This window comes from Colwellia sp. TT2012, assembly GCF_001440345.1.
Lineage (GTDB): Bacteria > Pseudomonadota > Gammaproteobacteria > Enterobacterales > Alteromonadaceae > Colwellia.
Map to the genome: position 1 here is coordinate 230,685 of NZ_LJYX01000021.1, position 57,671 is coordinate 288,355.

The window sequence follows — 57,671 nt, forward strand, 5'->3', positions numbered from 1 at the left end:
TTATCTCCTTGATATTTGGCTTTGATTACAATCGCACTGCCTTGATTAAACCTTGCCACTTTATTGACTAAATAGGCATTTTTTATATTCATTTTGGTGTAATAAGTACTGTTCTTCGCCAGTTTCTTTTTCTTTGACTGCTTTTTTGACTTTTTATTTTTTTTGCCATATTTCATCTTAAATGATGCCAAAGAACTATGTTCACACTGCCACCATTTATCTCTCGCTTTATCCTCTTTAACACGTAAAGTTTGACCTCTCTTTAAAGAGTAGCCTTTACGCTGCATGGTTTGAATATGATGGAGCTTTTCCAATAAAGGTTTGCATCTTTTTTTAGCTGATGTAGACGCGCTAAAGGTTAAAAGAAACACCGCGATAACGGTATAAATAACAGTAAGGTAAGTCATTGTTTTCATCCTTGCATCCTTGCTAACCTAGTTAACAACAGTAAATAAAACTCAGCCACTTGGTATTAATCGTATTAATCATTAAGGTATTCTTTTTTAAAATATAGACTAGACTTTACTTTTTACCAAGGTCACGATACACGGAGGTTAGTGATGCAGACATATAGTTTACTAATTTTATTGACGCTAATCTTAATAAGCTGCCCGTCCTTAAAAGCACAACAAAACCTGCAACAAGATAATCAACAAGACAATAAACCCACTAAACCCACTAAACCCACTAAACCTAACTTACAGCATGGCGTAAACTACCAAAAAGTAGCAGATATAAGTCAGTATTTTGTTTCTGAAAAACTTGATGGTGTACGCGGTTACTGGGATGGTAAACAACTAATCACCCGCCAAGGTAATTTAATTAATAGCCCGCATTGGTTCAGTCAATCTTGGCCAACCGTCCCTATTGATGGTGAATTATGGATAGCACGAGGTCAATTTCAGCCATTACTTTCCTGTGTTAGCAAACGACAAGCACAAGAAAACAAAACGATTAGCTGTTGGCGAAATGTCCGCTTTATGATGTTTGATCTGCCAGCATACCAAGGAGATTTTGCTACCAGAGTTAAAAAAATGCGGGCTTTATTAACACAAGTGCCATCGCCCTATTTAGCTATGATCAACCAAGTGCGCTTTAACAGCATAAATGCCCTTGAGGATAAATTGCATGACGTGGTCACCGCTCAAGGTGAAGGGCTTATGCTACACCTTGCCAGTGCCCACTATAGAATAGGCCGAAATCCAGCGTTAATGAAGCTGAAAAAACATCAAGATGCCGAGGCTATCGTCATTGGCCATACTCAGGGTAAAGGTAAGTATCAAGGACAGCTTGGTGCCCTTGAAGTTAAAGTAGTCAATGGCATTATTTTTAAGATAGGATCGGGCTTTAGTGATTACCAACGTGCCCATCCACCAAAAATTGGTACTACCATCACCTTTAAGTACAACGGTTTAACACAAGCGGGTATCCCAAGGTTTGCCCGTTTTTGGCGGATAAAGGCAATTGATCCACAAAACCAACCCTAAACCCAGTGACATTGTTAGCTTGGCTGATATGTAAAAATCAGTACTTTAAGACCTTTACCCTCATGTGCTTCTTTAAAAACTTCGGGGTTGTCGAGGCGCTGCTCAAATTGACAATCTGGGCATTCACGCGCCACTTCCGCTTTTAAAAAGTTTTCATCTAAATCGGGAGAGTTTAAACATAACATCAAGCTAGCACCGGCATTCAACCATTGTGGAATACGGCGAATTATTTTGGCGTAATCGCGCTCGATATTGACACTACCTTTTTGAAATGAGGGTGGATCACACACTAAAATATCATAGGGACCATGCTTTTTAATGCGACTATTGGATTTGAATATATCAACGCCTTCAAAAATTATTTTTTTACCTTGTTTTTTCGCCAAATGATTAAGCTGGTGGTTTTCCCTACCCCTACTTAATGACGCTTTACTTAAATCTATATTAACAGTTTTGCTGGCGCCACCAGCGATGGCACTGACCGAGAATGCACACGTATAAGCAAAGAGATTAAGTACATTTTTTCCCTGGGCATGCTGCCTTAACCAAGTTCGGCCGATACTCATATCCAAAAACAAGCCAGTATTTTGTGCCTTGCCAAATTCGATATGATAATTAAGCCCCTGCTCGCTGACAATCGTATTACTTACTGGCTCCCCTAATAACAACTCTGTCGGGGCGAACTTTTCATAGCGGTGCTGTACTTGCACCGAGCGACATTCTTTAATCAAGGTTTTTAATGCACTCGCTTGTTCCGCCAGCCACTTACTATCGACCGCTTGATATAAGGTGATAAGAACTACGGGAGATAACCAGTCAACATTAACATGGCTTAAGTTAGCAAAGGCATGGCCTCGACCATGAAATAGTCTTTGCGCGTCGGTAAAGTCTGTGGCAGTAATATGTTCTATCATGGTTAAGTTATCAGAGAGTTAATAATAAAAAACGCCCAATAGTAACATTTACTAATGGGCGTTGAAATCGGTTAGAGCGTTTAACTAGAAACCAAATAAGCTGACCGCGAAAAATTTTGTCGCTACCGTATTAATGAAAATAAGTAAAACAATGGCAGGAATAAAAGTACCCAGTGAGAAGTTAATATATTTTTCCACCCATGAGCCCTTATAGTTTTCATTACCAATACTTAATTCTGCAGATAATTGCTTCTTCTTCCAGCGATAACTAACAAACACACACAATAAAAAGCCATTTAACGGTAAAATAGTATCGTAGAAAACATCATAAATAACATCAAAAAATGACTTAGTGCCGCCAGCATAGGAAGTGAACTCAGTAAAAAATGGCACCATACCGAAGGATGCGGTGGCAAATAAAGTTAATACTCCAGCAGTAACGGTTAAATAACCTAAGGCTTTTTTACGGGTTTGTTTTTTCTCAGTAACCAAGTAGGACACAGGTACTTCGATAATAGAGACTAAGGAGGTGATAGCAGCAAAAAAGACTAATAAGAAGAAGAATGCCGCCACTGCACTGGCACCAACATAACCAATTGATGTTTGCAGCGCTAAAAATATTTTCGGTAAAAAAGTAAATATTAAGGAAACTGAACTGTCACTCAACTCACTGGGATCGATATCAGGGTTAAATGAAAATACCGCCGGTAGAATCATTAAGCCGGCGATAAATGCCACGGCAGTATCAGTAATCGCAACCAACTTGGCAGAATTTGGAATATTAGTTTCTTTATTTATATAGGAGCCATAGGTCAGTAAAATCCCCATACCTAAAGACAAGGAGAAAAAGGCCTGCGATAAGGCGCCATTAACCACGCTCGGCGTTATCTTGCTCATATCTGGCACCAAGAAGAAGGTCACTCCGGCCATGGCATTATCAAGGGTTAAGACAAAGATAACCATGATAATAAGCATCACCAGTAACGTCGGCATTAAGATTTTAGCGGCTTTTTCAATGCCATCTTTTACCCCAGCAGCAAGTATAAAGCTGACAATCCCTGCGACCGCTACTAAAGCAATATACAAGTAAGGGCTATTAATAAACTCACCAAAACCAGCGTCACTTGCTAGGAAATCTAAATGTCCCGTTAGTGTTAACACAATATAGCCAAATATCCATACCGTAATCACCATATAAAAAACAGCAATCATAAAGGGAGTTAACACCCCTAAAAAACCAGCAGCACTCCAAAATTTACTACCATGGCTTAAGGTTTTAAATGCGCCGACAGGTTCTTTTTCCGTGTTACGACCAACGGCCATTTCAGCAATCATTACCGGTAAACAAATAAGAAATACAAAAAGTGTATACAGAAGCAAAAAAGCTCCGCCACCATTTTTCGCGGCATTAACCGGAAAACCGACTAAATTACCAATACCCACCGCAGAGCCTGCGGCCGCTAATATAAATCCCATTCGTGAGCTAAAGTGCTCTCTAGAAGCCGACATACTTACCCTTTTTTATAATTATTATGATAACGTGATTAAACTGCACTACCGATGCTAACAAGCTTTAGTAACTTTGTCTTGTTTTTAGCTAAGCTTTGCTTTTACCAAGAAAATACCAAAGTGGCACTGTGTATATTCTTGATTACACACTCAAATACAGCAGGTCACTTGTTAGCTTTTTGAACTGTTATCAGGTAAAACACAGATAACTAATTTTTAGGTCAAACATTTAATGAAAAATTCGCTCATCATTATCACGTTGTTATCTTTTTTTTGCTATTGCCCAACGAGTAATGCGCAAAAGAAAATATACTGGTTCAGCGACAATACCAAGGAGTATATTCAGTCAATAAAAACCTCGAGTGTGCCAAGTTCTATGGTAATAGATACCACCCGCTTATTGCTGGCTTCCTTACCTCAATACCAATTTAACCTTGAGTTTGCCCAAAGCCCAAGTATTGCGCGCTTATTAAAAAAACTGCCCAACAGTTGCGCACCTAACCGGATTAAAACACCGGAGCGACTAAAAGATAATATTTATAGTTCACCGCTTAATATTGCACTGAATTTACGCCTATATTATAAAAAGAGGGAAGCATCGAGCATTTTACCTAAAAACGCACTTGATAATAATAAGCGCTTAAAATCATTAGCGGCGTTATTTACCGGTAAATCTACCTATACTTTAGGCATTGATGAAGGCCGCTCTTTAGGGGGGTTCTTAGATAAACAAATCGCTACTTTGGAGCAACATAATCTAATAATTAGGAGTGGCGGTGAAGCGACTACTTCCCTGGTTAAAATGCTATTAAAAGAGCGGATAGATTACATCGTTGATTATCCGGTTAGTGTCAATAAAGCGTTAAAACATTTACCAACCGCCTTGCCACTAGCCTCAGTAGAAATAGCGGGTTCTCCGGGTTATATTGTTGGTTATGTCGCTTGTCATAAAGGCCCTTTAGGCCAGCAAGTTATCAAAGATATTAATCAATCACTACAAAAACTTTATCTTAGTTACCCGTTTTATCAGGCACACACACGTTATTTGGCCAGCAACGATGTAGTCAACTTTAATCAAGCTTATCAAGCCGTGTTTAAAGTGAAAATACCGCTAAAAAATGACCCTTAAAAAGTAAAGGCTAAAAATGAACGCTGATTATTTATTAGTCAATAACGCAGAAAATCGTTAGTTCAGTGCCATAAACACTCACTGAGCCTAGATGAATTATCTAGAAAAAAGTTTTGGATTCATAATCGATAAAATACTGGTCGCTTCTTTTTCAGCATACTCAGCAGCTTGCGCTAGATCCTCAGTAGATAAGCCTAGTGGTCGACATAAAGATTCATCAATAATATCATCATAACAAAACTCATCACTGTGACTATCAATTAACGCCAGTCGGGAAGCTAAATTCAAAATTTTGACATCTTGATTAATTTCAATACTTGAGGCAGCATGAAAATGGCGAATAGGTAAGATGATTTTTTCAGGCAGTTGCCAAATTTTTAGTAAATCCGCTGACACATCGGTATAGGTAAAACCTAAGGCAAGCTCTTGCAACTGCCATGGCAGCTGATTTTTATTATATTTCTCACAACGCTGAGCAAGTTCAGGGTTTAGTTTAGCGACCAATAACTCGCCAAAGTTTTGTAATAAGCCGGCAATAAATAAACGCTCAATATCACGCTTGCCTGCACTAATGGCAAGGTTTTTAGAAGCCAGACCACAATAAACACTCATCCGCCAAAAGCGTTTTAAGTCAATGGCTTGATTGGCAAAGTGCTTAAAAGCTGAGGCGGCAACATCGACCAACATCATAGTATAAATAGCTTGTGTGCCAATAATGGTAATCGCACGCGAGATAGTACTAATTTCACCTGGGAAACTATAAATAGCACTGTTGGCTATTTGTAATAGTCGCGAGGTCATCGAGGGATCAATACCAATAACATCGGCAAAATCTGCAATTTGCGCGCTGTCATCGGCCATTAAGGCTTTTACTTTAAAGCAGGCATCTGGCAGAGCAAACGAGCCATTAGCTTGTAATGCATAATCATGTGCGTTCATAGTAGCTCCTTGAGATAAGTCATTTAAAAGTCTATACCTTAAATATATAGCAAAGCTACTTGCGCTTAACAATATTAATTTCATCTTGAAATCAGGTGATTACCCTAAATTCAAGCTAGTCTAACGGTACACCACTGTCATGCTTAATATGCTCTGTCACCATGTAAGTGCTCGTTTGCGCTATGGCTGGTAAGTCGGCGATTTTTTCTAATACCAGACGGTAACCTTCCATATCAGCAAAACGAATTTTCAACAGATAATCATAACCACCGGCAATCAAATGACATTCAACCACTTCTTTAATGGTTACCACGGCATTTTTAAATAGTTTGAAGGTATCTGAGGTGGTGCGGTTTAGGGTAACTTGCACAAAAGCTGTCATGCCATAATTGAGTTTACTCGCACATAACAAGGCGCCATAACGTTCAATATAACCTTCGTTTTCTAAGCGTCTGACACGATCTAGACAAGGACTGGCACTCAAGTTAACCTTTTTAGCTAACTCAACATTAGAAATTCTGCCGTCTGCTTGTAGCGTAGATAAAATGACCTTATCGATACGGTCTAGGGGCTTTATTTTGTTAATAGTCATATCAGCATGATTAAATAGGGGGTATTGTTAATATTGCCATATTAATATTAGTAAAAGAATAACCTCAGTAAAAAAAACACAAATAAAAACGCGAACTTTACTGGCCAGTAAAAGTTCGCGTTTTATGTTAATTAACGACTAAGTTGTTATGGCAACTAACTAGTCCTCCTCAACCAGAGTCATTAATGAAGTATTACCTCCAGAAGCTGTGGTATCTATGCTGATGGTTTTTTCCGTCAGTAAACGCTGAATTAAATTATCAAAATACTCAGAACTTATTACCGGTAAAATAGCGCCAACACGTTGTGCTAATTTTTCACTGACATAGTGTTTACTTTCACAATGACTATCAACGACCACACCCGATAAAGCTGGATGGCTAAGCAGTGTTTCTAAATGACATAATTTAGCTACTTGGAAAACATCTTTACCCGCGCCAGTAGTAATAAATTTTTCTCTAAAGGCCAACGCTTCTTGGTAGAACAAGTCAGAAACAACCGTAACTACCGTATTTCCCGTAGCAAGCGCTGTTACTATAGACAGCACCCAGAAGTGGAAACTAACCTTTTCATCGGCATAACAAATAATATTGCCGCGGTTTTCTAAGTAAAGGATATTTGATTCACCTGTAGGTCCAGGTAATTCTTGCGGATTTTTCAACCGTTTTTCAATACTAATTAGCTGTGAGCGTGCGGCTGCTAGGGTACGGTTTAAATCATCGGCTAAATCATCAACAATTTCAACGTGAGCAATTTTAGCAAGTAACTGACGTACACAAGAAATCCGGGTAATTAGCTCAGCTGAGCGCCACTCTTTCTCTGCCCAGTTAGCTTTGTCCATTATGCGTGTTGCTTCATGTTTATCAGCAGCACTGCCCGTTAAAGTAGCAATTTTCTCTGCCGGAAATTTAAAGGCGTGAGTATCTGGCGTGGCTTTTTCTTTGACTAAACGAGTTAGGTAGTTTGGACCACCTGCTTTAGGACCAGTGCCAGAAAGGCTACGACCACCAAAAGGTTGTACACCAACAATAGCGCCAATCATATTACGGTTAATATATATATTACCAGCACGCGATAATTTGGCTAACTCAATGGCTCTATTCTCTATACGTGTATGAATACCCATAGTGAGACCAAAACCAGTGCCATTAATTTTATCAACAACACTTTCAATTTCATTACCTTTAAAGCGAACAATATGCACACACGGACCAAAAACTTCTTGCTTTAATACACTAATATCATCAATTTCATATAAGCGTGGTGCAAAGAAGAAGTGACCATCTTCAGCCACTACTTCATCAGAAAACTCACATTGGTATAATAACTTACCGTGTGACTTCATATAATCGGCATGAGCATTTAGCGCATCAAGTGCTTTTTGATCGATCACTGGGCCAATATCCGTACTTAATTTCGCTGGGTTACCAACATGTAATTCCGCTAAGGCACCTTGTAACATGCTAATAACTTGCTCAGCAATATCTTCTTGTAAAAACAGTACCCGCAGCGCAGAACAACGTTGGCCAGCACTTTGGAAACCTGATGAGATCACATCGTCGACCACTTGCTCAGGTAACGCGGTGGAGTCCACTATCATACAGTTTTGGCCACCAGTCTCGGCAATTAATGGCACTTGCTCACCACCACGTTCAGCCAAGGTTTGCGAAATTAGTGTCCCTGTTTCGGTAGAGCCAGTAAACATAACCGCTTGGATACGGCTATCAGGAATAATGGTATTACCTACCGCACTACCGCGAGCAATTACCACTTGCACTACGTTTTCAGGTAAGCCTACCGACTTCATCAGTTCAATGGTGCGCAGTGCAATTAAACCGGTTTGTTCCGCAGGTTTTGCCAAAACAGTATTCCCCGTGGCAATAGCGGCGGCAACTTGCCCTAAGAAAATAGCCAGTGGGAAGTTCCATGGGCTAATACATAACACCACACCCCGTGGTGTTAGTCTTTCATCGTCATTTAATTCAATAGCGCGGGCGGCGTAGTAGCGACAAAAATCAACGGCTTCACGTACTTCATCAATACCATCTTGGGCGACTTTACCTGCTTCTTTGATACACAAAGCAATGAGCTCATCCATATGGCGTTCTATAATATCAGCAATCCGACCAAGTAACTCGGCACGTTCAGCTACTGGCGTTGTTGACCAAGTGTTAAAAGCCGTTTCAGCCTTATCAATCATCGCCAACATATCATCTTTGCTGGCATGTTGATGAAAACCTATAATTTCACTACGATTAGCTGGATTCCTTACCGCTTTAGCTCCTTCAGGTACCTCACTTTCAGTAAGTAAGTGCTCAACAAACCAAGTATCTAAGGCCGCTTTTAATGGCATTATTTCATTAATATCGGTTAAATCTAAACCTTTAGAATTATTACGGCCTTGCTCACCTTCACCTTGGTAAAGATCCATTGGCAGTGTTATTTGATTATTGTATTTAACTTTTAAGCGCAGGGTTTTCTCTACTGGATCTTCTAATAAGTTTTCAACCGGTTGCGAATTATCAACAATGGCATTAACAAATGACGAGTTAGCACCATTTTCCAATAAGCGGCGCACCAAATAGGCCAGTAAGTCTTCATGATGCCCTACTGGGGCATAAATTCGACATTGAATGCCTTCCTCTCTAACAATTTGATCATACAAAGAATCACCCATGCCATGTAGACATTGGAATTCAAAGCCCTCTTTATCATCACCTGCTAGCTCAACAATGGTTGCCGCAGTATAGGCATTATGCGTAGCAAATTGTGGATAGATAGTATCGCGGTATTCTAGTAATTTGTTGGCACAAGCATGATAAGAAACATCGGTCGAAGATTTACGAGTGAAAACAGGAAAATGACTTAAGCCATCTTTTTGGGCATTTTTAATCTCAGTATCCCAATAAGCCCCTTTAACTAAACGCACCATCATTTTTCGTTTAGTGCGCAAGGTTAATTCACGTAACCAATCTACCACAAAAATGGCCCGCTTTTGGTAAGCTTGTAGCGCTATACCAAAGCCTTGCCAATCACCTAAGTCACTATCACTAAACACAGCTTCAATAATATCTAAGGAGATTTCTAAACGCTCGGATTCTTCAGCGTCAACCGTTAAACCAATATTGTATTGCTTAGCTTGTAAACATAGCGCCTTTAACTTAGGAACTATTTCTGCCATTACCCGTGCTTTATGAGAAAACTCATAACGTGGGTGAATGGCAGATAATTTAATTGAAATACCTGGCACTTTACGTGGATCGTTCTTACCTGAAGCAAGAGCTACCTCACCAATAGCAGTGATGGCGTCTTGATAGGCTTTAAGGTACCTATCAGCATCGGCCATAGTACGCGCCCCCTCACCCAGCATATCGTATGAATAGACATAACCTTGCTGTTCTTTGATAGCTGCGCGTACAGTAGCGGCTTTAATGGTTTCACCCATGACAAACTGCTTACCCATAATTTTCATGGCATAGTTCATAGAGGTACGAATAACGGGCTCACCTAGACGACCAATGATCTTCTTCAATAAACCAAATTGGTCTTTTTTACGTTTATCAGCATAATCGACCATAGAGCCAGTAATTAATAAGCCCCATGATGATGCATTCACAAAAATAGAGTCACTGGCGCCTAAGTGTGAGCTCCATTGACCTTGAGAAATTTTATCGCGAATAAGTTCATCTTGAGTGTGTTTATCTGGTACACGTAATAACGCTTCCGCCAAACACATCAATACCACACCTTCTTCTGATGAAAGTGAATACTCATTAAGCAACGCATCAATGGCGCCATTACCTTCTTGGTCTTGACGAATTTGTAACACCATTTTACGGGCACGTTCCCAAGCACGACTACGTGCGCTAACATTGACTTCTGCAGCAGGGAGAATATGGTCAACGGCAACATTTTCATCTATACGATAAAATTCACGGATTTTTTGTCTAATTGGGCAATCGGTAATTAATGAACCAGTATAAAGCATGGCTATTTCCTCAAAGGCGAGCAGGTTAAATCCTGCTTTAGTTATAGTCGAATACCTATTAATAAAAATATTATTAGTAAATGACAATATTAAATTTATAAGTGCATTCTAGGAGAGCAGCCACAGAATGTGCTGGTTAATTTTGGGGGTTTCTGAATTTTTATAGGGAATAATATTAAGTTGACAGCAGAATATACTGAAAAACTCTAGTTAGCTGACTTGCAGCAGTAATGACTAGTCGGTTAGTTACTCATTTTCTTAATGATATAATCCGTGGCGTCGTCCGGTGACATAGGTTTAGCAAAATAATAGCCTTGTCCGTAGATGCAGCCCTTTTGTTGTAATAACTCAGCATCGGCTAAGTTTTCAATGCCTTCACCTATGGTTGCCATTTGTAAGTTGTTCGCTAAATCGACTATGGTGCGAATAATAGCACTATGGTTATCATGCTCATGGACATTACTAATAAAGGAGCGATCAATTTTCAGGACATCAATGGGGAAACGGTGTAAATAACCTAAACTTGAGTAGCCGGTACCAAAGTCGTCTAATAATATTTTAACCCCCATATCCTTTAGGGCTTGCATATTGGTCAGTACAATCTCAGCATTTTCCAACAAGGCGCGCTCGGTTAACTCAACCCGCAGGTTGTGGGGAGCTAATCCTGTTTCTTGTAATATCTTGGTAATATCTTGCGGCAAGCTAGTTCTAAAAAATTGTTTCGCAAACAAGTTACAGCTGACATAAAGATCATTACAGCCTAACTCCTCTTGCCAAAGCTTCAGCTGCTGGCAAGCTTTTTCAATAATTTGCAAATCAATTTCTTGGATTAAGTCCGTTTCCTCAGCCTGTGGGATAAAATCATTAGGATAAACAAAACCTCGTTTGGTACTTTTCCAGCGAGCTAACGCCTCAAAGCCTTTAAGCTCTCGGTTATCGAGTTGCAGTATTGGTTGAAAATAAGGAATAAACTCCTGCCAAGCAATCGCTTCGCGAATATCCGCCTCAAGGCTTAAGGCGTTTTGCACTTTTTGATGCATACTGTCATCAAAAACTTCATAACGCCCTCTGCCATTATCCTTGGCATGATACATAGCCGTATCAGCATCCCTTAGCATGGTATTAGCATCATCATAACGTTTATTGCTAAACGAAATACCAATACTGGTACCTGTGTAAACTAACTGATTATCGAGAGTAAAAGGCTGTTGAAGAAATGTGGTGATGCGTTGTGCGACATCAAAAGCTTCGTCATTGGAGGTCAAATCTTCAATTAAGATTACAAATTCATCACCCCCTATGCGAGCCACGGTATCTTTGTCACGGACAATAGCCAGTAACTCTCGGGCAATGATTTTTAATAACAGATCGCCAGCATGATGCCCTAAACTGTCATTAACCACTTTAAAGCGATCTAAGTCTAAAAATAACACAGCAAAAGAAAAACCGTCTTTGCGCTTCGCACAGGCAATAGCGTGGTTGAGTAAGTCAAGAAACACGGTTCTGTTAGGCAGGCCGGTTAAACTATCATGGGCAGCAGTATGCTGTAATAATTTCTCCGCCTGTTTACGCTGAGTGATCTCATCTTCGAGTGCCAATGTGCGTAATTTAACTTGCTGTTCAAGTAATTCATGGCTGCGCCGCTCAAAATCAGCTAATTCTCGGCGTTTAATTGCTACCGAGACATGGTTAGAAACGAAATTAAGTAACTCCGCATCTTGCTGATTGTATGTGGTTTTATAGTCATAGCTTTGTAACACCATAACACCGAGTAACTGGCCTGAATAAATTAATGGCACACCAAGCCAAGAGTGGATATCGTCTTGCGGTTTAGCCGTCTCACCGGCAAGGTGCAAACTCATCATTTCTGGATAGGTCAGTAACACGGTTTCTCTACGGCGCAAGACCAACTCAGAATAGCGGTTAGAAAGCTTTCTCGGTTTAAAATCTTTGATTAAATTACTGCTATGTTCATCTTGATAATAAGAAAAATGCAGCGTTTGGCTATCATGTTCGTATTTGGCAATAAAAAAATTCTTAGCATTAATCAACTGGCCAATAATATTGTGCACCTTACTATAAAAGGTACCTATATCGAGTTCGATATCCGTGGTTAACTCGGATATTCTATATAATGACTCTTGTAATAATTCTGACTTTTCTCGCTCACGAATTTGCGCCATTAATTCTTTAGTACGAGCATTAACGGCATTTTGTAAGCGTTGCTGATCTTGTAAACGCACCATAGCACCGACAACATGTTGGGCAGCAAAAGTAAGTAGATTTAAATCTGATTCGTTATAGCGATTTTTTTCATCATAACTTTGTATGGAGATAATGCCTATGACTAAGCCATTGTGCAGTAATGGTACTCCTAGCCAGTCAGTTCCTCGGGCGCCAAACTGTTTAATTTTATAGTTATCGAAGAGTTTTTGTTCTAACTCAGGCGTCAGCAGTAACGGTTGTTTTGACTCAATAACTAAATTAGTAAAGGAGCCCTCATAATCTTGATAATCGATAAGCCCTGAGGGCTTTTCATCTTTTTCATCGATAAAATATGCAAATTCTAAGGTATCAAACGTTTGATCGTATAAGACAATAAAAAAGTTTTTCGCGGTCATTAACGAGGCAATGGTGTTATGTACTTGTGGATAAAAGCTATCTAGATCAAGACACTCTTGCGATAAGTGATTAAGTTTAAATAATGCGGTATAACGCGCTTGTAAGTCAGCATTTTTTTTCTCTAAAAAATCAACTTCCTCAGTCAGTTTAGCAATACTAGCCTCTTTAGCACGTATTAACTGTTCTGCGGCTTTACTTGTCTTCGCCTGTTGATTTTCTGCTTTCAAAATTACCATACCGTTTTATTATTTCGCTCTCTGACTTCTTTAAGCATTTGATAAAGTTCAAATGCAATCATAGCGGAGCGTGCTTACTGCTGCGCTTCGATTTTAGCTGATTTATTAACTGCTTTTATCTTATGTTTGTTACCGCATATAGCTGCTTGTCGTTCATCACGATAATAACGAATTTCAATACAGTCTTGTTGATAGCGACGCTCTAACTCTGTGCGAATAAGGACATCACCTCTGGCGTTAACAATTTTCTTATGTAATGCCTGACACTGTTGAATTTGTTCAGATGCTAAGGTGACATCTTCACAAGCATTATCAACACTCGAACAACTTGCCAATAAGACAATAACCGGTACCGCCAATAACAATAATTTATTCATTTAACAATTCCATTCACTTTAAAACAATTTTTTACGTTATGACATTATACCCAAGCAAGACCAAAATGCGAGCACCTATAGCCGTTATAAATAATATCATAACCTTAGGTTAAAAAATCCTCTTTACGGTGGCTTTTTAACCAAAAATATTAACCACTTCCTCATTATTTAAAACTCTACTATCGCCAATATTGAGTGACTTGTCTAAACTTAATTGACCAATAGAGTGACGATGTAAGGCAACAACTTTATTTTGATAACGGCCAAACATGCGCTTAATTTGATGATAGCGGCCTTCCGTTAAGATCACTTCAGCTTCAAAGGGGGAAATAATGCGCAATGTTGCCGGTTGTGTGGTTATTTTTTCATATGAAAAATACATACCTTGAGCAAAAGCACTGATGTAGCCTGTTGTTAAAGGGTTCATAAGGCTAACTCGATAGCCTTTTGCCACCTTAAGTGCCGGTGAAGTTAATCGTTCAGACCAACGGCTATCATTGGTTAACAGTACTAATCCTGAGGTATTTAAATCGAGTCGCCCGACTATATGTAAACTATCCCTCGTTGCTTGCTCAAATTTTCCAACCAGTAAATCAATAACCGTTTTATGTTTTTCATCTTTGGTGGCACATACAACACCAACAGGTTTATTAAGCATAATATAATGCGCTTTATTGGCCTGCAGTATGTTGTCATCCAAAACTATAGTTGAAAACTGATCAACAATTTGCGCTATATCGGTAGCGACAACGCCATCAACATAAACTCGTTTTTGCGCCAAAATCAAGCGTACTGCTTTACGATTTACTTGGTAAGATTGACTAATAAAACGATCTAGGCGTGTGGTGCTAATAGCCATATTTTTTATTTATCTCCAAAACTTATATCTTACTCAAAGATTGCTGTACGGCGATTAAATTCAGTACTTTATGTATTTTCACCTGAATAAAGCCCATTAATAATTTTGGCTGCGTCGCCAACAAGTCAAGCTCTGAGTTAGTGATTGCGATATAGCAAAGCAATTGCTGCTCGCCTTCATTAAAGCAACTAAACACATCATCAGAAAAATGGCTAACACTCACCTCACTTGCCGATAACCTCTTTAGCCCATTTTGGCATTCTTTAAAGCTTACCGGTGTTTCTAGTAACAGTTGTATTGCTAACACCTGTCTTTCATCACCATACCAATTAGCCGTTAAGGTGTGAAAATTAAACTGCGCTTCAAGCTTATTACTAATTGATTTTAATTGAGTAAATTTGTCGAGTAAGTCGCTATTTACATTAATGGTCAGCGGTAGCGATTCCGTCATATTAATTCTCTTCCTCTTTTAAGCAAGTAAAATGGCTAGCATAAGTATAGCCAAGACAGCATTTCACTAGCGCTTTACTGTAGCCCATATCATAACCGCGTTACCGACAAATTTCAGCTTGTTCACTCAATATCATTACCGTGCCTGCCGACCATTATTAACAGGGAAATACTGGCGGTAAAACCTAGTTCCATCATGGAGGGTTCACCAGAAAAAATCTTAGAGCCGTACCTGCTAACAATTTAGATGACATCGGCTGTGCTATTGCATTTGTTATGGCACATGTAGCGATTTTAATAACACTGTATTAACTTACCTCATAGATGAAAAGGAGAACATTACACCGCATTACAACCCTAAACTTATATAGCGCTAAATTTATTACTGTTACGCCTATCAATAGAGCTAAGACTAAATTCACTTTCGAATACCCTGCCGTTAAAAGCGAACATACTGAGCACTAAAAAACAACATTAACACTAACACTATGATTTAATTATAATTTTAACTTTTCCATGGTTATTTTATTACTTCTTTCATCCGTTAAGAATAACAGTGGAACTTTATGAAAATTGCATTAACTAAAAAGAAACCTTGGAAGAAATGGAGCGCTATTGCCAGCTTTACCTTATTAATGGCATACGCTGGTTATAGCGTCAGTGGCAAAGCAACTAAGTCAGTGCCGTTAAGTCAGCTAAGCTTTCAAACGGTAGTTCAAGGCGATTTAGATATTTATGCTAGTGCCTATGGCGAACTCGCTTCCGCAAAAGAGCGTTTATTAACCGCGCCAGCATTAGGTAAGGTCGCTAAAATTTTAGTACGCCCTGGTACTAAGGTCAGTCCTAACACGGTTATTTTACAGTTATCCAACCCTAGATTGGTGCAAGAAGTTAATGCCGCTAAGGGGCAGCTTGCTCAGCAATTAGCGCAAAGAGAAGCTTTTAAATATGAACAACAAAGTGAACGCTTACTTAGTTTTATTGAGCAGTATAGTCAGCTACCCAGACCGAGATCGACTTGGTTTGATTTTAATGACTTACTTGATGAAGCCAAAGCCATGATCACTAAGCCTTACACTATACATTATACATTATCAAGGTAATAGCCAATGCTACGCTGACGAACAGCAAATGGCGCAAATATTGATAAAATATCTTCAAGAATGCCCAAGAAGCTTGTGATAAAGAGCACGGTGAAATCAGTGTCAGTCTTTACTACCGACAAGACAGCTTGCAAGGTAATCAACAAGGCAGGCAGATTATTGAAATTATCGATAATGGCCCAGGTTTTGCCAATTTAGATAATGCCTTAACACCGTTCTACACCACTAAAAGTCATGGCTCAGGTATAGGCTTGTCGCTTTGTGCAGAAATAACCCGAAATCATGGTGGTGAATTTACCTTAGAAAACACCGAGAATGGCGCAAAAATAATGATGTCATGGCCGGTCGGCAATACAATCAATCATTAACACACCATGTCGTTAATGATACTCCCGGTGATAGCTTCTTAAAAAACACCAATGCACAGCATAAAAAAAACGGGCCAAATGGCCCGTTTTGTCTTGAGTTAATAGCCTTTATGGATATTAACTTATTGTTACCTTACTATGCTAACAAGTTATTTCACCTCAACCTGTATTGCTACGTCACTACCTTTGCTATCAACGGCAATGTAAAACCAACCTGTTGGTGGGTTATTAACCGTAATGCTTTGTTCAGTAGTACCTGCAATAGTAGATTTGTGCGTGTGGCTAGCAGCGGTTGGCCAGCTGGTGCCGGTATAAAGCTCTACTGCACCATTACCATGGGCGGTATTCACTTTAATACTGGTAACGCTATCATCTAAATAGATGTAGTAATTATTGTGGCCATTACCTGTACAAACCGCGGTACCTGTTTCTAAAGCACCATAAGTAAATGGCGCTAATGTAGTACAAGCGTTAGTAATGGTACCCGTTACTGGCGGCTCTACTGGTGGAGTTACTTCGCCTGTTAAGCTTACTTTGAAAGTAACATCAGCATAGTTGCTAGTACTTGCTAAAGTAATGTAGCGCCAGCCTCGGTTTGCAGTAATTTGCAATGATTGCGTTGTGCCTACCGCTGCAGAAGACGCTTGCGCATTTGCTGTGGTCGCCCAATTATCGGCGTTAAAATAAATACCAACATCACCGTTACCACCCGCAGTGCTTAGGAATAACTGGGTATTATCCGCTTCAACCCATAGATAGAATGAACCACGACCGCCAGCAACACATTCGTTATTTTCCAGCGTTAACTTACCGCTAGTGATTGTTACTGCGCCACAATCAGGTACGGTAGCACCGCCGCCATTGCTCGCATCATTTGGATACGGGTCAGAGTTATCACCAATGCCATCGCCATCAGAGTCTAACCATTCAGTCGCATCGTTAGGGAAGACATCAGCATTGTCACCAACGCCATCGCCATCAGTATCTAACCATTCAGTTGCATCGTTAGGGAAGACATCAGCATTGTCACCAACGCCATCGCTATCAGTATCTAACCATTCAGTTGCATCGTTAGGGAAGACATCAGCATTGTCACCAACGCCATCGCCATCAGAGTCTAACCATTCAGTAGCATCATTAGGGAAAGCATCACTGTTGTTACCATGACCATCACCGTCAGTATCTAACCATTCAGTAGGATCAAAAGGGAAAACATCAGCGTTATCACCAACACCATCACCATCACTATCCTTCGTTTCCGTTGGGTCAAATGGGAAAGCATCTAAACTATCAATAACACCATCACCATCTGAATCGATAGGTTGAGGTAGAGTACCACCGCCGCCTAATTCATTGGTAATAACATAATCATTGCTGGTATTTTCCTCAGTCATAACGGCAACACCTAAACACTGATTATTTTCATCAGTAATGGCCGCACGACGGTTACCAAACCACTTCCATGAAGTCAGACTATTATAGCTTTCCCCTGTAGCTAGGGTAGTAAAGCCAAAGTCAACATTTAACGCACCGGTTTCATTATCAACACGGTGAATGCGCACTGGCTTGTCACTGTTATTGATAAAGGAGAAATCTGCTTCAAAAGGACCGGTTAAATGCTTCTGCATTAGCGCACAGCTGCCAATGGTATTTGCGGCAGGAATAACTTCTGCGGCAGCAGCATTAGCTACCATTGCTTGGTCTACGGTAAAGCTTGCAATGGGGTTATCTAATACACCAACACTTAAACAGTTTAAGCTATTGTCGGTAACCATTATACGACGGTCACCATACCAAACGGCATTGTTATAACTCGCACCTGGAGCTAAAACGCCATAGCCATGAATAAAGCCAGTACCACCACTGGTAGTGATAATAGAGCCTTTGGTATTGTCAATTCTAAATAAGCGTACTGGTGTGTCTGAAGTATTAGTGATAGTGAATTCGTGTGACTGGTTCATAATCAAATGCGGCTGCGCTAAAGCACAACTACCCATTTGATTTAAGGCTGGAATCACCTCAGCTACCACATTTTTAACTAACTCAGTTTTAATGGTGAAGGTGTTATCAACTTCAGCCATCACCGCCACACCTAAGCAATTCATATTGCTATCGCTTAACATCATGCGATCGCCAACTTTCCAAGAGCTTGAGTTATAACTATCACCTTGGTTAAGGGTTTTATAGTTCTTGGCAAAGTTAGCCGTACCCTTAGTGCTATCAATCCAAAATAACGACACTGGTGTATCCGTGGTATTGGTAAAGCTGAAATTAGTGGTGGCAGCATCAATATGGCGAGCGTATTGTTGTACCAAATCACAACTGCCAATAATATCTTGTGCAGGTAATTGCGCAGCAATTGGCGCAACAGTTGCTGAGTTGGCCAGCATATAAGCTTCAAAGCCGCCTTCAGTACGTTGAGCGACACCTTTAAGTGCTGCAATATAGGCAGTATTATCACCCGCTTGTAGCGCAGCCGTAAGGGTTTCTATTTCACCTTTATGCTGTTCAGACAAATAACGCATGGCGAAATAACCCCATGGATATAAGTTGTCATACTCATAACTCATAAATAATAAGTTATAAAGCGGTGGAATAGTCTCATCGGTTAAAGTCTTTAACGTTCGAGCGTGATCTTTACCCATAGCCATGTATTCAGCCATGCCTTCCGACCATGAAACGTTATAGTCAAAAGAACCATAAGTACCCGCTTTTATGTATCGGCCATCTAGGTAATGAGTAAACTCATGTCTTAAATTATAGATTTGGTCGATATACTGACAAGAGCCGCCAACCCAATCATCAGGACATTGCATGGCAATAAAGCGTGCTTGGTTACCTTGGGCACTTGGTGTGCCCTCTAAATACATACCGCCATTATCGGTAGCAATACCAAAAAATTCTGGTGCATATTTTTCATAATCTGCCGGACTAGCAAAGGCAACAACTTCAATATGTTTATTTAAATCGCCGGTAACTGGTATGCCGGCGGTATTGAAAAAAGCATGAAATTCTGTTTCTTGTAAGGCCATATCAGCACACGATTGCGCCAATGTTGCTTGGCTAATAGAAGCTTGTGCGCGAATAGTGATGTTAGCAGTACAGTCATAACTAACCGTTAAAATATCAGACTCTTTTGGTGGTATAACACAGCTACCAAATAACGGGTCACCTGCTGAACAAGTACGGCCAGCATTTTCTAAATATTTTTTAGTAATAATGGTTTCAGTGGTTTCTACCGAGATGGTTTGAATCACTTTGGCTCGCGCTTCTAAAATAGTGCTATCAAAACGAGCTTTGGCTTCATCATTCGCAATTAATGATAATTTACCCATGGTGATAAATGAGTGCGGCATGATCCACTTTCTATCGGCTTCAGTTGCCCAGCGCATATCAAGCGAGCTTTCACCTAAAAAGATAAATGACCGCATTACCGATAACACATCAAGCATCTTGCTATTAATAGCAGCTCTTATTGAGGCATCACCATAATAAGCAGCATCACCTAGCGCGCCCATTAAGGCCATAGTAGTATCGCCACCATTACTGATGCCAAATGGATTACTTTGCTCAGAATAAAATTGAATAATAGCTAATAAATGCGGTAGCTGATCTTTAAAATAAGCTGAACTAGCATCATGTCTAAAATTGGATAAAGCTGCAGCATAACCTTCTTGGATGACGCTGCCTGCAGGAGCAATGAAATTGCTCATTTGACTAACTGCTAAAAGTGCTGTGCTTAGTACTGAGGCTTCGGCATCGGTCAATGCCGCGGCATTATATTTATAAGAGGCTAAGAAATATAATAATTGGTTTAGATCTGGATCAGTTAAATCATCAGCTTTGGCCAAGTAATGTATAGCGTGAGATACATCATCAATAGGGTCATTAGCCGCACCAGCAATGCCAGCAAAGTCACTATAACTTGCCACTAAAATTGCCGCTACAGCTGGACCGTATTGTGCTTTAGAGGAAATTGAGGCTGGCGGTACATCGACAAAGACATTGGTATTGTAAATGATATAGTCAGCCAGAGGTGGTGGAATATCACCGCCCGTGATAGTAACGGTTAAGCTGGTTTGCTCAATATTACCGTCAATCTTAAAATAACGTTCGCCGGCACGGGAAATAAATGACAGGCTTTCTTCATTAGTACCCGCGGTAACACTACTCGCTTCGACATTGCCACTCCAGTCATTGCCATCATAAAGTTTAATATCGGCATCATTGCCGATAAACGTGCCGCCTGAAGTAGTAATAGTTACGTTACTGTTTTCATAAGGCACTGTCACATATAAATAATGACCATAATCGGTAATACAGTGAGTTTGGTTAGCAGGAACTTCGCCTTGACGGTCTAAAGTTTTAGCGCCGCACATTGTTGCTGCTTGAACGCTTGTCATGTTTAACGATAAAAATATCGCGCTAGCTAGTAATGTTTTCTTAGCAGTTAGTTTCATATTTCTTAAGCCTATTCTTAATATAGCGATAGGTATTTCTTCCGTGTTGCAAAGTAAGCATGTTATCTTTTTTATGGCTCTCATTGCATCTAACGCGCACATCCCTCTCTTATTGAAATGTATTTAAAAATACATCTCGAAATACTTTATACGATATTTTGTATACAGTATTCAAGTATAATATGAATAAGAATTTCTTCGTACTTGATGAATGATACTTTTATCGTTTGTTATTAATATGTTAAGAAATGTAAATAAATTCACAAAAATTGCAGATAAGTTGCTAACATTTGCTATTAAATAGAAATAAGTGACTTGGTCTTATGGGAAGTGATTAAAATATTATCAACAACAATAACCGATATCCCTATCGGGTTATTGAGCTCAATTAGCCTTTATTTTCTTGAGCTGGCAGTGGTTTTGTCGGCTCTCCCGGCGGTATTAATGAATTATTTTCTGGATGTCGGCGCTGGTTTTCATGTCCATGTGGTTTTGGTTGCTGAGCACTACGGTGATCTGCGGGCTGTTGATGTTTATTTGCCAAAACTCTGGCACTAATTTCGCTGCTAGCTGAAGAGTCAACCGAATGAATAGCGTCACTATTTCCCTTGGTATTTTGCCCACTTTTATTCACAATATTCGATGGAGTAGCGGTTAACAAAGCGCTATCGACCAGCTCTTCATTTTTACTGCCACCGGAAAATGTACTGGTTACAGCGCTTTGGTCCTCTTTACCTTGTTGAGCTTGGTTAGCTGGTTGTATTTGGTTATAAATAAGTCCCGCAGTTATCCCAACAAAAAGTATGGCCAACGCCACCTTAGTTTTATTCATACTTATATTCATCTTGACTCTCCAATTAAAGCAAACAACTGTATATTGAATACAATAAACTATCATGGAATTTGATTTTTCTTCAAGGAGATTAAGTTAATCCATCTTCACCTTTGAGTTGATATGACGGTGATTGCAGGTAAAGAATATATACCAAGGTCATTAATAAATATTGATGACCGCTAAAGATGAAAAGATAAGTATACTAGTACTTTAAAGGATATTTCATAATAAAAACCGCACATTTATTAAACGTAATTTAAACCATGCTTAACTCAGTATTTAAGGAGCTAATTTAGCAAAAAAATAATTGAAGATATTTTTATTGACAAATAAAAATATCTGGGTCTTCACAAATGATGAGAAAATTTAACAATTAAATTACAATAATTTGTGACTAGGCTCCTAATGTTTGAGAGTGTCAGTCAGTAAATGAGATTGCATTCTAATAGTCACTTTTACCACAAAACTGGTGTTTTTCAAGACAGTTGTCGCCTAAATTGTTAAGCAGCTTCTTTATGTTGCTCTAGATTTAACTCCACAACACCTATTGGCTGCCAGTTTATTTCTTCTTTTGACCATCGATCTGGATGCTCGTTTCTTTAAGTGCTGATGTTCACAAAAATCCATGAGTGCTAGCGCTCTACCGACTGCGCCATGGAAACATTGTCTAAATTGTGTGGTTAATACTAACCAGTTTTGGGCACTAATGCCTAAACGGGTTAATATTTAAGGTTGGGCTTTGTCAATATAACCGCATGTATCGGCTCGAATACAGCGGCCGGTTAAATCAAGCAATTGGATATAATCACTTAATTCAAACGGTAAACCTGTAGATATGTTCTTTCTTGGGTTACCGATAAAATCAAGCATTTTCAATGATCATTGGCTTATCTGTTAATAAATTAAAGTAGCTTAAGCCATTTTCAATCAGTAATTGATATTCGGAAATGGATAACCCCACACCAAGGCTTTTCGCTTTGGCGCAAATTCGTTTCACGAACAGGGAGGTTATCTTGTAGCGTTAAGTTCAAAAGACTTACGTCGCAAAAGGCGGGGGAATTAAACTTGCTAACATTCAAGTATAAAAACCAATAACTCTGGCCCTTTTGATTATTACCCGCATTTCCTAGAACTAAATCTATTTGCCACTTTGTTTTTACGTTTATAGCTATATTTAATAAAGGAGTCTAGCTCTGCCACGTCGATTATATCAGCAGTAAGGCTTAGGTAGACAACATCTTGTTCTTGTATTAGCAGATCAAATGCTTTTATATCAGCAGCGCTGGTTTTAGCACTAATCGCTTTGATAGCAGGCTTATATCCTAATTTAGCGGCTTCATTTAACCATTTATCACTTTCTTGCTTATCCATTTTTACATGGTGGCCAGCTTTATATAACATGCCTAAATAGTATTGAGCATAAAGTAATTTTTGCTTAGCCGCCTTTTTCATGTAGCGAATTCCTCTCTCTTCATTCTTTTCGGTACCGTAGCCATCTAAATAGAATAAAGCTAAAATCATTTGTGCATGAGGGCTTTTTTGTTTAGCGCTTTTTTTCATTTTTCGAAAAACAGATTTACAGGATTTTTCTTCCCCGCATATTTTTAATGTATACATCTGCAACACATTTACACTATTTTACGGTAAAGCGTTTGCTGAGACTACACCTGCAATTAAAGTAAATAGGAGACTAAAGCTAATTTTTTGCACTGAATTCATAACTATCTTATCCTAATAATTCTTATTAATAGGCTATCTACTATTTATATTAGTGGATAGCCAGTGTAAATATCGTTTGTTGGTATTAATATATTTTGTACATTTATGCACTCGTTATTAATTTTTATCACTTACTATCAATAATCATTCATGTCTATTGAATGGTACGGGTATAAGTGAAATTTATGTTTTAAAAAACATCCCAATGTTCAACAATTTTATTGGTATTGTTATCTACTCGCCATAAGTCAATTCCGCCTAGATTGCCAGTACCAGATCCTGAAAACGTCCAAACTAAATCATCTTCAGCTAGCGTTAAAAAAATAGTTAAGTTTCCTGAAGTACCGCCACTAACAAAATTTCGTAACGCCGCACTACCATTAGGTACCCAAAAATTATGTTGCAGGTAATTGGGATCAAGTAAGGTATCAATTAAACTTAGATTTTGATTATTAAATAAATCTAAATAAAAATTTTTCACCATGCTTCTATTGTCTTCTTCAATGGCAATATCATTATTAGGCTGTGAATTACCATAATCATATAAATCACTAAAAACAGAATTACCACTGGCAGTACTTTCATTAGGCGACATAGATTTATTCCACTGTTCAACAATGAGCTCATCCTTTAATTTATATAAATCAATGTTAGCTTGACCTATAAATTCATTTTCAGGGTTATCTGAATAATGCCAATGTACCGCTACATAATCACCATCAGCAACAATATGTTTAATAGTGGCAACACTATCAGGCTTATCGGTAAACATAGTGTTAAAATAGTCCGTTTGACCTTCAATACCTGCAGTGATAGTGGAGTTATGATGAGTAAAGTTTTCATTATAAATTGAAGTAACTAAACCGCTATTTCCGCCATTAATGATGTCATTATATATTTGTTCAATAACTATTTTATTACTGTCTTCACAGGCAACACTAGTGCAAAATTCGCCGTTTACACTTACCGCTATGACGTCTGCTGGTATTGCTACCTTCGCTGTCGGTGGTGTCGTTGGTGAATCACTTCCTCCACATGCGGATAAAGTTGTTATCACTAACGCAATACTACCTAGTTTAAAAATATTCATTTATTACCCTTAAAATTATTTTTTATTTTAGTCAACTAATAACAGTTTCAATTGCTATTTATTCAAATTGAAATTTTCATTCAATCTTTTTTTACCCATTACTAAGTGTTCAAATAAATAATGTGTTACATTGCTCGCTTAATACATATAGAAATAATAATAAAACCCTCATTTTTTTATTGTTTTAAAAATCAAAAGGATAAGTTGATTGTCAGATATTTTTTCTAAAAATAAATTCACTTTTATGGACTTTACTGTTGATCCTAATGCTAATTTATTAATAAAAAAACAAACTGAGAAACGCCTTGAGACTAAAGTCATCTCTTTATTAATTCTTTTAGCAAAAAATAGTGGCGAAGTTATTAGCCGACCACAAATAATGAAAGAAATTTGGCCCGATGTTATTGTTGGCAATGAAGTTATTGCACAGCTAATTTATTCGTTACGAAATGCGCTTGGCGATGATGCAAAATTCCCTAAATATATAGAAACCATTCCCAAGAAAGGTTATCGTTTTATGGTTAAGGCAACTTTAGTTAACCTTAAGACAACAAAGCAGCTAACACAAAAAACACAAAAAACACAAAAAACACAAAACGTTATAATGATTAAGGGATTATTGATTACCCTTGTTTTAACACTATTATTTATATTGGTTAATCAGTTTTTATCCGGAAAAAAATCTCCCTTTGAAATAAAGAGCATCTTACCACTAACCCAAAAAATGGGCATTGAGACAGACTTCTCTTTTAATGCTGCTCATAACAAAATGGTTTATAAACATTACGATGAAAAGAATACCGATCTATATTTACGTACTTTAGGTGAAAGCCAATCAATACAATTAACTAACGATAGCTGGATTGAATCTTCACCTTTATGGTTAGATGAAGACACCTTAATTTATATACGTCATAAAGCTAACGTATATCAAATAATGCGCAAACACCGCCAACAAAATAGTGAAGTACTCTATCAATCATCCTCTGCTATTATCGATTTAGCCCTCAAAAAAAATGACACGACAACAATCACCTTTATCGAATATGACTATTATAAAAATGACCGATTAAATGAACTTAAACATTTAAATTTACTTAATGGCAATATTGAATATTTACATGAGCAATTTCCAAACTTACCAAGTGCAATATACAATCCTCTTTATTCTGCTGACGGTGAAACACTTTTCTTTATTGACAATAATGAAGGCAACAAACGCATTGTTGCTTTAAACTTAAGCAGCAAGTCATATAATATAATTACTGAAGCTTTTACTTCAATTGAACACATATCGTTAGTTGATGACGAACACTTACTGATATCTGGCGCTTTATCTGCTACTAAAGGGGTATGGAAAATAAATATTGCTCAGCACACAATAAAATTATTATTACCCAGTGCAAATGGTCAAAGAATAATACATGCAAAATTAAATTCAGCCGAAAAGTTACTTTATTACGCCACATATAAAATACAAACAGATCAAGTAATTGCCAATATTGAGCATCAAACCTTAGAGCCATTGCCTAAGTTAAACTCTGATGCTGAAGAGCTTTCAGGAATTTATAGTGCTAATGGTAAAAATATTTATTTTGTTTCAAACCGCACCGGTTTTTTTGAATTGTGGATATATAATGTTAACAGTAAAGCCTTAAGACAAATCACCAAGTTAAAAGCGAGTAAAATAAATAGACCCATCATATCTCCGTCAGGTCAATACTTAGCGGTCGTATATCAAACCGACGTCTTAACATTAGCGATTATTGCAGTGCAAACAGGTCAAATAATTACAAAAACAAAGATCCCTTATCTTAAATTTCCCTTATCATGGAGTCACGATGAACAAAGTTTATATGTAAGTGAGCATCGTGGGCAGGTTAATATTTATCAATATGATAGCCAAACGTTAACAGCAACTTTAATACAAAATCACGCCGGACTTTTTGCCAAAGAAAGTAGTGATGCACAAAATCTTATGTTGGTTGATTATCAATATAATGGCATCATTAACAAAAGTCTTACTAGCGGTGAAGTTACACCCATTAATAATACAATAGATAGATTAACCTCTTTAATGCCGGGAGAGCTCAAAGTGATTGGACAGTCTATTTTTACGGTAAAAAAAGGCGATGAAAAATCACAGTTATATCGATATCCTTTAACCAAAAATAACTTAAAACCTCATAGCACTTGGTTAATGGATTTACCTCACAATTCATCGGTGAGTGATTTTAATATTAATGGTAACGAGGTTATTCTTTCGCTAAGCTCAGCCCCTCAGGGCGGTATTATGCAAGTCAAATTTTAAAAGTAACTATTGAGTAACTTAGGTAATAAAACTAGACTATGTTGTATTTTGCTGAACTAGACTTAATGTACTGACACTCAGCAACGGTAGGTGCAAAATGGCATCTAAACAGTGCCAGAATATACTAGATCACGTATCAATTTAAACTACTCCCAATAAAAAAAGCTTCGCCATTAAGTAAACTGTTGGGGGGTATAAGCAGAATAAATGTCCTTTTTCGTAAGTCCTAAAATATACTGTACTTCCTAAAAAGTAGAAGACACCCCTCTCAACATAACAATCATAGGTTATCACAAGCCCTTTAATTTTTATCAGTAAAACCACCTGACATTTAGCTTTTTCATGTGAATTAAAATAAATAACTGGGCAGTTATAAAAAATATGAACGTTGATAAAATTCAGGCATGCAGAAGCTTTAATACTCAATAAATCAGCTTAATTGATTATAATTTTTGTTATGAAGTGACGCTAAGCAAATAATTTTTGACAAACAGACACTGCCGCGCGTTTTTTAAGGTGTTGATGCTGACAAAATTCGGTTAACGCTTCAGGCTTACCTACCGCACCATGAAATACTTTTCTAAATTGTGTCGTTAATATTAACCAGTTTTCTGTACTGATGTTTAATCGCGTTAATATGCTGGGCAAATTATTGTCAATGTAACTACGTTTATCTTCTCTAATGCAACGACCAGTTAACTCTACCAGTTCAATATAATCTTTTAGCTCAAACGTTAAACCTTTAGGCGAATTTTGTCGGGGGTTACCGACAAAGGGGCAAAGTAAGGTGGGTTGTTTCGCTTTTTTGGCGGCTCTTATACGTTGCTGAATACTGGTGTGATTCGAACTCTCAGGGGTTGTGGCTATATTGGCTCTTATTGGGTTTAAGTCAACATACGCCATACAGGCAATAACGGCGGCTTCATCTAATAAGGCTTGAGATTTAAAACGCCCTTCCCAGAACCTACCTGTGCATTTATCTTCTTTATTCGCCTGTACAGCAATGCTTTCATTTAGAATGCGCATAAACCAGCTAATATCTGTTAATCTCGACCGATAAACTTGTGCAGTTTCTTCCAATATCTGTTGTAGAGGTTTAATCAGTTTATCACCACGAAGGTATTGCTGGGTAATGAGTGTACCTTTAAATAATTGATGCCAACGGGTAACCACTTCATGCATTGACCATGTTTTGGCTTGTTCAACATCAACACACAACACAATATGGGTATGATTACTCATTACCGCATAAGCACATACATCAATAGCAAAGGTTTGACTTAACGATAATAACTTGTCCTCTACCCAACCACGTCTATGCTCAAAGCTTTGCCCGGTGACTTTATCTTCGCCACATAAAAAAGCACGACGAACACAACGGGAAATACAGTGATAATAAGGCGTATCAATTAAACTGACTTGCTGTTTTCTTGCCGTTGCCATAGTAACCTCAACTGGTTTTATTGCTGATTAAATAAGCATAGTTGATGTTGCTATTTATTTCCATTGAGAGGGGTGTCTGCTATTTTTATTTACTTTATCAGTACTGCGCTATGTTTCTGCCTGAATTATAGAGTGAGTGTGCCAACTCATTTTTTAGCTGCTGCTGTATTTAGTATAAGTGCCTTGATTGGCTTATTTTTAGGCTTTACTTATAAAGATTCATGGCTTGGTGTACATATTTATTTTGTGCCTAGCATGTCAATGCACCCAACGTTAAAGCCGGGGCAGTTCATCTTAGTTGATACTTGGGTATATATTGATGAGCCAGTAAAATTAGACGATGTAGTGGTATTTAAGCAAACAGACTCGGTAGATAAAGGACAAATTACTTGGTTGGTTAAACGCATAGCCAACTGGCCACAAGGACAACTACAGCACAACAGTTTACTTTATTTATTAGGGGATAATAGTAACGCCAGTCACGATAGCAGACGGTTTGGTGGTATAAAGCAGGAAAACATTGTCGGAAAAGTTAACTTAGTGTTGCTTGGTATAGATAACAAACAACACCTTGAAGAAGATACTTGGTTAAAGCCAATAAATTAAATCTAAAAATTAAATCTTGAAATGAAATAAGGATAGACCTATGTCTGAAGAGTTTTATATGCAGATAAATATTGAGTTACCTAGCGAGCAGCACCAAAACGATATAGAAGCTTTAATAGAGCATCTTGAGTTGTATGAAAATGAACAAGCAAAAACATTAATTAATAACTATAAACCTGAGCTTATGGCTAGCCATTTTACTTCTGCTTTTACAGCCCATTCAAATTATGACATTGGCGATGATGTTATTAAGATGTACTTAACGTGTTATGACGAAAGTGTTGATGACATGGAAGTAACTCGTACAAACTCTCCGCTTGGCATGGAATTTACCATAGAAGGTAACGACAATAGTGCCGCTGATTTTGGTTCAGCATTTTTATTGTTATTAATAGCTATGTCGGCCAGCAACATACAAGCGCAAGCAGGAACCGATTATTGGCAGGCACATTGGTGTGAAAAGACCAATGGCTTGTTAACTGTCACGTTAAAAGAGTTTGAGCAATAAACTTTTACTTGAATTCAGTATATAAAAAGTAAACACTCGCAAAAGTGTTTACCAATATTTAAACTTTAACTTTCCCAAGCATCTTCAACCACTATTTTACCCGCTTTAACATTTAACCAGCGTTGCTTAAATTCAGCAACAAAGTCTCCTTCATCAAGGTACTTGCGCGCCAATTTAACAAAACGACTACGTCCGGTATCGCCTTCTTTTTTGTCATCAAAATGATGGATTCGATACAAACCTTCGTTAACCAAAGAAATATACATCTCAAATTTTTTACGAGTAAAAAAGTCTTGTTGTTTGCTACTTCCTTCGTACCAAAGCTGCATAGGCAAAGGATATTGAAATAAATAATCTTCTGCTAATTCATGACGGTGTTTATTACATAGCCACTTTGTTTTATAAAATAGATCTTGAATGCCCTCTTCCCTTCTTGCTATTTGCCAGCGCCAACGTGTTTTTTCTCGATATTCAGGTATAAAAGGAATCGATAAGTCTCCCATTAATACTTTAAATAACAACTCATTATGCCCATCTGCATGAGCAATCCGTGAAACATCCCTACCAGGTTCATAGTCTGCTTCAGCTCTATGTGTTGCTGAACTAATGAACTCTGAAAACCCAATTTCAACATCTTCTTGTAAAACTAAGCGATAATGCACATAAGCATGCCTTAACTCAGTTAATACCTGTTCATCCCATGAGGGATGTAACCATACAAAACTGAATAGATCTAGATGGCGCTCATCACTCTGCCATTTTTTTAGTTTTTCAAAGTCAGGCATTATACCTTTTAAAAAATAACGCTTAATAATAGTGATGGCTTTTTTACTTTTATTCATAGTGCCTAATAACATAGGTTCTATGCTAAGCCATTCACTTTGGCGCTGCTTCACCCATGCCGGGTCACCTAACTGCCAATACTGGGTGTCTATTTCAGGGAAAGCAACAAAAGTTCTTTCTGTCATTAATCTATTCCTATTTCTTTGGCTATTGAAATTATATCTTCAATATCAAGCTCTTCAGCGTAGTCTTCTAAAATTTCTTTAAAGTAGCTTTTGGTATCTCGTTTGCTTATGTTCCATTTTTTGGCAATACACAAGTTTCTCATAAGACCAGCGTTACTGATAAAGTTATATTTGTATAAATCACTTCGGTTAACCCCTGTAGGTACTTTACAAAAACGTCTTTGCGCCATACTAATATCAGCCGTTGTTGGTGGTTTAGAGGCTGTTAAAGTTTTAAAATCATGAAAATACCAAGTATATTTTGTATTACCGATACTGCCATCGAGAATTTTCCCAATTTCCTTTTTATTAATGAAGTCATTATTCAAACGCATGTCATGGAAAAACTGACGATAATAACCACGTTCAGCGCCTGAGGAAAAAGCATTAACAGTCGCATTTTTAGGTTTTTTCTTGCCTACTAAAGTTGGCGTAAACCAACTATTTTTAAATGGTCCTGCTAATGATTTAGTTTCAATCCATTCCTCACCACCATCACCATCACTGAGTACAATATCAATAATGCGCTTATAAGGTTTTTCAGGTTTCTCCCCGTTAACTAACATAAAAGCAGGTCTTTTAGCTTCAATATCTAAAATTTCAGGTCCTCCTGCATGTTGGTTTTTTACATGTAGGTAAGCAATTTGGCTAAGTTGGAACATAGCGCCATGACGCCTATGTGCCCAGCCTGAAAATACATCAGCAGTTAAGGCCAGCCATTTATCATTCGAAATATTTAGCTTACCATCTGCTTGTTGTTCAGCTAAGTACATTATCGACATTAGTACCACCCAACGATTTACTCGCCAAGTTTTACTATCTCTAATGAAGCTTTTTATTTTACTCGCGCCCAACGCTGATAATGCACCAAGTCCACTACCACTTTTTACCATGCCTTTCCATTTAGTATTAGCGGGATCAGATGCTTCTTTAAGTAACACCTTGAGACTTTTGGTAAATTCTTTAGGGTTTTTAATTTTTTTCGCTAGGGGTGAAAGAAGCTTAATCGCTCTCGCGGCAACCTGTTTACGGGAAAACCCTCCTGCAGCATGAGCATTAGGAATAAATTTTAACAGAGAAGGTACTTGAGCAATCGCTTCTGTATTTAAACCGCCTATTTCTTCTATGTAAGTTGAAATAAAATCAACCCAAACCCACAAGTCATCCTCACTTTCAATGGCGTTCATCATAAACTCAAACACCTCAGGCTCTTCGTACAGCTCTATAGCAATTAAAATAAACGGCAATAAATTAGCAATCTTTGTCGTGTTTCCGCTTAAGGCACTTTTAACCGCCGTTCCGGTAGCCCCGGCAAAATGTTTAGCCGCAGGAAACTTCTTCATGCCATCAAGCATTTTTTTAATTGGTCCTAACAATGGCTTTAATGGTTTAGCAATAGGAATAATGGTCGCTGCGCCAAGTGAAGCAAACGCAAGTTTGGTGGGGTCAAAGTTCTTCCAGTCTTGGTTGACTAAGTAAACCAGTTGCTCACCAATAATAATAAAATCTTCGTAAGGGATTAAATAACCAACTGTACTTTTCACACCTTCCCACACTCCGCCCCAGCTCCATGCATGTGCCGTTGGTACTAAGCCACTGAGTGGGTTATGCAAATTCAAATAAGCTAACGGCGTTTCTGGCGAGGCGGTGTTTAAGTATTGCGTAGCAATATTTTGGTAACCACGTTTGGTTAACAGCGAGGCCGTAGGTTCTGCTAGGTTGCCGCTTGCATATTATTACTTTGTTATACCAATACTAAAATGTAAAAACATAAAAGGTGTCACTGAATTTATAACACCTAGTTGTAACACCTACGGTTTTGTCAGTGAGTTATAAAAGCTACCACTCCCAAGGGTTTTCGACTTCAATTTTTCCTGCTTTAACGTCTAGCCACATTTGCTTGAAATCGGCAACAAACTCTCGTTCATCAAGCATAGTACGTAACCTTTTAACAAAATTGGTTCGGCAAGTATCACCTTCTTTTTCAGTATCAAAGTGGTGAATACGATAAAGAGCCTTTTGTATGACATGCTCAAGTCTTTTGTTTTTGCCATTATTGATGGCAAAATAATCTAAATTTTTAACACAGTCGTACCACCACTCTAAGGGCTGCGAATATTGGAATAAAAAATTCTGATGTACAGGGAGCATATTTTCTACTGCCAACCAACCACTCATTATCCATATCTCGTATAAGTCAGTTTTAGGCAATTCAAAAATTTCTTTAAATCTAAGTTCCCAATCATCAAATTCAAATTGGGCATTATAATCATCACCAAACATGACTTTAAAAAGCAAATCGTTGGGTTTATCAACAATTGGAAATCTTATTTTATCGAACCATTTGTATCCTGCGGATATTCTTAAAATTTGTGAATCTAAAAAATTTTTAAAACCAACATTTACATCCGCCATTAATACTTGGTAACTATTTATATAAAGATCACGCAGCTCTGTTAATACTGCTTCGTCATGTGATGGGTGTAACCACAGCAATAAAAACAAATCTAAATGTCGATCATCACTAGACCACTCTCTTAACCCCTTCCAGTTAGGCATTTTCCCTTTTAAATAATAATCTTTTATTGGCGTTAAGCTTTTTTTAGTTTGCTTATAATTACTCAACATAAATTCAATGCTAGGCCAGTTTTCATTTCTAGCCAAATGCCAAGCTTCATCTTGATTTTTCCAAAAACTTATATCTATTTTTTTTATTGTTTGTTTCATATATTCACTCTTAAATTTTAATAAGCTTTAGTCTATGCCATTAATAACTTGAATAAAATCACCTGCAGCTAGTCCTTTTTCATTAACTAAACGCTGTACTACCTCGCTAATATAACTTTCAGTATCGCGCAGCTTAATGCGATTACCACTACTGCTGTTACATGCACTTTGCGTAGCCGAAGGGCTAAGTTTTAGGTTATCTTTATAATAATTTTTGATATAGCTCATATTCGGCTTTTGACACAACCATTTGCGCACTTTAGTTTCTTCTGCTGCTGTTGGTGCTTGGCCTTTCAACGCATTACTACGCCAGTTATGAAAATACCACGTATATTTCTCATTTGGTGTAGCAGTAATTCTCGTTTTGTTATTATGAAAAATAGCAGACACCCACCCAAAACAATAAATTAACATTATCCATTATTGTCAATTTTTTAGTGGGTGTCTGCTATATTTTCTTGAATCAAGTGACTTAGCCATCAATACCATTTGATAGCGGATCAAATTGTACGCAAGTAATATTCCCCACAACTCTTGCTTTATAAGCTCTGGCTGATTACTCCGTAAAGTGAACTCACTATCAAGTAGTGACTGCTTCATCTCTCTAAATCCTAGTTCTATTTCCCAACGGTGTGCATATAAGTCCACTATATCAGCAACAGGAAAACTCATAGGATCTGTCATAGAGGTTAAAACGTCACATGCCTTGCCGTTAACTTTCCTTGAGACGAGCCGTGCTTCAATTGATTCTGGCAAGTCTGGAAATTTCTTGCGTGCTTGTGGGCACGCGGTCAGACGAACGATTTTATCTTGTCTTCCTAATGAGCGAACCACTTCATATTGCACATTCTTCTTTAAAGGGATTAACCAATGACGTGAAGTACCCGTTGACTGCCAACGATTAAGGAGTCCAAGCGAGTAAAATCCCCGGTCAAATAATGTAAGGCTATTATCTGGCGTTGTTTTTATTAATGACTCAGCTAATTTCATCTCACTAATATCAACGCTATCAAAAGCACTTTGTGTCAATAAATGACTCGTCAATTCCATTTGGCAAACCATACGCACTTGAGGATAGCTTGCTTTACCGTAGCGATTACCCGTTCGGCCATAGTGTTCGCTATTTTCTTTTGAGTCAGGCGTTCGCCATACAACACCATCAACCCCTAATAGCGTTAAGCCACACCATGTTGGATGTACTGACTTCTCATGCCATAAAGATTGAGTTTGATTGAAAATACGTTCTATTGATTGATGACCAAGCTTTTTTCTCGCTTGTGTGACGGCACTTGGAGCGACATAAGGGTCACCGTTAGGCCGGATGATATCAAGTTGATTAACGAGTTGGCGCATGGACATTTTACGAAATAAAGCCATACCAATAACAGCCCATACCATTTGTTCCATGGGGAGTTTACGTTTCCTGATGGTAGCAACTCCAGATTGTGCTAATGCATCAGCAACGAGGCTAGGCTCTAATAGCTCACTTAGCGCAGTAAACTCGGTAAAATTGTTTTGTGAAACTTGTGATAAAGCGGTAGATAGCTGCAAAAGAAAAGGCTCCTGAATAAATTCAGAAGCCTTTATAACCTAACTAGAAGATCGGTCAATGGATCTTAAAAATTTCTTAACTGATCGGCATTACTCCTTTAGGGGGCGAAAACTTCTGGAAATAGACGGCCATGGTGGGAGAAAATGGCCTTATTATTTATCAAAAAGAAACGTCGACGAAAACAAATGAAATACCCGTTATGCAATCAATGCTAGCAAGTATGAATATTAAAAATGCCGTTATTACTGCAGATGCTATGCATTGCCAAACAAGAACTAGCCCGTTGGTGCGCGAAGGTAAAGGCGACTATGTGCTACAAGTAAAAAATAATCAGGGTCAATTACTCAAAGAAATTGAGGCGTATTTTCATATCGCCGAGCGTGATTTTCCTAAGGTATTAAAAGATAATTTATTTCAGGAGTTGGATGGCGAGCACGGTAGGATTAACGAACGAGAATACCGCTTATTACCCATTACGGGCTGGTTTAATGAAACAGAAAAATTCAAAGATAGCTTCGCGGTAGTGCAAGTAAAACGCACTCGGCAACTTAAAACAAAAACAACCCAGGAGACATCTTATTATATTACGTCACTCAAAGAAGACGTAAATAAGGTGGCGGGATACATAAGAGGTCATTGGGCTATTGAAAACAGTCAACACTGGGTATTAGACGTGACATTTAGAGAAGATGAATGTCAAATTTATGCAGACGATGGAGCAATAAATTTATCCACAATCAGACGAAATCTGTTGAATTTAATGAGGGCGCACCCGTTAAAAGATAGTGTTGCAGGTAAAATGCAACGCGCATGTTGGGACGCTAAATTTAGATCTGAGATACTGTTTGGTCAGAAAGTAACCAAAGCATAATCCCGCCCTGCACTCCATACTTCACCATCCAACTTTACCTATCCATTTGAACAGATGTTACTCGGTAATAAGTACAAATATAATATAGTAAAAAACCAAACATATCAATTCGATACAATTATGCAAGGCATTAACTATGTCACTACATAGCAGCTAACTTCCTAATATTATATTAATTTTCAATCTAAATTTTCTCAAACAATATCACAAAACGATCGCGCTTTGCTAAGTCTGCTTTAACAAAGGCGCTATCATAAGTATTTTCGCTCAGTTTTAGGTTATCGCTTCACTGAGTAAATAAATTTTTTAGTCTATCATCTGCAAGACGTACTTCTAAAGTTTTTATGCCGATTTCAAATAGGCTTTGGGAATTTACAAAGTTATTGCGCCCTATCACCAAAGACTCAAGATAATAGCTCAGGGTAATAGCCAGCACGGCTAATAAATCCAGTCCCTTGTCACCCTTTTTAACGCCAGAAAAGTATATAATTTGTGCAAGTTTTCGTTCCGCATATTGTTGAGTATTAGCATAAGTTCGTGCTGATAACAGACATTGCTCACCCCCTAAGTAACTTTTTTTATTTTATATAAATGCAGTGCATGACCGCCAATGAGTTTCGCGTATTTTTCTAGCGTTGCTGAATTAAAATGATTTTATAAATGCAACACCCAAAACTGTAGCCATTTCACCATCAACAAAATCTGCGGCTAATGTTGGAGCAACTCCAAAACCAGCGACATGAAAGTCATAACTTACAGAAATTCTAATGAGATCTTCCTTATGGCTATGATGCCCTCCTACTTTTTCTTGACCAAAACCAGCTCCTAGTCTTAATTCTTTCCAAGGGTGAATATAAGCTGAAGCTAAAGCTACCTCCACACCATCCCCATGGTGCGCGTCATTGGTTTTTTCAAAAACAACACCTGCTCCCCAGAAATTAGAAAATTTATATTCATATTCTAAACCATAAGAAAAATCAGTTTCGCCATCTATTGATGTAACACCTACAAAAACGCCAGGAAAATGATGGTGGTCTTCAGATGAAGCGTAAGTTGGACTAACAGCTAACATTAAGCTGAATATTGATAATAATTTAATTTTCATAATAGTACCTTTGTTTAAAGTGATTTTAATTTTTATATTGTTAGACCGAGTCGTTAGCAGATGATGACACTTTGAAAAAACTGATCAGTTGCTTAGATTGATTTGCAAGCTTAGAAAATTCTTCAATTGTTGTTGATATTTCTACAACCGATTCCAAGTTCTTAGCCGATAGGTCGTTCACTGAGTTTATATTCTCGGTCAACTGATTGATTACTATTGATTGTTGCTCAGCCGCACTTGCAGTTTGTGTTGTCATGTCATTAATGTCTGAAATAGATTTACTAATTTTTATTAAGTTTTTGTTTGATTTCTCCGATGTAGTTAGCATAAAGTCTGAATTATTTTTACTTTCATTCATCCCTTTAACAGCACTATCCGTTTCGGTTTTAAAACCTTGAATCATATTTTCAATTTCGGTGGTCGAATCTTGTGTTCTTTTCGCTAACGTACGAACTTCATCAGCTACAACGGCAAAGCCTCTGCCCTGTTCTCCCGCTCTCGCAGCCTCAATTGCTGCATTTAACGCTAACAAGTTTGTTTGATCTGCAATACCTTTAATCACATCGAGCACAGAAGTAATGTTTTGCCCATGTAGCTCTAACGCGGTAATGCTGTTAGAACTTGATGCCATGCTATTTGTTAATTTCTGCATCGCATTTATTGCATCGTTCATGTCGTTTTGGCTGAGAGTTGAAAGCTGATTTGCATCATTGGTTGATATTTGAGTGTTTTCTGAATTTTTCGCTATATCAGACGAGGTTGATCCCATTTCTTCAAGCGCTACGGCAAGCATATTAATTTCAGAATTTTGATTTTCAATTTGACTGACCACTAATGAGGTTAATTCATTAACATGTTGTGCTTCACAAGTAACTTTATCGTTGGCCTCATTTATCGTGCTGATAGTTGATGAAAGCGTTTCTCTTAATTCATCGACATTATCTAGCATAACGCCTAAATCTTGGCTAATATTTTGACTTTTAAAGCTGCTACGTAACTCTCCTGATTTAAGTTGATTTATACTATAGTTGAGTTTATCTGTGTCAATATGTAGACGTCGAACTATATATATCGATAACCCTGTAGTTAACATAAGAGAAAATAGTGTGATAAAAATGCCTTGATTAAACATCTGCTTCTCTTCATCATCCAAGCTAATAATTGCATTTTCTGTGAATTTTTCTATTTCTTCTAAAGCCTTTAAAACTTCATGCTCTAATTTAGTTGATTCTTTGTCTGCAATTATTGCTAGTTCGGCAGCTTGATGCATTTGGTTATTTTCCAATGTATCAAGTATATCTTTGGCATGATTACTCCAAGTTTCATGGTGACTCTCTATTTTTTCCATTTGGTTGAGAAGGTTTTTAAATTCAGTAATAAGAGTTGATTCAGTAGAATTATCAATAAAGGAATGGAGAAGTTGTTCTGATCTGTTCAGTTCGTTTTTTATTTTTTGGTCAAATTTTACAAATTTTTTCCTAGCATGGTGAAAACTAGCTAAAGCATACTCTACAGTTTGTAGCTCTAAGGCAAAACGATACGCCTGTTCAAAATAGATTTCTTGCTCTAGTTGATGCTCCGTAATGCTTGTAATTAACTTTGTCAGCGGAATATCTTTTTTTTCTATGCTCTCAATATGATGACCCATAGCGTTAAGGCGTACCATGTTAATGACAGTTAATATGACGATAGATGAAGATAAAACAACACTGAGAAAAATAATTTTTTTGGATAATGACATTTTTAATAGCACAATTTACGATCCTTATAACAATAATGTATGAATATAACTGACTTTCTTAAAAAAAGTCATTATATTAACCTGTTTTATTTAGTAGTACTTTGATTATCATGATTTTTATGTGAAATTCGAAGTTATAGATGTGCTGCATATATGTCTGCTATATTGTGTTACATTTTTAAGAAATCCTTTGAAATCAGAAAGTATTAAATCCTAACTATTTTATATGTAACAAGTTATTTTTAATAAAAAACAATAACTAACACCAAAATAGTAGATATAAATATTGTTAATAAGTGACTGGTTTTATGGCATGGCGTGACAATATAAGTAACACAAAAAGTTCTATATCCTTATTTAATTTCAGGAACGTATTAATTATAAATAGATTTTTTATATTTACGTCGAAAAAACCCACACCAAAACGTAACTCAGGAGTAAACCATGACGTTAAATCAAGTCGCCGAGCGGTATGTCAAATTAGCATTAGCTGTTGGACAACATAGTGATTATTACATTGATGCCTACTATGGGCCCGAAGAATGGCAAGCACAAGATCGACAGTCATTGTCTACTTTATTGAAAAATGTTGATATATTGGTTGCTGATATTGAAGCAACTGTGGCTAATAAAGGTGAGCAACTTAGAAAGCAATTTTTGCTGGTACAATCGCGCTCGGTAAAAGTATTTATTGCCCAACTAAGCGGTAAAACACTATCGTTTAATGATGAATCACTTGCTTTATATGACGCTATATCACCATCATTGAATGAAGCTGAATTAGATATAACCTTGGCAACCTTAGATAAATTATTGCCAGGCGAAGGTGAGCTTAATCAACGAATGAACGTGTTTAGCGACAAGTTTGTGGTCGCGAGAGACAAATTAGATGCGGTATTTACCGCAGCCATCGATGAATCTAGGCGTAGAACCAAGAAATATATCGAATTGGATGAAAACGAAAATTTCACTGTGGAATATGTCTCCGATAAAGTTTGGAGTGCCTACAACTGGTACAAAGGCAATAGTTATAGCTTGATACAGGTAAATACTGACTTTCCAATACATATTGACCGAGCAATTGACTTAGCAAGCCATGAGGGTTATCCAGGTCATCATGTATTTAATTCTTTGATGGAAAAACATCTGGTTGATGGTAAAGGTTGGATTGAATATTGCGTTTATCCGTTGTTTTCTCCGATGTCATTATTGGCTGAAGGCAGCGCAAATTATGGTATTGAAGTTGCGTTTAGTCGCCAGGAAAGGATCAAATTTGAAAAGGACGTATTATTTCCTCTGGCTGGCCTCAATGCCGAAAATGCTGATTTATATTATGAAATTCAGGCAATAATGCAAAAACTGTCTTATGCTGGCAACATGGTTGCACAACATTATCTTGATGGTGATATTGATAAAAATAATGCCATCGCCTTGTTAATGAAATATTCGTTAACAAGTCGCGAAAAATCAACCCAGCGCCTTGGATTCATTGAAGCTAATCGTTCTTACGTTATCAATTATAACTTGGGACAAGATATAGTAAAACGTTATATTGAGCAGTTGGTTGGCGATGGCGACGAAGAGAAAAAATGGCAAGTTTTTACTGAATTGCTGTCAAACCCAAAAACAGCATCTATGATGCAATAAAATTCCCTGAGGCAAGCCCGCTTTGGCTCGCCTTTCACTTTGTGAAAGCAGGGCGGTTGATAGCTTCGCTATATTATAGCATGCGTACCTCCTATATTGCATGTCCTCGGAAGGAATCGTCGATACGGAAATATAATCTGAACGGTCTATTCCATCACGACTGAGGTATGAGAATAATCTGAATAAAATGGTCTTTTCCTCAATCTGGCCAACGACCGCTTATGGTAGAAAATAGTCTACTTTTTCGGCTGATTTCATCTGCATTTATGTCGGCAATGTGTGCTTCAATGTCATTATTTTCTAGCTATTTATAAAGTTTCTTGTGATTTTATCGCGACTTTTACCGAAATATCTGCAATTAAATTATCTCAATTTTGCTACAAATCAGAAACCCTTGAACAAGCATTATCATTCTTATGATGACTTACCAATGGCCAGGCAACTTAGCCAAATATACACCTAAAACAAGCGCCTTGAGGACGAGTGACATAGACTAAATCGCCGCCATGATTGACCATGATTTGTCGTGAAAGGCTTAAACCTATGCCTGAGCCCTGCTGCTTGGTGGTAAAAAATGGCACAAAGATCATATCGACTACATGGCTTGCTACGCCAGCGCCATTGTCAGCCACTTCAATATAGAGTTGCTGAGCACTATTTTGTGCGACGGTTAAGGTTATTTCACCTTGCACTACATCGCTTTCGCCCAAAACAGCTTGTTGATTTTTAAAAGTCAGTACTGCCTCAATGGCATTTTTAACAAGGTTGATAAGTACTTGCTCTATTTGTCCGCTATCTACCATCACTAACTGCTGACTTTGGCTATCCATAGTTAAGCTAATATTATGCTCGGCGAGTTGCTGCAAGTGTAGTATTTGCATACGCGCGATAATTTCGCCCAGTTGAGTTGGCGCTAATTTTGGCATAGCTAAGCTGCTAATTTTCCTAAAGTTTGCAATGAACTCACCTAAATATTGGGTACGTGATGCTATGGTGTTAAGCGCTAAATTTAAGTCGTCTTTACTTTCTTCATCAACAAAGCTCAAGTTTGCTGGCATAAGTCCCAGGCAGGTTTGGGCAATCGAAGCTAGTGGCGTTATGCTATTAGCCACTTCATGGGTAAGTACCCGAGTTAAGCGTTTATAAGCTTGTTGCTCTTTATTCAATAACATTTCATGAATAGATTGTAGGGTAATAATTTTACGTGGTTGCCCTTGAATTTCAGCAATACTCACTTGTAACGTTAAGGTGTCTAGTTGTTCACCCCGTAGCCACTGCACGGTACTGTGTAAGTTTTTTTCTGCCGCCAAAACTATGGTACCGATATGGCTAAGTTCACTAAGGTGAGTAGCTGTTTTACCCAGTAATCTGGCTACCGCAGGATTAGACTCAATGATGTTGCCTTGCGCGTCAGACACTATAACGGCAAGGTCAACGTGCACCAATAACGCTTTGAAAAAATCGCTTTGTTGTTCCGCATTAAAGCGCGCCTGCTGCATTTGTTGTTTTACCTGTTCAAGATGCTGACGCATTGGATGCTGAGCACTAAAACCTAAGGTATAGTCACCATTAGCAATGGCTTTTAGCACTTGTATCAATTGCCGGTCTTGACGCTTAAACAAGGACAACAAAGATGCCAGTAATGCAGCAGCGATGATAAGTAACAACAACCACGCGGGTGATACCCCAGTTGTTATATAAATACTGCTCAGTAACATGGTACAAGCCATTAACGCGACAAGGTTAATGAACAGCAATAACTGCGGGCGATTGTTTATATTATCCATAAAGTGTAACTCTTTGATTAAATTGAGTTGGAAAATTCAGACCCGTTAAAGATGAGCATACTTGGCGGTAAGAGTGATCAAAGGCCATACTTTTCCAAACGTCGATACATTGCCCCTCGCGTCAAACCAAGCGCTTTAGCGGCCTGACTAACATTACCCTGATGATGTTTTAGCGCGGAACGCACAGTACTATGTTCTAACTTCTCTAAATTAAAACTATGGTAGTCGTCATTATCTGCCCTAGTAGTCAGTAGTTTACTTGGCTTAACGACATTATTTTTTCCAATGACGGGTGTTGCTCCTTGGCCAACCACTGAACCAATATCTAAGACATCACCATCACTCAAAATGACCGCTCGCTCTATGGCATGAGCAAGTTCACGTACGTTACCAGGCCAGTGGTAATGACAAAGTGATCGCATATCTTCAACGGCAATACTTAACTGCCGTTTATATTTATGACTAAAATGATCAAGATAATATTTCGCAAGTAAAGGGATATCATCAACTCGCTCACGTAATGGCGGTAAACGTATTTCCACGGTATTAATACGGTAAAGTAAGTCTTGTCGAAAGCGATTTTCTAGCACCGCCTGTGGTAAATGTTCATTGGTCGCGCAAATCAGTCGAATATCAACCGCTAGAGTTTTAGTGCCACCAACGGGGGTGATCTGACGATTTTGCAGGGCCGCCAATAAGGTAGTTTGTTGACTTATCGGTAAATTACCCAGTTCATCTAAAAATAAACTACCACCATGAGCAAGCTCAAAGCGCCCTACTCTATCGGCTTTAGCATCGGTAAAGGCACCTTTTTTATGACCGAAGAGCTCACTCTCAAATAAGTTTTGCGCAATAGCGCCCATGTCGACACTAATAAAAGCCTGACTGCTGCGGTTACTCGCCAGATGTATCGCATGAGCGGCCAATTCTTTACCTGTGCCACTTTCACCGGTGAGTAAAATATTAGCATCGGTTTTTGCGGCTTTTTCTATAGTAGTAAATACCTGCTGCATGGCAGAACTTTGACCCAAAAAATCAAATTTATGACCGCTGAGCGCCAGGTTTAACCCTTGCGTTTGTCGAGTAAGTTTACCGACTTGTTGTTTATCTTTTGCATGAGAAAAAGCCGCGGCAATAACCCCAAGTAACTGCTCATTTATCCAAGGTTTGGCAATAAAATCAGCCGCGCCAGCTTTAATGGCATCGACGGCTAACTTAATGTCGCCATAAGCGGTCATCAGTACCACGACTACGGATGGGTCTTGCGCGAGAATTTTTTTCAGCCAATAAAAACCTTCCTGACCACTGATGGCATCATGATTAAAGTTCATATCGAGCAAGATCACTTCGATTTGTTGCTCGCTAAGTGTTTTGGCAATATCAAAAGGGTTATCCGTAGTGACTACTGTTTGATAATGCTGTTTAAGCAATAACTGCACTGCTACTAAAATATCAGGATTATCATCAACAACTAAAATCGAACCCGCTTGCTTCATTTCCTAACCTATCTGCTAAATTTAAAATTTAATGTTGAGTAATTAGTCTACCTCACTTTCTATTAAAGCGTCTAGCTCTCAATCGTCCATAAATGGACAGTTTATTTTAGCGGAACTGTTCTATAAGTGGACACTCTATCTTTACCTTTTTAACAACTAAAACACTAAGCAACTGTTTTATAACACTAAATTATCTTGGCATAAGTCTTGTAACAACTAAAGAGCAGCAGTGACAATTAAGACAAATCAAGCTACCCCTAAAGTTAGTAGGAAAACGCTCTATGGATATTTTGATGGATAACTATTATGGATAACTATGTATGGATAAAAAAATAACCCGTTCGCCATTACAGCAGTATGTAAAACCTAGTCTGATTGGCATAATTATTTTCGCCATAGCAGCCGCTGCCTATGGCTTTAGCCAATCAGCTAATGGTGGCCGCAGCCATAACTTAGCCCTCAATAGCATCACCATAAGTCAGGTCAGCCAAGGTGCATTCATCGATGCCTTAAGTCTACGTGGCCAGGTGGTACCAAAAACAACGATTTACCTAGACACCGCAACCGGCGGTCAGGTCGAAGAACGCCTAGTTGAACAAGGTGAGTATGTCGAGCAAGGTCAACCCTTAGTACGATTGAGCAATACCAACTTGCAACTCGATGTTATGGGGCGTGAGGCACAAGTCACCGAACAACTGAATTTTTTACGGAATACTCAAATGAACATGGCAACAAGCCGGTTAAACTTACGTCGGGATTTGCTAGAAATTAATTTGCAAATAAGCCATTTAACACGGCGTTTAAAACAATCTGAACTTTTAGTGAGCAAAGGTGTGCTCGCTAAGGAGCAATTAACAGAGATCAGAGACAATCTTACTTATTATAAAGCTAGACAAGAACTTACCTTAGAGCGACAACAGCAAGAAAATAGCATTCGCAAGGTACAGGTTGAACAACTAGAAGAAAGCGCAATAATGCTAGAAAAAAATCTGACTTTTGCCCGCTCTAACCTCGAAAACTTGCTAATAAAAGCACCTATTGCCGGTTATTTAAGTGAGTTTAATGTCGAAATAGGTGAGTCAAAAGAACGTGGCGCCCGCCTGGGGCAAATAGATATTCCCAATGAATATAAATTAGTAATACGCCTTGATGAATATTATTTGAACCAGGTACAACGAGGTTTAGCCGTTATGGTTAAGCTTGACACCGGCACAGTGACCGCAAAAGTCAGCAAGATAGATAGCCGAGTCCGCCAATCACAATTTCAAATTGAAGTCGATCTGCCCGAAGGTACTGGCAGCATAAAGCGTGGCCAAAGCATTGATATTGAGCTGATGCTTGGTGGCAACAGAGATAATGCCTTACTGCTTAAGCGCGGTGCTTTTTTTAGCAGTAGTGGTGGTAATTGGGTTTACCTAATAACGAAAGACGGCAGTAGCGCAGTACGTCGAAAGATTAGTCTAGGGAAAAAGAACCAACACTATTTTGAAGTGTTGTCAGGATTAGCGTTAGGCGATCGGGTGATCACCTCAAGCTATGGCAACTTCGATAAAGCGCAACAATTGCAATTAAATTAATTTATATAAAATTACATAAATATTACATCAAGGGAATAATAATAATGATTAAAATAACTAATTTAAGCCGGGTGTTTCGTACCTTAGATTTAGAAACGACTGCACTGAGCAATATTAATTTAACCGTTAATGACGGCGAGTTTGTTGCCATCATGGGGCCATCTGGCTGTGGTAAATCTACCTTATTATCAATTTTGGGTATGTTGGACTCACCTTCTTCAGGGTGTTTCGAATTTGCTGGCACTGATATTACTGGCTTTAACGAAAAACAATTAGCAGGACTACGTAAATCTTCTATTGGTTTTGTTTTTCAAAGCTTTAACTTAATTGATGAGCTAACAGTTTTTGAGAATGTTGAATTGCCACTGCAGTATCAAAACATTGCAAAATCTGAACGTAAAAAGCGGGTAGAAGCAATTTTAAAACGCTTTGCTATTGACCATCGCGGTGATCATTTACCGCAACAATTGTCAGGTGGCCAACAACAACGTGTCGCCGTTGCCCGAGCCCTAGTTGGCAAACCAAAATTGATATTAGCCGATGAACCTACCGGTAATCTAGATTCAAAAAATGGTGATGAAGTAATGGCGATGTTACGTGAATTAAATAAAGCAGGCACTACCGTTATCATGGTAACTCACTCAGAAAAAGAGGCTAACTATGCCGACCGTTTAGTGCGCTTATTTGATGGTCAAATCATGTTGGATAAAGCGACTCAAGTATCACAGACAGCCGAGGTTGCTTAACATGGTCATAAATTATTTTGTTACGGCAGTGCGCGCGATAAGAAATGATAAGCAACATTTCTTTCTTAATGTCATAGGTTTAAGTATAGGCTTAGCTGCAGCCATTTTAATGGCGTTATTTGCTCAGCATGAATTGTCCTATGACAAACACCAGCCCGATAGTGAGCGGGTATACCTTGCGCACACTGATTGGTCCTCGATAGGATTACAGGTAATTTCACAGAGTAGTTATAGTAATGCCGCAACATTAAAAAACCATAGTCAGGTAGAAGATATATTTAGATTAGTAAAGTCGGATGATCTTAGCCGACTTAATCTAGGGGTAAGTAAACTAGTACAAGTGGATGGCAATGATTATCGGCTGAACAACTTTTATAGCGCAAGCACTAATATTCTCGACTTTATTGCCTTGGATATTGTCGCTGGTGATATCACTCAGGCATTAACACAACCGAATCAATTGGTATTAAGTGAATCAGAGGCATTACGCTTGTTTGGCGAGTCTCAAGTGGTTGGTCGCACCTTAAAAAATCAGCAAATCCAATATACTATCGGCGCTATTTTTAAGGATTTAGCACAGAATAGCCATGTTCAGTTTGATAGCTTGATTCATATGCCAGCTAAGTTTATCCAAGAGGGCCAAGGTTATGCTTATTACAAACTTTTAGCCAATACCGACATAGCAGATTTTGAGCAACAAATGACCGCTGAGTTAAACCGATCACAGGGGAATAGCGCGATTACCATGAGCTTAATAAACATGGAAGATATGCACTTAAAAAGCAATGGGCCTTTTCTGATGAAAGAAAGCGGCTCATCGTCAGTATTGCAAATATGCATTGCTTTGAGTGTTATGTTGATCGTGATTGCCAGTATCAATTTTATCAACCTCAATATTGCCCAATCGGCAAAACGAGCTAAAGAAGTGGGTGTTCGTAAGGCCTTGGGAGCAAGCAAATGGCAATTAGTCGGCCAGTTTCTAACCGAGTCTTTTTTAGTAGTGGCACTCGCCGCATTAATGGCCTTTGCCATGGTGGAAATAAGTTTACCCGCGTTTAATCAAATGATGGATAGGCAGCTTAGTTTGGTTTATGGCTCTGAGTTTATGTTAATAACCAGTATTGTGATTTTAGCCGTGGGTTTGTTGTCAGGTTTATATCCAGCGCTCTTTATTGCCTCTTTTAGTGCAAGAAGAGTGCTTAGTGGTGATTTAGTACGTGGTGCTACCGCTGTTTTTGTTAGAAAGCTAACCTTGTGTTTACAGGCTGCTTTATCTGTTGGTTTAATTATTGCCGCGATTTCTTTATCTCAGCAGATGAGTCTGATAGATAGTTTAGCGATTGGTTATGATAAATCATCTCGTTTGGTGATAAAAGAGCTACCGAGTGAGGCCTTGTATATAAAAGAAAATAACAGTTTATTGACGGCGATTAGGAATTTCCCTGGGGTTGAGCAAGTTACATTGTCTAGTCTCGACTTAACCAATGATATTAATGGCGGTTTGTTTTTTACTTGGCCAAATGGGCAAACGTTAACTGGTCCTCAACCTACGGTGGTCACTGGTTATTATGCGGTTGAAACCTTAGGACTGACACTGCTGGCCGGTAGAGACTTCTCGCCGACATTTAGTGGTGACTGGTATCAGATTGATGATGAAAAAAATAGCACAGTCGGCATATTAGTCAGTCGTAGCATGGTGGAATTAGCCGGTTATCCATCGCCAGAGTCAGTTATTGGCCTGACATTGATGGACACAAATTCTAAACTGACCGCTAAAGTGGTTGGCGTTATCGAAAATGTTAAAATTGGCTCGGCTCGGCAACAGGCATTGCCAATATCCTTTAACTTGGGATTTGACGACCTCTTTAGCACCGGCCATATCATCATTAAGGCAAACAATGCCAACATGGCTAAGCTAAGCAGCCAAGTTCGTCAGCTAATACGCCAAGAGTTACATTTAAGTGACGTGAAAATAACCACGCTTGCTGATGATTACGCCAACGCCCATAAAAACGAACACCGAGCTTTAGAGATGGTTAGCATTTTTAGTTTGTTAGCAATTTTCCTCACTTGCTTGGGCACTTTTGGTTTGGCTTCTTTCGCGACCCTGCGCCGTCAAAAAGAAGTGGCGATGCGGAAAGTACTCGGCGCTTCATGTTTGAGTATCGTTAACTTACTTGCTAAAGAATTCCTAGTATTGGTAGTAATAAGTATTGTTATCGCCTACCCACTTAGTTATTGGCTGGTAGGTGACTGGCTAGCCCATTTTAACGAGCGTATCGAGCAAGCCCTTTGGGTTTATCTGCTAGCAGCCGCTTTTATTACCATTATTACCTGGTTGACCGTGGCAAGCCTTGCCTTTAAAACCGCTAGTACCAGACCTTCGCTCATTTTACGTGATGAATAAAGTGTATGGATAGAGGAGTTATCAATTAAGTTTCCTCAATCGAATGCCTAGTTGTGCAAAGCCTTTTAGCGAGATGAGCAATGGACTCTCTCGCTAAAGCCCTATTTTTATTTAATAATGCAAATGCAAAATGACAAAATGACAAAATGACAAAAAAAGACTAACAAATTTTTTAAGTGAACGGGTAAAACCGCTAAAAGATATCGCCCTTGATACACTTTCTTTCAAGCAAAAAGTTCAACAGTCAGAGCAGTGGTTATCAAGCTTTATCGTGAGTCAAGACAGCAACATCAATCAAGGGCAAGCTGCGGTAAACTGATACTAGATTTTAACGGCCAACTTAGTTTGAGTGAAATATTGAGCCAAACGCAATTAACCGTTCGGCAATTGTAGCGATATTTTAAAAATCACATTGGTTTAAGTTCTAAGTACTATTGCCGCATTATCAGCTTTGCCTATATATTCAAATTAACCGCAAATGCCAAATCAAATTGGTCAGCAATCAGTAGCCCATCAGGCTTTATGACCAATCTCACTTCATTAAAAACTTTAAGGAATTTACAGGTGAAGACCCGAGGAAATATGGCTTCACCGACAAAAACCTAGCCAATTTATTTCTCACTCGTTAAAAAACATATGGCTTGTCGGCTTTATACAAAACAGCAAGCTTAATGACTGCTAAGCTAGTGAATCAATACTTCGAGCACTTTAATAACCATGAATGGGAAAGAATGGCCAAGATGTATGTACCAATGGCTGAGTTTAAAGATGCCACGCTTGGACATGGCATAATCAAACAAAACCACGCACAAATTGTCGAAAAATAGAGTGAAATGGCGGAGGTTTTCCCTGATATAAAGGACAACATCATTAATATATACCCTGCAAGTGATAGTCATGTGATTGTTGACTTTATCGCGACGGGGACAGTGCAGGCTAGTACAGTAAGCCGTAAATTTAGCTATCCCCAAGACATTTTTTGACGGCACTATGCCAACCCGCAAGCAAGGTTTTACCTCTAGCTTGTGGCATGCTGCCGGTAAAAGAGTCTATTTCACCATACAAACTTGTCGGTACCGTTTCAGCCTGCCAAATTTTTTGTCCCATTGCCGCTAAGATAGTCGCCCCTAACACGGTAGATTCGATATTGGCTGGTCGCTCAATCGTAACGCCCAATAAGTCCGCTTGAAATTGCATGATAAAATTATTGGCACAGGCACCGCCATCAACTTTTAATTGTTTTATTGTTATCGAGCTTTCTTGTTGCATCAATTGCATTAAATCATAACTTTGAAAAGCAATGGCTTCCAAGGTGGCCCTGACGATATGCGCTTTAGTGCAGCCCTGCGTTAGTCCAGTTATTGAACCTGTCGCCTGCATATCCCAATATGGCGCACCTAAGCCGCTAAAGGCCGGCACGAAATAGACGCCGTTATTATCATGCACACTTAACGCTAACGCTTCAGTTTCGCTGGCATGGTCGATGAGTTGTAATTGATCTCTAAGCCATTGCACTGCCGCGCCAGCGATAAAAACTGCGCCTTCCAGTGCGTAAGCTGGCTGACCATTTTTATCACAAGCAATGGTGGTCAATAGGCCTTTATCAGATAAGTAAGCTTGGTCACCGGTATACATCAACATAAAACAACCGGTGCCATAGGTGTTTTTGATCATACCTGCTTGTGTACATTGTTGCGCAAATAAAGCCGCTTGCTGATCGCCTGCAACACCTGTGATAGGAATAGACTTACCCAGAAAGCCATCTACTGCCGTATGACAAAAAAAACCTGCTGAGGTTTTAATGCTTGGCAATATTGACTTGGGAATATCAAAAAACGCCAGCAGTTCATCATCCCATTGTTGCTGATGAATATTATAAAGCATGGTACGCGAAGCATTGCTATGGTCGGTGCAATGCGCCTGACCATTACTTAATTGCCACATAAGCCAAGAGTCTATGGTGCCAAAGGCAAGCTCGCCCTTTTCTGCCAATGCTTTTAATTCGGGTTTTTCATTAAATAACCATTGCAGTTTAGTGGCACAAAAATAGGCATCAAGCATCAGCCCGGTTTTCTGATGAAGCCAGTCGGCTTTACCTAATGCTTTTATTTTTTGACAAAGTGCCGCTGAGCGTCGGCATTGCCAAACAATGGCATTGTATACTGGCTTACCCGTCTTTTTATGCCAGACAACTGTAGTTTCCCTTTGATTAGTAATACCAATGCAAGTGATATCCGCAGAGGTTAACTTAGCTGATTTTAAAGCCTGTAAGATGCCGTCTTGAGTGACTTGCCAAATTTCCATGGCATCATGTTCCACCCAAGTTGGCTTAGGGTAGAATTGTTGAAATTCATTATATGCCGCGCCAACTTCCTGACCTTGGGCCGTGGTAATTCTGATGGTTGTGCCCGTAGTGCCTTGGTCTATGGCTAAAATCATTGTTAATGCCTTATACCAATTCCAATAAGTTTCTTCCCTCTCAGCGAGAATTAAAAGTCTTAGAGGCAAGGTATTGATTGTCGAGAATGGTTATTGCCTTCTCAAAATAATAACGTAGCCTATAAGTTTTTTAAACTCGCCCTTCGGGAGTTTTCCAGTGATTCGATAACCGCACATAATTCCTTTCATATAGAGTGACTATATACAAAAAATTCTATTTGTTCTCAAAACGCTGGTAAGCTCTGAGTGGGACTTACTTAATGGACTTGGTATTAACTGCCACTTTGTTAAATTAATGACTAAATTGCTAAAAAAGCTAAAAAAGCTAAAAAAGCTAAAAAAGCTACTCAATATTTTAGTGTAGATTAACCCAGCTAAAACAATCAATTTCGCCAGTATTATTAAGGGACTTAAGATAATTTTTATTTGCTTAAGCTAATAAAATATCTGGCTAGGTACGGCTGAAAGTTCAAATAATTAAAAGTTTGGGGTATTTAATCGCTATTTTTGATTAACTACCACTAGTTATAATCCAAAAATTTTCAAAAAAAAGCCCCTACATTACTGTAGAGGCTTTTTTATTGAATAGTTGAGTTGACACTATAAGCCGGGTTTTGTATCTCTTCCTAAGAAAAGTGACAATCATTCGTCTAGGCCTTAAATCGCTCTAAGGCTCAAGCAACCTACCCGGTTTCCACGCGAGCCACGCTTATATTATTGTAACTTGCGTAACAATAATCATGAAACCCTATTTGGTCTTGCTCCAGGTGGAGTTTACCCTGCTGCCAACTGTTACCAGTGGCCCGGTGCGCTCTTACCGCACCCTTTCAGCCTTACCTGTGCCTATTTGCCTTATAAATAAAGTAATTAGGTCATCGGCGGTCTTCTCTCTGTTGCACTTGTCGTCGGCTCACGCCGCCCAGGCGTTACCTGGCACCCTGCTCATTGGAGCCCGGACTTTCCTCCCGCTAGAAATACTTACGTAAACTAGCCAGCGATTGTCTGGTCAACTCGGCGCGCATTTTACCTTATCTAGGCAAAAAGTCTATAAACTTTGTTTAATCAATATTATTGACTAATTTATTTAAGGCTAAGGCTAAGGCTTAAGAGTCAGGGCTATTTCATATAAAGCATTTTTCTTTACGCCATAAATTTCAGCGGTAATTGCACAGGCTTTTTTAGGTTTCATTTCTGCCAACAATAATTTCAGCGTATCAATGGCTTTTGCTGGTATGGCATTAACATCAATTTTGTTGCCTTCAATGATTAAAACCATTTCACCTTTCAGTTGATTTGCATCTTCTTGTAACCAAACTAATAAATTTTCAGCCGTATCAGAATGTATGGTCTCAAAGGTTTTAGTTAACTCACGAGATATAACCACATGACGTTCACCACCTAATACTTTTACAATATCGGCAAGCGTATCAATTGCTCGACGTGGTGCATCATAAAACACCATGGTACGTGGCTCTTCTAATAAATTCGCTAACTTTGCTTGTCTGGCCGCTGATTTAGACGGTAAAAAACCTTCAAAGGTAAACCTATCCGTAGGTAAACCCGCCACAGATAGCGCTGAGATTACCGCACATGGCCCGGGAATAGGCGAGACTTTCAGACCAAGGCTACGACAATGGCGAACAATATGAAAACCAGGATCACTGATTAATGGCGTACCGGCATCTGATACAAGCGCAATAGTTTTACCTTCTTGTAACATGCTCGCCACTTGGTCTTGGCGTTGACGCTCGTTATGATCGTGTAATGACATGGTTTTATTTTTAATGGCAAAGGCAGCCAATAATTTCCCCGTATGACGAGTATCTTCACAAGCAATAACATCAACTTGCGTTAATATATCAATAGCTCTTTGGCTGATATCACCTAGGTTGCCAATAGGGGTTGCAACAATATAGAGGGTAGCTGGGGTTAGGGTTGTTTCACTCATGTCACTTATTCACTCGATTTTGCGGTATATATTAGTTGAGACTAACTTCGTTGGCGTTTATTATAACCCCATACTGATAGCAATATGCACGGATTTATTTATTGTGGTAAAAACAGCGTCCTTACTTGTAAGAATAAAGCCAACAGGATTAGATTATTTTTCAATGTACTTTCGATCATTTAAAACTCGAATTTTACCGGTTTTATTACTGAGCTTATTAACAAGCTGTAGCACTCAGCAAACATCTAAGCCAACCACAGCTAGTCAAACGACTACTGAGCTTGAAGAAATCGCCATAGACTCCGCGACATTATCGGCTGAACAACACGTTGCCCTAGCCAAAACTTTAACAAGTGATACCGCGGTCATTGAGTTAATCACAGCGACAAAATTATTTTTTCAACAACAAAATTATGCTAAAGCGCTCTGGCTTGCCGATAAAACTCTGCCGCTAATCGATGCACAAGTCGCTAACACTATTCAAGCTAGGGTACAATTGCTGTTAATTAAAATCAGTAGTTTACAACACCTTGGCTATTATTCAGCAAGCCATATACAACTCGAACAACTCGAACAATACACCCTTGATAATGAGATAACCCTTACCGCAACATACTACCGATTATTAAGTAGCGCACTGCAAGCAAAGCAGCAAGCTATTGCCGCGTTGAATGCGCAATTATATGCTTTTTCTTTAACCCAACCCTCGGTACAAAGTAAACAACAAATCGAAGATATTTGGCATAACTTAATACGCTTATCTCAATGGCAACTTAGTTTACTTGCTTTGGATAAAGCCCCTGATAGTAAAGGCTGGTTGCGCTTAACCGTTTTGGCTAATAAATATGGCGGTGAACAAGGACAAATGCAATATCACCTAGCGATGTGGCAAAAAAAATTCAAACGCCATCCGGCTAACGTCATAGCAAAACAGCTTACTGAGCAAAGTATCATAGAAAAAAATATTGAAAACATTGCCGTAATACTACCCCTAACGGGAAAACAGCATGCTGCTGGCTTAGCTATCCAACAAGGTATACTGGCCAGTTTTGCTAATGATAAGACTAGAAAACTGCACTTTTTAGACTCTAATACGGTTAATTGGTATGGTTTAAGCAATGAACTTTCCACCTTGAAGATTGACTATGTTATTGGCCCATTACTTAAAGCCAATGTAGACCAGTATATTAGTCACACCAGCGCCCTAGCACAGTCAAAAAGTGATTATATGCTTAATGCTAACTTGGGCTTGTTTGACCTTAATCATAACGATAAAAATAGCCAAGAGCTTTTGCGTACGGCAACTAGCGTCCTAGACCAGCCATTTGATAATATCAGCGCCATTGATAGTGACTCAGCGATAGCAAGTTACCTACAAGATGGCTCTAATAGCAAAGCTATTTCGACCTTATTGCTAAATATCCCGGCAAATGCCTCACTCACTAAGCTCCATACTGTACTTTCTATGCGCCCAGAAGATGAAGCCAAGCAAGCAGCCGCAACATTGAGCCGTCAAAACTACCAGCATCCTATCGTATTAAGCCAAAAAAGCATTGTCAGTAAACGCATTGCTCAAGCCTTTGTTAAACAATGGCAACGCATTACCGGTAACACCATAGCAGTGGTCTATTACAATACTGGCGCACAAATGCAAGCAAATATTAAAGCCAGTTTATCGGTAGATAAGAGTAAAACCCGCATCAATAAACTTAAAAGTCGTCTTAATCAAAGCATAAGAACACAAACAAGAAACCGTCGTGATATTGATATGATCTATCTGGTTGGCACTCCAGAGCAAACACGATTAGTGAAGCCTTACATTGAAGTTAACATTAGCCCCTTTGCTAAAATAATTCCGGTTTTTGCTAGCTCTCGTAGCCATAGCACCCGCAGCGATTACAGTAGTAATAGTGATTTACAAGGGTTAACCTTTACCGAAATCCCCTGGTTACTAACCAGTGCGCAAAATACCGAATTAGCGACACTTAGTCAGCAGTTATGGCCCAAGCGCAGTGATGGCTTATCACGACTTTTCGCTATGGGTTATGATAGCTATCAACTTATCAGTAAAATCCCTTTAATGCAGCAAGCACCTTATCTGCAACATTGGGGGCAAACAGGTACGTTAAAACTTAATAAAAATAATATTTTAACGCGCAGCTTACTCTGGGGCAGCTATAAAAATAACAAGGTAGTATCTATTGTTATGGAATAAACGCGCGACCCGTCAAAATGATACGGGTACGGATAAAGGCAAGGTTAGCGAACAGTTTGCAGAACAATTTTTAGTCAAGCAAGGTTTAAGCCTTATTGATAAAAACTACCACTGCCGTCAAGGAGAAGTTGATCTGATCATGCTTGATGGCGATACTTATGTGTTTATTGAAGTAAAGTATCGTAAAAGTAAAGCGTTTGGCGGTGCTCTGGCGGCCATTCCTTTGAGCAAGCAGCAGAAAGTTAAACATTGCGTAACATTTTATCTGCATCAAGCGGGTTTAAATGAATATAATACTCCCTGTCGCATTGATGTCGTGGCGCTCGAAGGAGATATAAGTCATCCTCAGGTAACTTGGATAAAAAATGCCTTTTAACCTTTTTTTCAATTTAACAAAATTAACAAAATATAGTTCCGGAGTCAGTTTTTCATGCTAGAACAAATAAAGAACAATTTTACCGAAAGCATACAAACACAAATTGCTGCTAGCGAACTATTAGCGTCAGCTATCGAGCAGGCGGGTATGATGATGGTGCAATGTTTATTAGGTGGCAATAAAATTATTTCTTGTGGCAATGGCGGCTCAGCCGGTCATGCCCAACATTTTTGTGCGCAATTGCTAAATAAATATGAAACAGAGCGCCCTAGCCTTCCCGCTATTTCCCTTAGCAGTGATATTTCTACCATTACCTCTATCGCTAATGATTACCAATATGATGAAGTTTTTTCAAAACAAATTAGAGCACTGGGCCACAATGGCGATGTATTATTAGCTATATCCACCAGTGGTAACTCTCGTAACGTGGTGAAAGCCATTGAGAGTGCAGTATCTCGTGATATATCGATAATAGCCCTAACGGGGTGTGATGGTGGTGATATTGCCGGTTTACTGGGTGACGGCGATGTAGAAATACGTGTACCTTCGGCAAGAACATCAAGAATTCAGGAAGTACACTTAATTGTGATACACAGTTTATGCGAAATTATTGATAGTACCTTGTTTCCTCAGAGTGACTCTTAGATGCTAACTTTAGCAAGCCGATCATCGGTACTTTCTCATGGAAGAACGGCGCGAATTGCTGGCTTATTCATGCTAATTTCCGTACTACAAGGTTGCGCTGTCGCTACTGTGGTCGCAGTTACCGCAGGCGTAACTATGGTCGCCGACAGGCGCAGTTTTAGCAAACAAATAGAGGATCAACGAATTGAGTTTATTGCCCATAATGAGTTAAATAAACAAAAAGCATTGACTAAAAACACTAATTTACACGTGGTTAGTCTCAATGGCACGGTTTTAGTCGTAGGACAAGCGCCTAACAGCTACCTTAGAGATCTTGCTATTAAAACCATACAAGACGTGCCTAACATCGTTACCATACACAACCAGATACGAATTAGCGCTACTACCGCCATAACCACGCAAAGCAATGATATTTGGCTAACCTCTAAAGTAAAGTCTGCCCTATTTGCCAATAGTGAAATCAATGCCAAGGATGTTAAGGTGGTGACCGAAAATTCTGAAGTATTCCTGCTAGGCTTAGTAACGCGAGAAGAAGCAAATATTGCCGTTGAGATCACTCGTAATATTAACGGTGTCAGTCGGGTATTTAAGGTCTTTGAATATATCTAACGACTAAGTGATAACATTATTTTAAAACAAAAAAACCAGTAAATATCGACGATAATTACTGGTTTTGTCTATAGAAATAAAGCTTATTTAATAATTTTCAGGCTAGCTTTACTTTTACCCTTAGGCTTGTTCGACTTATCTATCTTACTACCTGTTGAAGCAACACTCTTTAAATTAGACTTCTGTTTTTCAGGGACTTGTTCAACTATCACTTCTTCACCCTCTGCAGAATGTTCGATAGGCAATGAAGTTCCCGCTCCGTTTTCTTTAGCATATATTGCACCTATAGCACCGTAAGGTACGGTAATGTGCTCTAATATGCCGCCAAAACGGGCACTAAACTCAATACTTTTATCACCCAATGAAATGGTACCAACCGCTGAACTGGCAATATTTAACACTATTTGTCCATCAGCTACATAACTCATCGGTACTAATACGCCATATACATTAACGTCTACCATGATGTATGGCGTTAGATCATTATCTGAAATCCACTCATAGAAAGCCTTAATTAAATAAGGCTTATTAGAGCTCATTGAGCTAGGTGTTGCGTCATCCATTAGGCTGGGTGACCAAAGCGTAATTCACGCTCAGCTTCTGTCAATGAAGCTTGAAATGATTCACGTTCAAAGACACGTAACATATAGGTTTTAAGTTCTTTTGAACCTTCGCCAGATAATTCAATACCAAATACCGGTAAACGCCATAATAATGGTGCTAAATAGCAATCAACCAAGCTGTATTCTTCACTCATAAAGTATGGCGCTTCATTTAAAATTGGCGCGATACTTAACAAGCTTTCTTTTAATTCTTGACGTGCTTTAGCAGCTTCCGCGGTAGTGCCTGACATGATGATTTTAGCAAGACTATACCAATCTTGCTCAATGCGATGCATCATTAAACGGCTACGACCACGTGAAACTGGGTAAACTGGCATTAAAGGTGGGTGAGGAAAACGCTCATCTAAATACTCAACAATGATTTTAGCTTCATATAGCGCTAATTCACGATCAATTAAGGTTGGCACAGTACCGTATGGATTTAAGTCCAATAAGTCTTCTGGCAAATTAGCTAAATCAACTAAGTTAATGTCAACACCAACACCTTTTTCTGCTAAAACAATGCGCGTCTGATGACTGTACATATCATCGGCATGAGAGAACAACGTCATCACAGAGCGTTTATTTGCTGCTACGGCCATAGAGCCTCCTAAATTCATTTACTTTAAA

General features: G+C 38.7%; 46 protein-coding genes, 1 other RNA gene and 1 pseudogene (1 of these 48 only partly in view). 17 read left to right on the plus strand and 31 right to left on the minus strand.

Going from position 1 to position 57,671, the window contains the following annotated elements; all coding sequences use genetic code 11:
- Positions 1 to 416, minus strand: the 5' portion of a protein-coding gene (locus ASU03_RS15065) for a hypothetical protein (RefSeq protein ID WP_057832603.1). It extends 133 nt beyond the left edge of the window; only the first 416 of its 549 coding nucleotides appear in the window; the start codon lies at positions 414 to 416; its stop codon lies beyond the left edge, outside the window.
- A 144-nt stretch (positions 417 to 560) separates the two neighbouring features.
- Between ASU03_RS15065 and ASU03_RS15070 the strand changes: the two genes are divergently transcribed.
- A complete protein-coding gene (locus ASU03_RS15070) occupies positions 561 to 1,487 on the plus strand; it encodes a DNA ligase (RefSeq protein WP_082627302.1) in 927 nt (308 codons plus the stop codon).
- A gap of 14 nt (positions 1,488 to 1,501) precedes the next feature.
- Here ASU03_RS15070 and ASU03_RS15075 read toward each other — a convergent pair whose 3' ends face one another.
- Both ASU03_RS15075 and ASU03_RS15080 read right to left on the minus strand, forming a co-directional pair.
- Complete coding sequence (locus tag ASU03_RS15075; protein ID WP_057832604.1) at positions 1,502 to 2,401, minus strand: class I SAM-dependent methyltransferase; 900 nt, start codon at positions 2,399 to 2,401, stop codon at positions 1,502 to 1,504.
- Between the two features lie 84 nt (positions 2,402 to 2,485).
- Positions 2,486 to 3,910, minus strand: a complete 1,425-nt coding sequence (locus ASU03_RS15080; RefSeq protein WP_057832605.1) for a sodium-dependent transporter — start codon at positions 3,908 to 3,910, stop codon at positions 2,486 to 2,488.
- A gap of 232 nt (positions 3,911 to 4,142) precedes the next feature.
- Here ASU03_RS15080 and ASU03_RS15085 point away from each other — a divergent pair, with 232 nt between their 5' ends.
- Complete coding sequence (locus ASU03_RS15085) at positions 4,143 to 5,039, plus strand: hypothetical protein (RefSeq protein ID WP_157465927.1); 897 nt, start codon at positions 4,143 to 4,145, stop codon at positions 5,037 to 5,039.
- A 96-nt stretch (positions 5,040 to 5,135) separates the two neighbouring features.
- On the opposite strand, the gene ASU03_RS15090 is transcribed toward ASU03_RS15085, so the two are convergent.
- The 7 genes from ASU03_RS15090 to ASU03_RS15120 all read right to left on the minus strand — a co-directional run bounded on the left by ASU03_RS15090 (position 5,136) and on the right by ASU03_RS15120 (position 15,102).
- Positions 5,136 to 5,978, minus strand: coding sequence for an HDOD domain-containing protein (locus tag ASU03_RS15090; RefSeq protein ID WP_057832607.1), 843 nt, complete (start codon positions 5,976 to 5,978; stop codon positions 5,136 to 5,138).
- A 115-nt stretch (positions 5,979 to 6,093) separates the two neighbouring features.
- Positions 6,094 to 6,570, minus strand: coding sequence for a winged helix-turn-helix transcriptional regulator (locus ASU03_RS15095; protein WP_057182435.1), 477 nt, complete (start codon positions 6,568 to 6,570; stop codon positions 6,094 to 6,096).
- A gap of 159 nt (positions 6,571 to 6,729) precedes the next feature.
- Complete coding sequence (putA, locus tag ASU03_RS15100; protein WP_057832608.1) at positions 6,730 to 10,557, minus strand: bifunctional proline dehydrogenase/L-glutamate gamma-semialdehyde dehydrogenase PutA; 3,828 nt, start codon at positions 10,555 to 10,557, stop codon at positions 6,730 to 6,732.
- Between the two features lie 242 nt (positions 10,558 to 10,799).
- Positions 10,800 to 13,406 (minus strand): sensor domain-containing phosphodiesterase, encoded by a 2,607-nt coding sequence (locus tag ASU03_RS15105; protein ID WP_057832971.1) that lies wholly within the window; start codon positions 13,404 to 13,406, stop codon positions 10,800 to 10,802.
- Positions 13,407 to 13,489: 83 nt separating this feature from the next.
- Complete coding sequence (locus ASU03_RS15110; protein ID WP_057832609.1) at positions 13,490 to 13,792, minus strand: hypothetical protein; 303 nt, start codon at positions 13,790 to 13,792, stop codon at positions 13,490 to 13,492.
- Positions 13,793 to 13,928: 136 nt separating this feature from the next.
- Complete coding sequence (locus ASU03_RS15115) at positions 13,929 to 14,651, minus strand: pseudouridine synthase (RefSeq protein ID WP_057832610.1); 723 nt, start codon at positions 14,649 to 14,651, stop codon at positions 13,929 to 13,931.
- Between the two features lie 22 nt (positions 14,652 to 14,673).
- Positions 14,674 to 15,102, minus strand: coding sequence for a hypothetical protein (locus tag ASU03_RS15120; protein WP_057832611.1), 429 nt, complete (start codon positions 15,100 to 15,102; stop codon positions 14,674 to 14,676).
- A 565-nt stretch (positions 15,103 to 15,667) separates the two neighbouring features.
- On the opposite strand from ASU03_RS15120, the gene ASU03_RS21140 reads away from it, so the two are divergent.
- Positions 15,668 to 16,204, plus strand: a complete 537-nt coding sequence (locus ASU03_RS21140; RefSeq protein WP_231731598.1) for an efflux RND transporter periplasmic adaptor subunit — start codon at positions 15,668 to 15,670, stop codon at positions 16,202 to 16,204.
- On the opposite strand, the gene ASU03_RS21570 is transcribed toward ASU03_RS21140, so the two are convergent.
- The gene (locus ASU03_RS21570) at positions 16,186 to 16,326 is read right to left on the minus strand and encodes a hypothetical protein (RefSeq protein ID WP_231731599.1); all 141 of its coding nucleotides are present in this window, start codon (positions 16,324 to 16,326) and stop codon (positions 16,186 to 16,188) included. The genes ASU03_RS21140 and ASU03_RS21570 overlap by 19 nt on opposite strands.
- On the opposite strand from ASU03_RS21570, the gene ASU03_RS21575 reads away from it, so the two are divergent.
- Positions 16,300 to 16,572: an ATP-binding protein gene (locus ASU03_RS21575; protein ID WP_231731622.1), complete on the plus strand. Its 273-nt coding sequence runs from the start codon at positions 16,300 to 16,302 to the stop codon at positions 16,570 to 16,572. The genes ASU03_RS21570 and ASU03_RS21575 overlap by 27 nt on opposite strands.
- 149 nt (positions 16,573 to 16,721) lie before the next feature.
- Here ASU03_RS21575 and ASU03_RS15130 read toward each other — a convergent pair whose 3' ends face one another.
- The 5 genes from ASU03_RS15130 to ASU03_RS15145 form a co-directional block, all read right to left on the minus strand.
- Entirely contained in the window at positions 16,722 to 20,951 is a 4,230-nt protein-coding gene (locus tag ASU03_RS15130; RefSeq protein WP_231731600.1) for a collagenase, read from the minus strand.
- Between the two features lie 469 nt (positions 20,952 to 21,420).
- Positions 21,421 to 21,876, minus strand: coding sequence for a hypothetical protein (locus ASU03_RS15135; protein WP_057832613.1), 456 nt, complete (start codon positions 21,874 to 21,876; stop codon positions 21,421 to 21,423).
- A gap of 717 nt (positions 21,877 to 22,593) precedes the next feature.
- A complete protein-coding gene (locus tag ASU03_RS20835) occupies positions 22,594 to 22,737 on the minus strand; it encodes a hypothetical protein (protein WP_157465928.1) in 144 nt (47 codons plus the stop codon).
- A gap of 243 nt (positions 22,738 to 22,980) precedes the next feature.
- On the minus strand, positions 22,981 to 23,484 hold the full coding sequence (locus ASU03_RS15140; protein ID WP_082627304.1) for a tetratricopeptide repeat protein: 504 nt from the start codon (positions 23,482 to 23,484) through the stop codon (positions 22,981 to 22,983).
- A 292-nt stretch (positions 23,485 to 23,776) separates the two neighbouring features.
- Positions 23,777 to 24,676, minus strand: a complete 900-nt coding sequence (locus ASU03_RS15145; protein WP_057832615.1) for a nuclear transport factor 2 family protein — start codon at positions 24,674 to 24,676, stop codon at positions 23,777 to 23,779.
- 208 nt (positions 24,677 to 24,884) lie between these two features.
- Between ASU03_RS15145 and ASU03_RS15150 the strand changes: the two genes are divergently transcribed.
- Entirely contained in the window at positions 24,885 to 26,987 is a 2,103-nt protein-coding gene (locus ASU03_RS15150) for a winged helix-turn-helix domain-containing protein (RefSeq protein ID WP_057832616.1), read from the plus strand.
- 468 nt (positions 26,988 to 27,455) lie between these two features.
- Here the strand turns inward: ASU03_RS15150 and ASU03_RS15155 are convergent, their stop codons facing one another.
- Positions 27,456 to 28,430: a transposase gene (locus ASU03_RS15155; RefSeq protein WP_057832617.1), complete on the minus strand. Its 975-nt coding sequence runs from the start codon at positions 28,428 to 28,430 to the stop codon at positions 27,456 to 27,458.
- A 138-nt stretch (positions 28,431 to 28,568) separates the two neighbouring features.
- On the opposite strand from ASU03_RS15155, the gene ASU03_RS15160 reads away from it, so the two are divergent.
- Together ASU03_RS15160 and ASU03_RS15165 are read left to right on the plus strand one after the other, a co-directional pair.
- On the plus strand, positions 28,569 to 29,036 hold the full coding sequence (locus ASU03_RS15160; RefSeq protein WP_057832618.1) for a S26 family signal peptidase: 468 nt from the start codon (positions 28,569 to 28,571) through the stop codon (positions 29,034 to 29,036).
- 40 nt (positions 29,037 to 29,076) lie between these two features.
- Entirely contained in the window at positions 29,077 to 29,544 is a 468-nt protein-coding gene (locus ASU03_RS15165; RefSeq protein WP_057832619.1) for a hypothetical protein, read from the plus strand.
- Between the two features lie 65 nt (positions 29,545 to 29,609).
- Here ASU03_RS15165 and ASU03_RS15170 read toward each other — a convergent pair whose 3' ends face one another.
- The 5 genes and pseudogenes from ASU03_RS15170 to ASU03_RS15190 form a co-directional block, all read right to left on the minus strand.
- The gene (locus ASU03_RS15170; RefSeq protein ID WP_057832620.1) at positions 29,610 to 30,512 is read right to left on the minus strand and encodes a hypothetical protein; all 903 of its coding nucleotides are present in this window, start codon (positions 30,510 to 30,512) and stop codon (positions 29,610 to 29,612) included.
- Complete coding sequence (locus ASU03_RS15175; protein WP_057832621.1) at positions 30,512 to 32,164, minus strand: hypothetical protein; 1,653 nt, start codon at positions 32,162 to 32,164, stop codon at positions 30,512 to 30,514. Before ASU03_RS15175 ends, ASU03_RS15170 begins: the two co-directional genes overlap by 1 nt.
- A gap of 226 nt (positions 32,165 to 32,390) precedes the next feature.
- On the minus strand, positions 32,391 to 33,278 hold the full coding sequence (locus ASU03_RS15180) for a hypothetical protein (RefSeq protein WP_057832622.1): 888 nt from the start codon (positions 33,276 to 33,278) through the stop codon (positions 32,391 to 32,393).
- Positions 33,279 to 33,305: 27 nt separating this feature from the next.
- On the minus strand, positions 33,306 to 33,668 hold the full coding sequence (locus tag ASU03_RS15185) for a hypothetical protein (RefSeq protein WP_157465929.1): 363 nt from the start codon (positions 33,666 to 33,668) through the stop codon (positions 33,306 to 33,308).
- 69 nt (positions 33,669 to 33,737) lie between these two features.
- Positions 33,738 to 34,829, minus strand: a pseudogene (locus ASU03_RS15190) (IS4 family transposase); the annotation flags it as partial.
- Positions 34,830 to 34,960: 131 nt separating this feature from the next.
- On the opposite strand from ASU03_RS15190, the gene ASU03_RS15195 reads away from it, so the two are divergent.
- Positions 34,961 to 35,701, plus strand: a complete 741-nt coding sequence (locus ASU03_RS15195; RefSeq protein ID WP_057832625.1) for an ISAs1 family transposase — start codon at positions 34,961 to 34,963, stop codon at positions 35,699 to 35,701.
- Between the two features lie 643 nt (positions 35,702 to 36,344).
- On the opposite strand, the gene ASU03_RS15200 is transcribed toward ASU03_RS15195, so the two are convergent.
- Together ASU03_RS15200 and ASU03_RS15205 are read right to left on the minus strand one after the other, a co-directional pair.
- Complete coding sequence (locus tag ASU03_RS15200; protein WP_057832626.1) at positions 36,345 to 36,806, minus strand: hypothetical protein; 462 nt, start codon at positions 36,804 to 36,806, stop codon at positions 36,345 to 36,347.
- Positions 36,807 to 36,846: 40 nt separating this feature from the next.
- The gene (locus ASU03_RS15205; protein ID WP_057832627.1) at positions 36,847 to 38,559 is read right to left on the minus strand and encodes a methyl-accepting chemotaxis protein; all 1,713 of its coding nucleotides are present in this window, start codon (positions 38,557 to 38,559) and stop codon (positions 36,847 to 36,849) included.
- A gap of 432 nt (positions 38,560 to 38,991) precedes the next feature.
- Between ASU03_RS15205 and ASU03_RS15210 the strand changes: the two genes are divergently transcribed.
- On the plus strand, positions 38,992 to 40,194 hold the full coding sequence (locus ASU03_RS15210; RefSeq protein WP_057832628.1) for a hypothetical protein: 1,203 nt from the start codon (positions 38,992 to 38,994) through the stop codon (positions 40,192 to 40,194).
- Positions 40,195 to 40,637: 443 nt separating this feature from the next.
- Here ASU03_RS15210 and ASU03_RS15215 read toward each other — a convergent pair whose 3' ends face one another.
- Entirely contained in the window at positions 40,638 to 41,981 is a 1,344-nt protein-coding gene (locus ASU03_RS15215) for a sensor histidine kinase (protein ID WP_057832629.1), read from the minus strand.
- 77 nt (positions 41,982 to 42,058) lie between these two features.
- Positions 42,059 to 43,477: a sigma-54-dependent transcriptional regulator gene (locus ASU03_RS15220; protein WP_057832630.1), complete on the minus strand. Its 1,419-nt coding sequence runs from the start codon at positions 43,475 to 43,477 to the stop codon at positions 42,059 to 42,061.
- Between the two features lie 320 nt (positions 43,478 to 43,797).
- Here ASU03_RS15220 and ASU03_RS15225 point away from each other — a divergent pair, with 320 nt between their 5' ends.
- The 4 genes from ASU03_RS15225 (at position 43,798) to ASU03_RS20845 (ending at position 49,034) form a co-directional block, all read left to right on the plus strand.
- Positions 43,798 to 45,054 carry an efflux RND transporter periplasmic adaptor subunit gene (locus ASU03_RS15225; RefSeq protein WP_057832631.1) on the plus strand — a complete coding sequence of 419 codons (1,257 nt, stop codon included), beginning with the start codon at positions 43,798 to 43,800 and terminating at the stop codon, positions 45,052 to 45,054.
- A gap of 44 nt (positions 45,055 to 45,098) precedes the next feature.
- Positions 45,099 to 45,800 carry an ABC transporter ATP-binding protein gene (locus ASU03_RS15230; protein WP_057832632.1) on the plus strand — a complete coding sequence of 234 codons (702 nt, stop codon included), beginning with the start codon at positions 45,099 to 45,101 and terminating at the stop codon, positions 45,798 to 45,800.
- A gap of 1 nt (position 45,801) precedes the next feature.
- Positions 45,802 to 48,207 carry an ABC transporter permease gene (locus tag ASU03_RS15235; RefSeq protein ID WP_057832633.1) on the plus strand — a complete coding sequence of 802 codons (2,406 nt, stop codon included), beginning with the start codon at positions 45,802 to 45,804 and terminating at the stop codon, positions 48,205 to 48,207.
- Between the two features lie 671 nt (positions 48,208 to 48,878).
- Entirely contained in the window at positions 48,879 to 49,034 is a 156-nt protein-coding gene (locus ASU03_RS20845; RefSeq protein WP_157465930.1) for a hypothetical protein, read from the plus strand.
- A gap of 130 nt (positions 49,035 to 49,164) precedes the next feature.
- On the opposite strand, the gene glpK is transcribed toward ASU03_RS20845, so the two are convergent.
- The 3 genes from glpK to rsmI form a co-directional block, all read right to left on the minus strand.
- The gene (gene glpK, locus ASU03_RS15240) at positions 49,165 to 50,646 is read right to left on the minus strand and encodes a glycerol kinase GlpK (RefSeq protein ID WP_057832634.1); all 1,482 of its coding nucleotides are present in this window, start codon (positions 50,644 to 50,646) and stop codon (positions 49,165 to 49,167) included.
- A 586-nt stretch (positions 50,647 to 51,232) separates the two neighbouring features.
- An RNA gene (gene rnpB, locus ASU03_RS17050) (RNase P RNA component class A) lies at positions 51,233 to 51,660 on the minus strand.
- Positions 51,661 to 51,742: 82 nt separating this feature from the next.
- Positions 51,743 to 52,594, minus strand: coding sequence for a 16S rRNA (cytidine(1402)-2'-O)-methyltransferase (gene rsmI, locus ASU03_RS15245; RefSeq protein ID WP_197411261.1), 852 nt, complete (start codon positions 52,592 to 52,594; stop codon positions 51,743 to 51,745).
- A 163-nt stretch (positions 52,595 to 52,757) separates the two neighbouring features.
- On the opposite strand from rsmI, the gene ASU03_RS15250 reads away from it, so the two are divergent.
- Genes ASU03_RS15250 through ASU03_RS15265 form a run of 4 tightly spaced genes read left to right on the plus strand, consistent with a single transcriptional unit; the run spans position 52,758 to position 56,439 of the window.
- Positions 52,758 to 54,809, plus strand: coding sequence for a penicillin-binding protein activator (locus ASU03_RS15250; RefSeq protein ID WP_057832636.1), 2,052 nt, complete (start codon positions 52,758 to 52,760; stop codon positions 54,807 to 54,809).
- Positions 54,796 to 55,185, plus strand: coding sequence for a YraN family protein (locus tag ASU03_RS15255; protein WP_057832637.1), 390 nt, complete (start codon positions 54,796 to 54,798; stop codon positions 55,183 to 55,185). Before ASU03_RS15250 ends, ASU03_RS15255 begins: the two co-directional genes overlap by 14 nt.
- Positions 55,186 to 55,239: 54 nt before the next feature.
- A complete protein-coding gene (locus tag ASU03_RS15260) occupies positions 55,240 to 55,830 on the plus strand; it encodes a phosphoheptose isomerase (RefSeq protein ID WP_057832638.1) in 591 nt (196 codons plus the stop codon).
- Positions 55,831 to 56,439: a BON domain-containing protein gene (locus ASU03_RS15265; RefSeq protein ID WP_057832639.1), complete on the plus strand. Its 609-nt coding sequence runs from the start codon at positions 55,831 to 55,833 to the stop codon at positions 56,437 to 56,439.
- 83 nt (positions 56,440 to 56,522) lie between these two features.
- Here ASU03_RS15265 and ASU03_RS15270 read toward each other — a convergent pair whose 3' ends face one another.
- Positions 56,523 to 57,002, minus strand: coding sequence for a ClpXP protease specificity-enhancing factor (locus ASU03_RS15270; RefSeq protein ID WP_057832640.1), 480 nt, complete (start codon positions 57,000 to 57,002; stop codon positions 56,523 to 56,525).
- Positions 57,002 to 57,643, minus strand: coding sequence for a stringent starvation protein SspA (gene sspA, locus ASU03_RS15275; protein WP_057832641.1), 642 nt, complete (start codon positions 57,641 to 57,643; stop codon positions 57,002 to 57,004). Before sspA ends, ASU03_RS15270 begins: the two co-directional genes overlap by 1 nt.
- Positions 57,644 to 57,671: the final 28 nt, after the last annotated feature.

Excerpts from the sequence above, each read along its gene's own strand:
- ASU03_RS15075 (WP_057832604.1), bottom strand. The coding sequence starts at position 2,401 with ATGATAGAACATATTACTGCCACAGACTTTACCGACGCGCAAAGACTA.
- ASU03_RS15215 (WP_057832629.1), bottom strand. The coding sequence starts at position 41,981 with ATGGATAATATAAACAATCGCCCGCAGTTATTGCTGTTCATTAACCTT.
- ASU03_RS20835 (WP_157465928.1), bottom strand. The coding sequence starts at position 22,737 with ATGCTTGATTTTATCGGTAACCCAAGAAAGAACATATCTACAGGTTTA.
- sspA (WP_057832641.1), bottom strand. The coding sequence starts at position 57,643 with ATGGCCGTAGCAGCAAATAAACGCTCTGTGATGACGTTGTTCTCTCAT.
- ASU03_RS20845 (WP_157465930.1), top strand. The coding sequence starts at position 48,879 with ATGACTGCTAAGCTAGTGAATCAATACTTCGAGCACTTTAATAACCAT.
- rsmI (WP_197411261.1), bottom strand. The coding sequence starts at position 52,594 with ATGAGTGAAACAACCCTAACCCCAGCTACCCTCTATATTGTTGCAACC.
- ASU03_RS15235 (WP_057832633.1), top strand. The coding sequence starts at position 45,802 with ATGGTCATAAATTATTTTGTTACGGCAGTGCGCGCGATAAGAAATGAT.
- ASU03_RS15200 (WP_057832626.1), bottom strand. The coding sequence starts at position 36,806 with ATGAAAATTAAATTATTATCAATATTCAGCTTAATGTTAGCTGTTAGT.
- ASU03_RS15115 (WP_057832610.1), bottom strand. The coding sequence starts at position 14,651 with ATGGCTATTAGCACCACACGCCTAGATCGTTTTATTAGTCAATCTTAC.
- ASU03_RS15195 (WP_057832625.1), top strand. The coding sequence starts at position 34,961 with ATGGTGGGAGAAAATGGCCTTATTATTTATCAAAAAGAAACGTCGACG.
- ASU03_RS15130 (WP_231731600.1), bottom strand. The coding sequence starts at position 20,951 with ATGTGCGGCGCTAAAACTTTAGACCGTCAAGGCGAAGTTCCTGCTAAC.
- ASU03_RS15070 (WP_082627302.1), top strand. The coding sequence starts at position 561 with ATGCAGACATATAGTTTACTAATTTTATTGACGCTAATCTTAATAAGC.
- ASU03_RS15110 (WP_057832609.1), bottom strand. The coding sequence starts at position 13,792 with ATGAATAAATTATTGTTATTGGCGGTACCGGTTATTGTCTTATTGGCA.
- ASU03_RS15260 (WP_057832638.1), top strand. The coding sequence starts at position 55,240 with ATGCTAGAACAAATAAAGAACAATTTTACCGAAAGCATACAAACACAA.
- glpK (WP_057832634.1), bottom strand. The coding sequence starts at position 50,646 with ATGATTTTAGCCATAGACCAAGGCACTACGGGCACAACCATCAGAATT.
- ASU03_RS15225 (WP_057832631.1), top strand. The coding sequence starts at position 43,798 with ATGGATAAAAAAATAACCCGTTCGCCATTACAGCAGTATGTAAAACCT.
- ASU03_RS15265 (WP_057832639.1), top strand. The coding sequence starts at position 55,831 with ATGCTAACTTTAGCAAGCCGATCATCGGTACTTTCTCATGGAAGAACG.
- ASU03_RS15120 (WP_057832611.1), bottom strand. The coding sequence starts at position 15,102 with ATGACGGAATCGCTACCGCTGACCATTAATGTAAATAGCGACTTACTC.
- ASU03_RS15135 (WP_057832613.1), bottom strand. The coding sequence starts at position 21,876 with ATGAATATAAGTATGAATAAAACTAAGGTGGCGTTGGCCATACTTTTT.
- ASU03_RS15210 (WP_057832628.1), top strand. The coding sequence starts at position 38,992 with ATGACGTTAAATCAAGTCGCCGAGCGGTATGTCAAATTAGCATTAGCT.
- ASU03_RS15220 (WP_057832630.1), bottom strand. The coding sequence starts at position 43,477 with ATGAAGCAAGCGGGTTCGATTTTAGTTGTTGATGATAATCCTGATATT.
- ASU03_RS15270 (WP_057832640.1), bottom strand. The coding sequence starts at position 57,002 with ATGGATGACGCAACACCTAGCTCAATGAGCTCTAATAAGCCTTATTTA.
- ASU03_RS15090 (WP_057832607.1), bottom strand. The coding sequence starts at position 5,978 with ATGAACGCACATGATTATGCATTACAAGCTAATGGCTCGTTTGCTCTG.
- ASU03_RS15165 (WP_057832619.1), top strand. The coding sequence starts at position 29,077 with ATGTCTGAAGAGTTTTATATGCAGATAAATATTGAGTTACCTAGCGAG.
- ASU03_RS15140 (WP_082627304.1), bottom strand. The coding sequence starts at position 23,484 with ATGTATACATTAAAAATATGCGGGGAAGAAAAATCCTGTAAATCTGTT.
- ASU03_RS15145 (WP_057832615.1), bottom strand. The coding sequence starts at position 24,676 with ATGAATATTTTTAAACTAGGTAGTATTGCGTTAGTGATAACAACTTTA.
- ASU03_RS15180 (WP_057832622.1), bottom strand. The coding sequence starts at position 33,278 with ATGAAACAAACAATAAAAAAAATAGATATAAGTTTTTGGAAAAATCAA.
- putA (WP_057832608.1), bottom strand. The coding sequence starts at position 10,557 with ATGCTTTATACTGGTTCATTAATTACCGATTGCCCAATTAGACAAAAA.
- ASU03_RS15155 (WP_057832617.1), bottom strand. The coding sequence starts at position 28,430 with ATGGCAACGGCAAGAAAACAGCAAGTCAGTTTAATTGATACGCCTTAT.
- ASU03_RS21140 (WP_231731598.1), top strand. The coding sequence starts at position 15,668 with ATGAAAATTGCATTAACTAAAAAGAAACCTTGGAAGAAATGGAGCGCT.
- ASU03_RS15250 (WP_057832636.1), top strand. The coding sequence starts at position 52,758 with ATGTACTTTCGATCATTTAAAACTCGAATTTTACCGGTTTTATTACTG.
- ASU03_RS15170 (WP_057832620.1), bottom strand. The coding sequence starts at position 30,512 with ATGACAGAAAGAACTTTTGTTGCTTTCCCTGAAATAGACACCCAGTAT.
- ASU03_RS15095 (WP_057182435.1), bottom strand. The coding sequence starts at position 6,570 with ATGACTATTAACAAAATAAAGCCCCTAGACCGTATCGATAAGGTCATT.
- ASU03_RS15230 (WP_057832632.1), top strand. The coding sequence starts at position 45,099 with ATGATTAAAATAACTAATTTAAGCCGGGTGTTTCGTACCTTAGATTTA.
- ASU03_RS15080 (WP_057832605.1), bottom strand. The coding sequence starts at position 3,910 with ATGTCGGCTTCTAGAGAGCACTTTAGCTCACGAATGGGATTTATATTA.
- ASU03_RS15085 (WP_157465927.1), top strand. The coding sequence starts at position 4,143 with ATGAAAAATTCGCTCATCATTATCACGTTGTTATCTTTTTTTTGCTAT.